This window comes from Roseibium limicola (genome assembly GCF_017313085.1).
Classification (GTDB): Bacteria; Pseudomonadota; Alphaproteobacteria; order Rhizobiales; family Stappiaceae; genus Roseibium; species Roseibium limicola.
On sequence record NZ_JAFLNF010000002.1, the window covers coordinates 1 to 57,671 of the forward strand.

Sequence of the window (57,671 nt, forward strand, 5' to 3'; positions counted from 1 at the left end):
CCTCGCGCACCATATAACCCGCATCCGGGTCGGTACGGCTGACCTTGGTCTCCTTGACCTCCGGCGCGCGGGCCTTCTCCTTCAGCGGCTTCTGGCCGTGCAGTGTGCGTTCCGCCGCGATGGCCTTGTCCAGATCCGCCCAGTAGTCAGACCGCGACTTCTCTATCTGGGCCAGATCGTATTTGCCCTTGTTGGCGTTCGCCTTCAGGTGGGTGCTGTCCGTGTAAAGCACCGTGCCATCCACGAGCCCATGAGACATCGCCTGCTCGACAATATGGTCGAAGATGTCCTGGGCCACGCTCGCGTCGGTGTAGCGCCGGCGCCGGTTCTGGCTCAGCGTCGAGGCATCGAACACCTTGTCCGTCAGCTGCAGACGCAGAAACCACCGGTAGGCCACATTCACCTCGATCTCCCGCACCAACTGGCGCTCGGAGCGGATGCCGAACAGATAGCCAATGAACAGCGCCTTGAACATCTGCGTTGGATCAAGCGGCGGACGGCCGTTGTCCGCGCAGTAAAGATCCGCAACACGCGCGTGGATGAACGAAAAGTCGATCACCGCGTCGATCTTGCGCAACAAGTGATCTCTGGGGACAAGCTGATCGAGCGTCACAATCTCGAGCGCTGTCTGGGAAGGGCCGGGCTGCTTCAACATCAAAACAGTGAATCAAAAACCCCCGGCAAACGCCAGAGGTTTGTCAGCAGTCTGAGCCCGGCAATTTGCCGGGCTTTCCATCATGTTGATAGGAGCAGGAGCTTTTATGTCGATCAGATCAGGCCGCCGTTGGGCTGAATGATCTGACCAAGAACCCAGGAAGACTTGTCCGAGGCGAGAAAGCCGACGACTTCGGCAATCTCTTGCGGCTTGCCGACTCGGTTAAGCGGGCTCATGCTGGCAGAACGCTGGATGGCGGCTTCGTCCTTGCCCGCGCGGAACAGATCCGTGTCGACGGGTCCCGGCGCCACGCCATTGACGCGGATGCCACGCCCGGCAAGTTCCTTCGACATCGAACGCACCAGACATTCCACCGCCGCCTTGGTGGCGCTGTAGGGCCCGACGCCAGGCACGGCGTGACGCACCAGTGTGGTGGTCGTGGCAATGATCGTGCCGTTGTCGGCAACCTTGCGTGCTGATTCCGCCAGGATGTTGAAGGCGCCGACGATGTTGACCTCCACCAGCTTGCGGAAGTTGTCCGGATCAAACTGGGCCATTGGTCCGGGAGGCACATTGATCCCGGCGTTGGCAACGACACATGTCACCGCGCCGCCGAAGTCCGCCTCCACATCCGCAAACACCTTGGCGATCTGGTCCGGGCTGCCGATGTCGGCCTTATAGGCCCTGATCTGGGTACCGGCTGCTGCGGACGGTGTCTCTGGCTGGCTGCTGACATAGGTCAGGGCCACGTCAAAGCCGTCCTGGTTGAGTTTCGTCACGCAGGCCGCGCCGATGCCGCGCGAGCCGCCGAACACGATGGCGATTTTCTTGCTCATGATGTGCTTTCTTTCAAGTCTGACCCGTTGGTTCAGGTCGTGGAAATAGTGATGACCCGCTCTTCGGTCATTTCATGGATGGCGTAGCGCGGTCCTTCGCGGCCAAAGCCGCTGTCCTTGGAGCCGCCATAGGGCATCACATCGACGCGGGAGCTCGAGGTTTCGTTGATGTGAACGCCGCCGACTTCAAGCCGCATGGCGACTTGAAATGCGTCCTTGATCCGGTTGGTGAACATCCCTGTCGCCAGACCATAGGGCGTTGCATTGACCCGCGTGATCGCCTCATCCAGCGAGGAATAGGGCGCAACACACATCACCGGACCGAAGATCTCCTGGCAGCCGACCTTCATGCTGTCACTGATGTTGGTCAGAAGGGTCGGCGGCAGAATGGCGCCCTGGCGGGCCGAGCCGGCGAGCCGTGTGGCACCGGAGGCCATTGCCTCTTCAACCCAGGCTTCGACGCGCATGGCCTCGCGCTCGGAGATCATCGGGCCGACGAATGTGTCGTCGTTCTTCGGGTCGCCATAGACCAGTTTCTCCACGCGCGCGGCGAGCTGCTTTGTCACGTCTTCAAAAATGCTCTCATGGACCAGCAGCATCTGGATGGAGGTGCAGACCTGCCCGGCCTTGCGATAGCCGGCGTTGACGATTTTGGGCAAGGCCCTATCAAGGTCGGCGTCGTCGCACAGCAGGGTGAAGGCAATCGATCCCAGTTCCATCTGGGTCCGCCGAAGGCCCGCTGATTGCTGGATGGAGCGCCCGACTTCGGTGCTGCCGGTAAAGGCAAAGAACCGAACCCGTTCATCCGCCAGAAGTGCCTTGGCAACATCACCGCCGCCTTGCAGGACACTGAGGTAGCCTTTCGGCATACCGGCTTCCAGCAGACATTCAGCCAGCAACATGGCCGTCACGGGCGTCTGGCTGGAAGGCTTCAGAATGACCGCGTTGCCTGCGGCAAACCCCGGAGCCACCTTGTGGGTGACCGTGTTGAGTGGCGAATTAAACGGGGTGATTGCGGCAATGACGCCCAATGGTACCCGCACGGTAAAGCCAAGCCGCCCGGTTTGACCCGGTGCGCCTTCCAGGGGAATGACCTCACCGGACAATCTGCGGGCTTCTTCTGCGGACAGGCGCAACGTCTCCTGGCAGCGCTTGACCTCTCCGGCGGCATCGGAGCTTGTGAACCCGGCTTCGCGCACCATCGCGCTGATGAACTCATCCGCCCGGCGGGAGAGACAGCCGATAGCGCGATCGAGAATGGCTCCGCGTTCATACGGCGTAGGTGCCCCTGCCTTGAAGGCAGCGTGTGCCGTGTCGACGGCACGGCGTACCTGGGTTTCGTCAGCGGATTTGATAAGCCTGAAGGGCTTCAGCGTGAACTTGTCGAGAACCTCGAATTGAGGCCCGTGTCCCGTCTCGAACGCTCCGTCGATGAGAAGCTGATCGAGCGTTCCGCTTTCCGGCTCCAGAACATTTTGCATATCGGTCACGATAGATCCTTTCATCATCGATCTCAGAGCCAGAGGATTTCTTTGCGATAGTCGATGTCGGTGAGCAGTGCCGTGGCAGGGCCTTCATGGAAGACCGCACCTCGTTCCAGGGCGAAAACCCTGTCAGACAACGCCAGCACCAGATCCAGATTGTGCTCGACAATCAGGATTGGAAGTTCCAGGCGCAGCCGGTCGAACACGGTGAAAAGCTCTTCCACGATGGCAGGCGCCAGTCCTTCGAAGGGTTCGTCGAGCAACAGCAGTTTGACGTTGCCGGACAGGGCACGGGCCACCGCCAGCATCTGCTGTTCGCCGCCCGACAAAAGGTCGGCCGATGTCTTGGCGCGTTCTTTCAGGCGCGGGAACATCTCGTAGATGCGTTCCTCGCTCCAGACGACGCCGTCGGCGTTATCCGTCTTGCGCGCCAAGCGTCCGAGGGCAAGATTCTCCTCCACACTCATGCCGGAGAAGATGCCGCGTCCCTGAGGGACATAGCCGACACCCAACCGGGCGATGTCCGGCGCGGAGAGTGTCTCCAGATCCTGACCGTCGAAGCGGATGTTGCCAGAGGCAGCAGGCACCAGACCGGCCAGGGTTTTCAGCAAGGTCGATTTGCCGGCACCATTGCGGCCCAGTAGAGCGACAATCTCGCCCTTGCGAATGTTCAGGCAAGCATCGTTCAGGATGTGGCTCTTACCGTAGAAGGTGTTGATGTCCTTCACCTCGAGCAGCACCGGTTGCTCGCCTTTGGCTTCGCGTGAGCGTCCGACCACGGCAGGGGTCCCGGATCCGGTATAGATTTCCTGGACTTTGCTATGAGCGCGAACTTCTGCCGGAGACCCCGACATCAGAACTTCGCCCTGGTTCATCACGGTCACCTGATGCGACAGCGACAACACCCGGTCCAGATCATGTTCAACGATCAGGACAGGAATATTTTCCGCCATTCGCCGCACCAGACTTGTGACGCGCTCCCTTTCGGCGGCGGCCAGACCAGCCAGCGGCTCGTCAAGCAGCAGGATCTGCGGTTTGGAGGCGAGGGCGATGCCGAGGTCGACCAGACGTTGGCCGCCGTAGGACAGATCGCCACCCATGATGTCCTCGATGCCTTCCAGACCGAGAAACTTTGCCAGCTCGGCTGTCTCGCCATGCACGGCCTCGTAGCTGTCGATATCGCGCCAGATGTTGAAGCGGCCGGGATGCTTGGCCTGCACGGAGAGGCGAAGGTTTTCGTAGATCGACACCCCTTCATGCAGGTTGGTGATCTGGAAGGACCGTGCCAGCCCGTTCTCCGAAATCTTGTGCGGAGGAAGGCCTGAGATGTCCTTCTGTGACAGGCGGACACTGCCTTGATCCGGTTGGAACATTCCCGAAATCAGATTGAAAGTCGTGGTCTTGCCGGCGCCATTCGGGCCGATCAGCGCATGGATCTGGCCGCTGTGAACATCGAGCGAGACCTTGTCGACCGCCGTGAACCCTCCGAACTTCTTGACGATGCCATTGACCTCCAGCACTGGCCCGATACGGGGCGCGGGGCGCAGGAACTCCGGCAGCGGCAATCCCTCATAGATCTTGCGACGGCTCATCGCAGCGGTTTCTTCCGCTGGTGGCTTCAGCCAATTGCGGACCTGGGCGTAGATGCCCGCGATGCCGCCGGGGGCAAAGATGACAAAGCCGACGAAGATCAGGCCGAAGTACAGCAACCAGTTACTGGTCCAGATGGAAAACAGCTCGCGGAAGACGATGTAGAAGACCACCCCGATGGCCGGACCGAGGATATGGTTCATGCCACCGATGACGACCATTGCCAGCATTTCGCCAGACAGGGCGACAGAGGTGGATTCCGCCGACACCAAATAGTGCTCAAAACCGGAGAGCGAGCCGGCGAGGCCGGTGATCATTGCCGACAAGGTGAAGGAGATCAGCTTGTAGCGCTGGATGTCATAGCCCTGAAACGAGGCGCGAAGCTGATTTTCCCGAATGGCGACGATGACCTGCCCGAAAGGCGAGCGCAGCAGCCGCACCATGAAGAACAGAACCAGCGCGCCGATGCAGGCGACGAAAGTGTAGTAGTTGAGCGAATCGTCCAGGCTGATCGAGCCTATGCTGCCCCGGCTCAACCCGCCCAGGCCGTCTTCACCACCCGTCACATCCGTCCAGCGGAAGGCAATGGTGTAGCTGAGGGCAACCAGCGCCAGGGTCAGCAGGGCAAAGTAGACGCCCCGTCGCCGCAGGATCAGGAAGCCGATCACGGCCCCGCCCAGGGCGGAAACGGTCATCGCGATAAGGATGGGTGCGATGATCTGATTCGGGAACCAGTTCAGCTGGGCGAGTGCGGCCGCATAGCCGCCAACCCCGAACCAGAGGGAATGACCGAAGGAATGCAGACCGGTGTAACCGACCAGCAGGTTCAGACCCATGGTGGCGATGGCCAGCAACACGATGACCGAGGCTGTGTTGACGGTCAGCCCGATGGCTTCCATTGCGAAGGGCAGGACCACCAGCATGGCCAGGCCGATCCACAGCGGCTGGTATTTTTGCAGGAGTGTGGTTTTCATTATTCAAATTTCTCAATGCGTTCGCCCAACAGTCCGCGCGGGCGGAACATCAGAACGGCAAACATCAGGACATACATGGAGGCAGCACCTGCTGCCGGATAGAAGTGGATGGTCACGCCGCGCACCACGCCGACAAGCAGAGCTGCGAGGATCACGCCCCAGAAGCTGCCAAGCCCGCCGATGATCACCACGACGAAGGCCACGGTGAGGATTTCAGCTCCCATGGCGGGGTGAACAATGGTGATCGGCGAGAACAGGGCTCCGGCAAGGGCTGCAAGGCCGACGCCCAGAACAATGACGGTGGTCATGTAGGGCTGAAGCTTGATGCCCAGGGCTGCGACCATGTCCGGCTGCTGGATCCCGGCCCTTACAACACGCCCGAAGGAGGTCTTGTTCAGCAGCGTCCAGATGGCGATCAACGCCACGATGACCACTCCCAACAGAAACAGCCGGTAGCGCGAGAACAGGAAGTCTCCGATAAACACCGGCCCCTTCAGGAGCAGAGGCATGGAGACAGGAACGGGAGCCGCGCCCCAAAGAATGCGGATCATCTGCTCTCCAACCATGGCCAGGCCAAATGTGACCAGCAGGCTGAGGATCGGCTCCGCTCTGTAGAAGCGCCGCAGGATATAACGCTCGAACAGGATGCCGATGAAGCCGACGACAACGGGCGACAGGATCGCGCCGCCGGCAAAGCCCAGCACCTTGGAGATCTCCATCGCGACATAGGCGCCGAGGGCATAAAAGGCGCCATGGGAAAGGTTGACGATGCCGCCGACGCTGAAGATGAGCGACAGGCCGAGAGCAACCAGCAGATAGTAACCGCCCAGTACCAGGCCGTTGACCACCTGCTCCATGAGAAAAACAAATTGCATTGTCTTGTCCGGTCAGAAAAACCGTTTCCGGTCTTCAAGGGAGAAAGACGGACAAGGGGGCATTGACGCCGTGCGTCGAGATGCACGTCGGTGGGGAGCACCCTTGTCCGGAGGAGCGGGGAGGCGGCTGGCCTCCCCGTAGGGTTTAGAGCTTGCAGGGGTTCTGATCAGACGTCGGATAAATGACTTCGAGATCCTGTTCCGCGCCGGGAACAGCTTCGCCAAGCCTGAGAATGTCGAATTGATCAGCCGCCTCGCCCGGTGCCTTCACGGTGAAGGGGTAGGCTTCCTGGATGAGCTGGTGATCCCAGGAGCGGAAGTAGGCTTCACGGTCCTTCAGGATGTTGAACTTGGCGCCGCTTTCAAAGTAGTCGACCAGCTTTTCACTGTCGGTCGATCCGGTTTCTTCCATCGCCTGGGCGGCGATTTTCAGGGCGATGTATTCAATCCAGGCATGGTTTTCCGGCAACTCGCCGTATTTCGCCTGGAAGCGTTCGACAAAGCCCTTGGAGTCCGGGTTATCCAGCGTGTGATACCAGACGGTTGGCCAGGTACCCGTCAGGTTGCCATCACCCGCAGCCCAGGCATCCGCCGTGTTCAGGTTGAAGCCGACGGTTGGGAAGGGAAGGCCATATTCCGAGTACTGCTTGACGAAATTCGTCACCTGATTGCCGGCAAGGTTGAGGCAGACCACATCCGGCTGAGCCTGGCGGATCTTGATCAGATATGGCGAGAAGTCGGTGACGTCGGTCGCGACCAGATCATCTTGAACCAGGGTCGCACCGTTGCGATCGAAGAAGGCCTTTGCGGCTGTGAGAAGATCGTGACCGAAGACGTAGTCGGCCGTCAGTGTGACGAACTTCTTGCCCTCAACCATGCCTTCACGCAGCAGCGCGCTGCCGACAGCGTTGACCATTACCGTGTTGGGAATGTCGGTGCAGAACATGTAGCGGTTGCAGCTTTTGCCGCGAAGCGTATCTGAACGCGGGCCAAGGGCCATGAACAGGCGCTTGTTGCGAGCAGCGACCTGTGAGATCGCCAGTGCCGATGCAGAGCTGATTTCCCCCATCAGGAAGGCGTTACCGTCGCGCTCCAGCATACGCTGCGCCTTGGTGGCGGCGGTGTCTGGATTGATGCTGTCCTCCGAGGAGACATCCAGCGGCCGCCCCATCACACCGCCAGCTGCATTGATTTCCTCTGCAGCAAGCTGAATGCCTTTAACGGCCCACTCACCAAGCGACCCCAAAAAGCCGGTCATTGGTGTCAGATGGCCAATCTTGATCGCTTCGGTCTGGCCGTAGACGAGGGATGGCATGGAAAGCATGGAGCCGGCGGCAAGACCGCCCGCACCCAGTTGGAGCGCAGACCGGCGCGAGATGCCACTGCTTTTTCCCTTGGAGTCCGTCATCGTATTTCCTCCCATGATAGACGTTTCCCGGTGAAGGTTTTGGTTATGTGGCAAGCTTTATTCTTATGGGTTGCCTGCTCTTCATGTCGGTCAGTTTAGGAAATCTATTTTTTTAGCGGAAATATTAAATAGAGAGACGGGCTATAAGGTGGACTTATGGCTAGAATTGCGCTTCCCTTCTGCTCATGCTTGATACACGCCAACTTCGCTATTTTGTTCAGATCGTTGAAAGCGGCAGCCTATCGAAGGCAAGCCGTGAACTTCTCATCGCCCAACCGGCCTTGAGCCAGCAGATTGCCAAGCTGGAAGACGAGGTCGGAAAGCCGCTTTTGCACCGATCCTCCAAGGGGGTGACGCCGACCGAAAACGGCCTGGCGCTGTATCATCACGCCCGTTTCATGCTGCGACAGCTGGATCAGGCACTGTCGATTGCCCGCAGCGACACAGGCGCCGTGCAGGGGATGGTTTCGGTTGGTCTGCCGGCCACCACCGTGTCGGCGCTGGGGCTGCATCTGGTGCGCAAGATCCGGCAGCGCTATCCAAGCATTTTGCTGAATGTGGTGGAGGGCATGAGCGGTCATATCAGCCACCTGATGCGCTTGGGTCAGCTCGATCTGGCCGTGCTTTTTTCGACCGACATGTCGAATGAGTTGACGGTCGAGCCACTGCTGATAGAGGAATTGTTCGTGCTGATCCCCAAGCACAGCAAACTTTTTGCGGCAGATCGTGATTCGATCACTATTGCAGAGGCGGCGGAATTGCCGCTGATCCTGCCAACCGGATCGCATGGGTTGCGCCAGAGGATTGCCGCTGAATTCGAAAACCGCGGCTTGGGCACCAATGTGGTGGCCGAGATCGACAGTCTGTCGCTGCTGATGAACTGCGTGTACGACGACATCGGCGCAACGATCAAGCCGATGGGCGCGGTGATGCACGAAGGGGCGCGGGGACGGGACTGGCGCTGCCTGCCGATTTCCGATGCCCGGTTCCGACGGCGCAATTTCCTCTATTCCCTCGGTCCGGAACGTCTTTCGACGGCAGCTGCTGTGGTTGCCGGCGTGGTCAAGGAGACTGCGTTCGAGCTGGTGGAAAATCACGAATGGTCAGGCTTTGAGGACTACGAGGTGCTGAAAACAGTCGAGGCGACCAGTGTGATGATCTGATCGCCTCGGTTTTGCCTGGTATGTTTGGTGCCTGTTCCTAGTCGTCGGTGAGCGGTGTCGTCACGACGATGAAAGTCAGGTCTCCCAGTCCGGTGTTCTGGATCGAGTGCCAGACGCCTGGCGGCAGGAAGATCACATCGTGCTTGCGCACGACGCGCTTTTCATCGCCCACTTCCATCAGGCCTTCGCCGTCGAGCACATGGTAGACCTGCTCCTGCACCTTGTGGACATGCCGCTCGACATAGGCCATCGGCTGATAGGTCGAGATGCGGTAGTCGAGCTGTTTGGATCCGGTGGTGTCGGGATGCACCAGCGCCTTGGACAACGCACCGCCATAGTGGGCAGGAAATTGCTGCCAGGGCTCTTCCGCAATGTTGCGGATGCAGGCTTCGCCTTTTTCGGCCATGAGTGTTCTCCTTGAAAATCAGACAGTTCAACCGGCCGGCGACCAGGGCTCGCCAAAGGCTGGCTGCTTCGGCGGGATTGGCGGCAATTCCCAGGCGCCTGTCGCAGGTGGGCGGATGTTGGCATCCACATGCACGTCGATCAGCACCGGACGGTTCGAGGCGATGGCCTTTTCCAGCACACCGGCGAAATCCTGCGATCGAGTGACCGTGTAGCCATCGACCCCGGCAGCCCGCGCCCAGGCGGCAAAGTCCGGATTGTAGGGCTGCTGGTTTTCGCCGTGATAGAAGGCCGTGCCATATTCACGACCGTCGAAATAGGCGTATTGAAGGTCGCGGATGGCGCCCCAGGCGAAGTTGTTCCAGACCACCCAGACGACGGGGATGTTGTATTCCACCGCGGTGCACAGCACATGCGGCACCATAGTGAAGCCGCCATCACCACAGATGGACACCACAGGGCGATCCGGTGCGGCGAGCTTGGCGCCCAGAGCCGAACTCGGGCCGAAGCCCATGCCGGAATAGCCCCAGGTGTTCAGCATGGTTTGCGGGCGCCGGGCTTCCCAGAACTGCATGAACCAATTGTGGTGAATGCCGCTGTCCAGCGTGATGATAGCATCATCCGGCAACACCTTGCGGCAGTCGGCAACAATACGCTCCGGCCGGATCGGGCTGGAATGCATTTCGAAGCCCGGGGCGATGAACTTCTGCCACTGTGCCGCCCAATCGGCGATATCCTTGTGCCAGTCTTTCAGGCGTGGCCCATTGCCGACATTGCGCCGGTCGAGTTCGTTCAAAACCTGCCGCAGAAAGGCGCGAGCGTCGGCCAGAATACCGAGATCCGGCGGATAATTACGTCCGATCTCCGCATGGTCGACATCGACATGCACCAGCTTGGTCTGTGGGAAGTTCCAGGAATAACCGGGGATCCACGACGAGGCAGAGCGGTCATCGAAGCGGGCGCCCACGGCCAGGACCAAATCGGAATGACGGCCCGCCTGATTGGAGGCATAAGCGCCATTCCGGCCGATGAAGCCGAGTGACAGCTCATGACGCATATCCATGCAACCCATGCCGTTGGGCGAGGAAATGACCGGGATGGAAAGTCGTTCGGCCAGCGCGACGAGCTCGTCACCTGCTTCGGAGAGAGTGACGCCGTGCCCGATGAACAGAACCGGGCGCTCTGCCGCCAAAAGCCAGTCGACGGTGGTGGAAATATCGGCTTCGCTGGCGCCGCTGCGGCGGGTGTTCAGCCCGCTGGAAGCTGGCTCCTCCTTCACTTCGGCCTCTTCGACAAAGAGGTTGTAGGGCACGTCCAGATTGACCGGGCCGGGACGGCCATTGGTCATGGTCTGGGCAGCTTGGCGCATGGCCAGCGGCAGCATTTCCACCCGCGTCGGCTGGAACGAGCGTTTGACCACAGGCTTGATGACATTGTTGAAATCAGCCTGATGATGCTGGTTCAACTCCTGAAACGGCCCGCGGTTGAACTGTGACGTCGGGACATTCGCCGTGATCGAGAAGATCGCCGATGAGTCCGTCTGGGCAACGGCCAGACCCATGATCAGATTGGCAGACCCCGGACCGGTGGAGGTCAGGGTTGCTGCCGGCTGATGTTTCACCCGGAAAAAGCCGTCGGCCATATGCGCGGCGGTCTGCTCATGCCGCGGAGAGACAAGTTTGACCTCATCCTTCACGTCATAAAGTGAATCCAGCAGACCGACGTTGCCGTGGCCGCAGATCCCGAAAACATACGGGATCTTTTCCTTGACCAGAAATTCGGCGATCAGATCGCCGCCCTTGCGTTTGCTCATGTAGTCCTCGCGTTACGCCTGTTGTCTGTGAAAAGAAGAGAGGGGTTCGGGCGGGGGCTCACCAACATCCTCAAGCGGGATGTCGGCGGCATGCAGTCCAGCCAGCCAGCCGAAGGTCATGGCCTGGCCGAGCTGTGCACCGGCACCCGGATATTCGCCGCCAAAGGCGGATTGAGCGTCATTGCCGCAGGCATAAAGCCCCAGCATTGGCTTGCCGGCCGTATCAAGTACGCGGGCGTTTTCATCCGTCAGCAGTCCACGGCTGGTGCCAAGTGGCGTGGGCCAGACGGCAACGGCATAAAACGGCCCCTGGGTGATTTCGCCCAGGCATGGGTTGGGCGAAACATCCGCATCGCCGTTGCCACGCTCATAGAGCGTCTCGCCCTTGTGGAAGTCATCATCGCGGCCTTGGCGAGCAAACTCGTTGAAGCGCGAAACGGTGTGTTTGAGCGCTTCCGGCGGCAGGTCAGCCTGCGTGGCAAGTTCGGCTATTGTCGTTGCTTCCAACAGGTAACCGGACGCAACATAGCGCCGCAGGGACGGCGTGCGCGGGCGGATGACGCCGAGGCCGTGTTTGCGGATGAAAGCCCGGTCGACGATCAGCCATGCCGGGATGGCGTCTCCGCCTTTGTCTGTCTGCGCATACATGGCGCGGACAAATTCGTGATACGACAGCGCTTCATTGGCAAAGCGTTGTCCCTGGCGGTCGACCGCAATCAGACCGGGCTTGGGCCGGTCCAGCACAATATGCGGATAGACCGCCGTTGTGCCGTCAGCACGCTTGTAGAATGAGCTGGGAAACCACAGCCCGTTGTCCTTGCCCGAAGGTCCAAGTGCAGCGCTTGCGCTAAGTGCCAGATCCAGCGTCGTCCCCAGACAGCCCGGGGCTGCAGGTGTCGCCGGAGGGGTCGGCGAGGGGAGATGTTGCTGGCGTTTTTCTGAGCTGGCCGGAAACCCGCCGCCGGCAAGAACCACGCCCTTGTGCCCAAGAAGGCTGAGTGTTTCATTGTTCCGACGCAGGGAAACGCCGATGACTTTACCGCCGTCGGTCAGAAGACGCGTGGCCTCAACGTCGGAGTGGATGGCGACACCCAGATCCCGGCAGGATTTCACAAGAGCGGCAATCAGCGCATTTCCAAGCACAAGTCGTGTGCCGCGCTTGTTGTTCAAGCGGTCGAGGGCAAACCGCAGTGTGAGCCGTGCCGCCAGTATCAGTGCGGACAAACTGCGGTCAGCGCGCAGCAATTGTGCCGCTTCGGAGCGGGTGACCATCATTCCGCCAAAGACCATCAATTCGCGTAAGGGGGAGGCAAGGCGTTTGAAGTCGCTTTTGAGGCGCCGGCCGTCAAAGGCCTGCGGCTCGAGAGCCCGGCCGCCTGCAGCGGCGCCCGGCATGTCCTGTCGGTAATCAGCAGCGCTCATGAAAGGTTTGAAGGTGAGGTCGGTCTTGGCCATCAGTTCATCCAGCATCAGTGGCCCTGCCTGAAGAAATCGCCGCCAAGGAGCCTCCGGCCCGGCATTGCCGACCAGAGCCGACAGATATCTGGCGGCTCTCGGGCCATCATCCGTGATGCCTTCAGCGCGCAACAGGGAATTGTCCGGGATCCAGACCGTGCCGGAAGAGCGCGCACTCGTGCCGCCGATCTCCGCCTGGCTTTCCAGAACGACAACCTTGAGGCCTTGCAAGGCAGCGGTGATCGCAGCGGTCAGCCCCGCCGCGCCGCTTCCCAGCACGATCAGGTCGAACGCCTCATCTTGTTGCAGGTCCTCCCGGATCTCCGCTGAGGTCATGGGTCAACGCCTCCCAACGTTGACGGCGGTGAAGCTCACCACCGTTCTGACAGGCTCAGGTCTCGCTGCCTGCCTGGCAAATAGGTTTTGTGCCGGACGAATTGAAACTGCGAACAGCGAAGCAGACGGCGGACTTTGGATCGCCATCCGCTCCGACCGCTGTTTTATGGGGTGACGATTTCTTCCCAGGTCGGGCACTTGCGCTCATTCAGCGGCACTTTCCACGGTGCCAGATTGGTCCTGTCGATCAGCACGGACGGCACGGTGATGTCGTCCGGAATATCCTGCCCATCCAGATGCCGCAGGCCGGCGCGCGCAGCGGTACAGGCGATCTTGAAGGCGCTGAATTCTACGGTTGCCAGCATGGTGCCGTCTTCGATCAGATTGATGGCGCCATCGAGGCCATTGGCACCCACGAGTTGGGCCGCGCGATCGGCTTCATTCAGCGCGTCGAGGGCGCCATAGACCATGACGTCATTGGCCGCCCAGATGCCGTCAATCTGCGGATGGTTCTTGAGAGCCTGGACGGTGACATCATAGGCAGCAGGCTTCTGGTACATGCCGGTAACGATCCCCAGAACTTCGATATCCGGAAACTCCGCGGCGGCGTTCTGCATGCCCTTGACCCGGTTGCGGCTGGTTGGGGCCGCCGGGTTGCCTTCGATTGCCAGCACCTTGCCGCTGCCGTTCATGCCTTCGAAGAGCGCCTTGGCGCCATTGTAGCCAACAGCCACGTCATCGGAGCCAACATGGGTAATGAAGTCGCCTTCCAACCGGTTGACGAAAGACACGACGGGAATGCCGGCGGCGGTAAATTTCGCCGCATCCTCAACCATCGCCTTGTCGTCGACAGGAACGAAGATCACCAGATCTGGATGTTGGGCGAGGGCCTCGACCACCAGAGCCTTCTGCTGCTCAACATTGTCCGGACTTTCCGGCACGAAATGAGCTGTCGTGGCGCCTTTTTCCTCGGCCACCAGATCGGCGCCCCGGCGCGCGGCGGCATAGGCCGGGTTGGTGAAATTCTTCGTGAAAACCGCAATCAAAGGTGCGTCGTTGGCGGCTTGCACCGGTGTTGACAGCATGCTGCCGGCCAGAATGGCGGAAAACAGTCCAGCCTGACCAAATCGGCGAAACGTGCGTAGGGCTGATGTCATGTCTTTCTCCCTAAAGACATGCATTGGGCGGAGGCGCTCAATGCAGGATGCCGCGCCTTCTTTTTGCAAGGTCTTCGACATGGGAGAGACTAAGTGAATGACAGGCTTGGGAAAAATATCAAATACCGACGGGTCTATAAGTCAGGCTTATAGCTCTCGGCGGGCCGTTCTGCCGATCATGCGGCGGGACAAGCGGAAAGCACGGGCGTCGCCGTTCGCTTTGCCCGTGTCATTGTTGGCTCTCGTACAATTCGAATTTCCCTATCGGCCCGGTTCGCTGTAGGTCTGGGCGCGGGCGTCTGTCGTCGCCCCTGCAGACACCAACGAGACGAAGAGGCCGTGCTTTCATGCGGACTGATTACCTGGGCCTGGAGGCTTTTGTCGCGATTGCCGAGCTGGGGAGCTTCAGCCGGGCGGCGTCTTATCTCAATCTGTCTCAGACCGCATTGAGCCATCGGGTGCGAAAGCTGGAGGCGGATCTCGGCGTCCAGCTGATCATGCGCACCACCCGCGATGTGTCGCTGACCAAAGAGGCACAAGGGCTGTTGCCTCAGGTGAGACGCGATCTGCGACAGCTTGCGGATGCCTACTCGGGCCTCAAGAGTCGCGGCACGGCCCGTGAGGAAAAGCTTGCCTTTGCCTGTCTGCCAACCATCGCCAACTATTATATGCCGTCGATCCTGAAGGCCTTCGCCCGCGAGTGTCCCGACGTTCACATCCGGCTGCAGGATCAGCCGGTGGGAAGGGTCTATGATCTCGTCCAGGAAGGCGAAGTCGAGTTCGGCATCACCGTGGTGGGCGCGCGTCAGTGGGATCTGGATTTCCATGAAATCTACACCGAGCCCTATGTGCTGCTGGTACCGCAGGATCATCCGCTGGCGGAGCGCGACACGATTACCCGAGCTGATTTATCGGGTCAGGAGTTTGTGCGCATCGAGACCCAGTCGACCAACCGAAAGCTGATCGATGAAGCGCTTGGCGATCACAGCTCGTCGATTATCTGGCGATATGAAGTTCAGAATTCAGCCATGGCCATGCGGATGGTGGCGGAAGGCGTGGCCTTGACCGTACTGCCGGCCTTGGCGTCCAGCTTGTTCGGGCCGGAGTTGAAGGCGCTGCATTTTTCCGATGTGAAGATGCAGCGCACTCTGGGGTTCGTGACCCGCAAGGGCATCACCCTGTCACGCCCGGCGTCCCGCTTGCTCGAGATGACAAGGGAACGTCTGGCGCGACAGGGGGAGCCGAAAGTCAGGCGTGCTGCTTTGGCGGGTGCGCCCGCTGAATAACCGGTGAGATTACTTGGTCGGAGACCGGAACATCCCAGACGGCAGCGCCGCCGCCATTCGACTTGAACTGCGCGATGAGCTCCGGCAGACGGGACAGGTCGTCGATGGTTTCGCCACCGATGCCAAACCCGCGCGCAATGGCCGCCAGATCGGTCCGGCCGAAAACCGCACCCTCATCAGACAGACCTTCGGCCCGCAGCTTGTGGATCTCGGATCCGTAAGCTCCGTCGTTCAGCACGATGATCAGAATGTTGAGCCCATGGCGCTTGATCGTCTCAAGCTCCTGGATGTGCATCAGCAGACTGCCGTCACCGTCGAACATAACCACGGTGTCATCCGGGTTGGCAGCCGCGACACCCATGGCGAACGAAATGCCGTTGCCGATTGCCCCGAATTCGCGGATCGTCAGGAAGCGCTCCTGCGGGCGCGATGGCATCTGCGCAAAGAAGTAGGAGCAATGGCCTGATGAATTGACCATCTGCCAATCGGCAGGCAATCCGGCTTCCAATGCGCTGACCACATCACGTGGATCATGGACATCCGGTTCCATCTCGAACGGTGTGTCGTCGGCAGGTGTCGTGCGAATGGCGTTTGCCAACTCGTCGCTGCGCCAAGCAGGAGACCGTTCGGCAATCGCAGATGTCAGAGCCTCAACGCCGAGACGTGCGTCTGCGCGAAGATGGGCGTCGGCTGCAATACGGCCCTGACTGATAGTGATGGGATCCGTATCTATCTGCAGAACCTTGGCGTTCGGCCACAGCTTGCCGGCATCCGCGTTGTGGCGGGCCAGTGAGCAGCCAACCGCAATCACCAGATCGGCCTCGGCAAAGCAATCCCTCGCGATCTTGGTAGAGAACCCACCGGCAATCGACAGCGAGAACGGATCGTCGTGGAACAGTCCGCGAGCGGGCAGGGTGACTGCAAGCAGACCGTTACAGCGTTGTGCAAGCGCTCGGCAGGCAGAACCAGCCTCGGCTTCCACGGCCCCAAGGCCGGCCACAACGACAATCTTCTCAGCCTTTGAGATCAACGCAGCCGCCTGATCCACATCCGTCGGGTTTGGCGGAATGGGCGAGAGCTTCGGCAGCAGATCCGCCGACGGTGTCGGCAGCAACTCAGACCCGGTCCAGGCGCGGTTCTGCAAATCAAACGGCACGCCGATGACCACCGGGCGCCGTTCGCGCTTTGCCTGCAGAAACGCGTCGCGAATGGCTGTCGGCATACGCTCCACATGGTGGAGAGAATGATAGGCGGCACCGGTTGCTGTGATGATTGGCGCCTGGTCTATGGCCTGATTGTACCAGCCCGAGTTCAACGGGGCTTCGCCGGCGAAGATCACCAGCGGCAACCGCGCTCTGACCGCAGCCGGAAGGGCCGTGGTCAGCTGGGTCAATCCGGGACCACAGGTGACCGTCGCAACACCGACATCGCCGGTCTTGCGGGCATAGGCCATCGCAGCGGCCGCCGCGCAATGCTCATGCCGGACATAGATCATCCGGCAGCCCTGCTCGGCCAGCCGTGTCGCCCAGTTCATGTTTGCATCGCCCAATAGGGAGAAGCAGGTGGTCACGTTCTCATTGATGAAGACGCGCGCCAGCATGTCGAAAACATGCATTGGACTGTCGGCGTCACTCATGAGCTGGCCTCGGCCTCTTCGTTGCTGAAGATGGACTTGGATACCATGACGTCACCGCGCGCGATCATCCGCGCTGTGCGGACCAGACCGGCTGAGTTGAACTTGAAGCCGTCGTCGGCCCGCTCGAAATCGACTGTAACATCCATGATCCCGGCCGGATGCTCGATCCGGATCCGCGACGGGGAGGTGTCAACCGGCTTGGCAATGCCTTCCGCAATGGTGCCCGGAATGAGCGAACAGGCAGCCAGGCACTGAGAGCCGGTGACTGCAAGGCTGGGATGGCAGTTCCAAGGCATGAAGTAACGGACACTGAAGTTGCCGTCGTTCTGGGCTTCGGACATCAACCCGAATTTCGGAACAACAGACTTGGTCACGTCACCCAGGCCCATCAGCTTGCCTGCTTCAAGGCGGACTTTTTCGATCTTCTCGTAAAGCGCCTTGTTGGCATCCAGCTCGGCCGGGGTTTCATACCCCGTAATGCCGAAGTCGCGGGCCCGCCCGATGACCATCGGCATGGCAACGTCAACGCAGCTGACTTCAGTACCGTCGACGGTGATCGTCGGTGCACCTGCCGGCAGCAGCTTTTTGGTGCGCGATCCCACAACATCGAGGAAGTTCAGGGCAACTGGAGCCGAAGCGTTGGGCACGCCGGCGATTTCAACATCACCTTCGTAGCTGACGAAGCCGCCGGGGGTCTGGATCTGTGCCTCGACCAGAGAGCTGGTGTTGACGGAATGGATCCGGACGGTGGTGACACCGTCGACAGCCTTCACAAGGCCCATCTCGATGGCTGCCGGGCCGACGCCGACCAGGATGTTGCCGCAAGTCGGGCCGTAGTCGACCAAACGGTCTTCGACGCTGACTTGAGCAAAGAAGTAATCCACATCCGCATCGTCTCGGGTGGAGGGGCTCAGCATGGCGACTTTCGTCGTCACGGCTGTCCCGCCGCCCAGACCATCGATGTTGGTGGCATTGCCGGAACCGACAACTTGCACCAGGACATTGGACAAGACGTCGAGGTCTTGCGGTAGATCCTTGCGCTGGAAGTAGGGACCTCTGGAGGTTCCGCCACGCATAAACAGGAAAGGGATTGCTGTCTGGGTCATGTCAAAGGCCATGGAAGTTCGAAGTAAGACTGCAGCAGGCCGGGAGGGAAGTCACGTCCCAGAACGCCGCCGAGGAAGCAGATGAAGGCGATGGCTGAGCCGGTCAGGAAGGCCGTGAAGAGCCAAGTCAGTCCGGCACGGATGCGCAGGAAGGACAGGAAGAAAATTCCCAACGCCAGAACGAAGCCGAGCAACGAGGACAGCACCAGCAGGAACGCGAACCACGACAACGTGGACCACAGGCCATGCGGAGCTGCACCGTCTTCGCCACCACGTTCAAAGTCGGTGAACAATGGATCGGATTCTGGCGTCATCTTCATCCGGAAGATCAGGGCCACACAGCCCGCTAGTGCGATGCCGGAAACGAGGATCGGGAAGATCTTGTCGCTGATCATGTCGATCGACAGTGCATTGACCAGGGCCACAGCCAGGTATCCGGTGATGCACAGCAGGAAGATCATGGGCGCACGCTTGGTGCCGGTCGGAGTGTCGCCGTTGCCGAGGATGTTCTTGCTCTGGCGAATACCGATGACCACAGAGACAATGGTCAGCGCCAGAATGGCCAGAACGATTGGCGAAGCGATGTACTCGATCCCGGTGCCGAAGCTCTGACGGAATTTTGCGCCGGCAATCTGGTTGGCCATATTGGCGAAGTTTTCAGCCTGATGTGACAGAACGAAGCCGATCAGGAATGCCGGGCGCGACCAGTCGAACCGACGCAGGAAGATGCCGATCATGCCGATGGCCATGAGCGAGGCCAGATCGCCAAGGGACTGGCGGGACTGGAAGGCCGCGAAGGCAATGACCATGAACAGGAACGGTGCAACCAGCGTGAAGCGGATTGTCGTCAGTTTGGCGATCTGGCCGGAGAGCAGAATGCACAGACCCGCGCCGAAGACGTTGGCGAGTGCCAGTGACCAGACGATGGTGTAGGTCAGGTCCAGCTCATAGCGGACCATGTGCGGACCGGCGTCGTAGCCCAACAACGCCAGGCCACCGAGGAAGACAGCCATGCTGCCGGAACCTGGAATGCCGAAGATTAGCGTCGGAACCAGCCCGCCGCCCTCTTTGGCGTTGTTGGACGATTCCGGCCCGATCACGCCACGGATGTCGCCCTTGCCAAACTGCGACTTGTCTTTCGAAGACTGCACAGTCATGCCATAGGCAATCCAGTCGACGACTGAACCGCCAAGACCGGGAATGACACCGACAACGACGCCGATGATGGCGCTGCGCACGGAAAGCCAGATGTTGACCCACCAGTCACGGACACCTTCAAGCCAGCCCTTGCCGAGACCACCCGTTGTCGAGATGGCTCGATCCTGGCGCAGCAGGGCAACGATTTCGGGAATGGCAAAAATGCCGAGACCGACGATAACCAGCGAGAAACCGTCGATCAGATACGGAATATCATAGGTCGTCATGCGCAGGGAGCCACCGGCCCCTGCTTCACCAATGGTGCCGACCATCAGACCAAGTCCGGCGGCGACAATTCCCTTCAGTGGGATGCGACCGGCCAGAATGGCCACCATCGACAGGCCGAGAAGTGTGATCATCAGCATTTCGGGAAGTCCGAATGCGAGGATCAGCGGGCGTGCGATGAGGATGAAGAATGTCAGAACAACCGCGCCAAGCAATCCGCCGAACAACGACGAGATGAAGGCTGCGGAAAGCGCGCGTGCCGCTTCCCCTTTCTTGGCCAGGGGGAAACCGTCAAGAACGGTGGCCTGGCTGGCCGTCGACCCGGGAATGCCGAGCAAGACCGATGCGAAGGTGTCCGAGGTGGGTACAACAGCGATAAGGCCGACCATCAGGGCGAGACCGGAGACCGGATCCATGCCAAACATGAAGGGCAGCACGAGGCTGAGTCCGGCGATGCCGCCTAGGCCGGGAAAAATCCCGACAGAAAGACCCAGCAGAACGCCGAGAAAAAGAAAGCCGATCTGCGCCGGCTGAAAGATAAGCGTCAGCGCTTCGCCAAGCGCCGGTAACGCGGTCGCGACCAAGTCCATGATTGTCCTGCAAGTCTAGGGAAGTGGGGCCCGCCGGCACGTGGCAGGCGAGCCCCCTTGAACTTACTTCAGAGAGACGCCGTAGTCTTCCTGCAGCCAGTTGACCACATAGGCCTTGGCTTCAGCCGGCACTTTGGTGGCCAGTTCTTTTGCCTTCTCAGCGCCTTTGCCCGTCATCTGCGGGTAAGCACCAAGAGTGGCCTCAGAAAGCTTGGTGAAGTCAGGGCGAGCGATGATGTCCTTGAACGCCTGCTCGTAAGTGGCGCGGACTTCAGCGGACGCAGTCTTCGGCAGGAAGACCATCTTCTGGGCCGGGAAGCCGGCGATGAAGAAGGCTTTCCAGGCTTCCCAGGCAATGCCCGAGGTTTCACAGCCGTCGGTTGCTTCACAGACTTCCTTGAAAGTCGGCATGTCCGGGAATGTCGGGTCACGAACGATGTTGCCATCGTCGTCCAGACCGCCCCAGGTCATCATCGGAACCGCACGACCAGCTTCAACCATCGGCACAACGCTCTTCAGGTAGGCCGGGGATGTCTGGTAATCGATGTTGGCTTCGCCACGTTCGAACATCAGGCGTCCATCGCCACGTCCGGCAATGCCGAAGACCGGCTGAACGTTCATGCCGAGCATTTTCCATGCAAGGTTGGCGACGAGGTCAAGACGTGTTGCGCCCTGGCTACCCCAGATGAAATCGATGTCCTTGAGATCGTTGGCATCGCCATCGAACTTCTCGCCGAGTTCCGGCGGCAGGTAGGTTACGCCGCCAACGCCGGAGGCCAAAATGACCTGCCAGTCATTGTAGTCAAACTTCACGCGCGGATCGTCGAGGAGGTACGGAAACTGTGTCGACCCGGAGGAGCCGAAGATCAGCGTGCCGTCATCGGTCTTCTGACGCTGGAACCAGTTGGCACCCTTGGTGGAGCCTGCACCTGGGCGATACCGCACGACCACAGTCGGGTTGCCCGGAAGTGCTTCGCTCAGCAGCGGTGCGAAGAAGTTTGCCCAACGGGCGGATCCACCGGACTCGGAGAACGGGATGACGAATTCAACGGTCTTGCCGGAAAAGTCGACTTCAGCCTGTGCGGTCGAAGTCAGCGCACAAGCGGCGACGCCGGCGAGCATTACAGTCAGGCCACGGCTGATGGATTTCATAAGTTTCATATATTCCTCCCGAAAAATTTTAGACGGAACCCTATGCGTTCTCCTGGAAAGTCGCCATATCAGACGAATTACCTAGCAAAAAGGTCTTGATATTTAAGCTGTCATGCTGGGACGATGCAGACAAGTTCGTTTTTCCAATTCACTTATGAAAATTATTCATCAGTGACGGGGTGCCCGTGCCCGACGAAAACCCTTGGGTTTCCGCCATGGAAATGCCTTTATTTCGCCCGGATGTGAGCCAGAAGCGCGTTTGCAATCGTTTCTGGAGGTGTCTGACGCGCATTTTCAGGCGCTGCGACATCAACTTCCGACAGTTTGCGTTGCCATGTGATCGTCGCTTCAACCATGTCGGCGGGCAGACCTAGATCCTTCAGGGTTTTGGCAACTTCTTCCATCTCGGAAGCGCGGCGTGCACCGTGCACCATCGAGCGTTCGAAATTATAAGCGGCCTGCGACGGCCAGTCTGTACCTGGATGGCTCTTGATGAGGGAGGAGAACACCTCCTTGTCGACGCCGGCAGCGACTGCCGCAAGGGTGCATTCTGCGGTCAGGGCTTCCAGACCCTTCACCATCACTGAGCGAATCATCTTGATTGAGGAGGCAGACCCGATTGGACCCGGCACAACCCGCGGGACCAGAGGCAGGCTTTCCAGAACCGGGCGGAGGGTCTCGGCGTGCGGACCGGCGATCAGCAGCGGCACCTTGTTGAGCTTCGGGTGCACCGGCGCCATGACGGCGACATCGAGATAGCGTGCGCCTGTCGCCTCGACCAGCTCGCTGGAGGTTGTCTTGGACGACGGCGCGCAGGAATTCAGATCCAGCCAGACCTGTCCGTCCGATAGCAGTGGGGCTGCTGTGCGGGCCGCAATCACGGCCTGATCTGCTGTCACCGTGCAAAAGATCAACTCAGCGCCAGAAATGGCAGCTTTGACTGAAGGGCAGCACGTGACGCCGAGGTCGTCGCAGCGTTTTGCGATCTCGCCGCGTGTGGCAGCGTCTTCATGCTTGATGTCATAGGCGCTGACCTCATGTGTGCCTGCGCCCCAGCCTGCAACCAGTGCGCTGGCGGCTTCCCCGAACCCGATGAAGGTGATCTTGGTACTCATCCACGTCCTCCCGAAAACGCTTGTTCTTGGATTATTTGATCGGTTGTGCGACGAGTTTGTCCCACAGCTTGGCCCTCTCCGGGAGGTCTTGGCGAATTATCAATGACCTTTCGTGGCAAACCTATGTGTTCGGGCGGTCTTGCCCTTTAGGGTTTAAGTGCCTGAAAAGGCTCTGAGATGAAACATTTGGAGGAAAGATTTGAAGCTCGCGATACTCGATGATTATTTCGACACCCTGAGAGGGCTGCCCTGCTTTGAGAAGCTGAAGGGGCAGGACGTTACGGTCTTCAACGATCATCTGCAGGACACGGATCTGCTGGTTGAACGCCTGAAAGACTTCGACGGGGTTGTGCTGTTTCGCGAACGGACCAAGGTGACGGCCGAGTTGCTGGACCGACTGCCGAACCTGAAACTGATTAGCCAGCGGAGCGGCTATCCGCACGTTGATCTGGAGGCCTGCACCCGCAACGAGGTGCTGTTGTGCTCCAACATGCATTCCGGCACGCCATCGTTTGCTGCTGCAGAACACACATTCGCACTGATCCTGGCCAGCGCGCGTCAGATTCCAGCACAAATGGCGTCGCTGCAGGCCGGAAACTGGCAAATGGGCGTCGGCAAGACGCTGCGGGGCCGGACGCTGGGTGTCTACGGCTATGGCCGGATCGGTCGCGCAGTGGGTGACTTTGCCAAGGCTTTCGGCATGAATGTCGTATTCTGGGCCTCGGAAGCCTCTCGCCAGCGTGCTGCCGATGACGGCGAGACCGTTGCTGAAAGTCGGGAAGCTTTCTTCTCCGGGTGCGACGTGGTCAGCGTGCATTTGCGCCTGGTGGCGGCCACCCGTGGGGTGGTGACAGCACAAGATCTGGCAGCGATGAAGTCAGGGGCCATCTTCGTCAACACCTCACGCGCAGGCCTGATCGAGGAAGGTGCACTGTTGGCTGCTTTGAACCAGGGACGTCCGGGCTTTGCCGCCATTGATGTCTTCGACAAGGAGCCGGTGACTGACCCGAGCGATCCGCTGGTGCAACACCCGAACATCATCGTGACACCGCACATCGGCTTTGTCACAGAGGATGAGTTCGAATTGCAGTTCTCCGACATCTTCGATCAGGTCGCGGCTTACGCCGATGGCAAGCCGATCAATATGATCAACCCGGAGGTCTGGAAGGGCTGACCCTCAGGAATAGCCCTAGGGCTTACCGCTCCCGGAGCCGCTGTCGTCGGTGGCCGGGAGCGGTTTCGCCAGAATTTTTGCAAACACCGGCGCGCCCAGAATGACAAGGATCAGGCGGGTCAGGTGATGCACCACCACATAGCCCAGATCCGCGCCGGTGATGATTGCCAGAACCGTCATCTCGGCCTGACCACCCGGTGCGAAGGCCAGGAATCCGTCCAGGGGAGGGGCCAACCCGGTGAGCACGACAATCTCTGAAAAGATGACGGCCAGAACCGCCAGCAGCGCCACATAGACGACGCCTGAAACGACGTAGTTTCGCAGCTCCTTCACTGTCACACCGACATAGCCAACACCAATCCCGGTGCCGATGAAGAACTGGGCGAAGAGAATGGCCTCGGCCGGTGGGCGCGAATGGATCAGGTCGGTCAGGGAGCAGATGGCAGCGACAATCATCGGACCGATGATTGAAGCTCCGAACATGCCAACCCGCTCAGCGCCCTTCCAGCCGATCAGCGCAGCGGCGGCCATGATCAGCATCTCGGTAACCGGCAGGGAGGACGCAGGCGCGCCAACCGGGTTGTCAAGCGTTATGCCCATGAAACTGGTCAGGATGATCGGTGCAAGGCTGACGATCAGCAGAACACGGGTCGCATGAACCAGTGACAAGGCGCGGACGTTCCCGCCTGCTTCTTCGCCAAACAGGATCATGTCCTGAAGCCCGCCGGGCATGGCGGAATAGTAGGCAGTCACCCGGTCCATCTTGCAGACCATGGTGAAATACGGCAGTCCGATGGCGCCGATCAACATCAGATAAATCGGGATCAATGCAACGGATGCCGCCATTTGAGGCAGCTGATGAATGACGGCTGGCGTGATCGATGCACCCACGGCAACCCCCAGGATTGTCCTGGCACCTTTCGACACGGGTCCGGCGCCCCGCAGCTGAAATCCGGCGAGTGCTGCCACGAGGCTTGCAAACATCGGCCCGAAGAGAAAGGGCAGGGGCAGATCCAGGGACCAGAAAACCGCCGCGCCAACGGCGGAGATGGCGAGCGTGATGATGGTCCGAGTCAACGGGTTGGGAGTGTTGAGAATGGGCACAGGAGAATCCAGGAGTTAGTGATTGCATACTTTTGTATACTAACTGACCCGAAAGGGAAACCTGCAAGTTTCACCGAATGTATGGCAGCGATACATCTTTCGCGGAATCAAGGTGTTGGGCCGGTGTCTCTGCTGCGGAATCAAGCGAAAACATTGACCCGTTTCAAAGCGTTCTCCGCGGATCAGGAGTGCAATGTATACTGTCCGGACCACTTGCTCATTTCCGCCAGAAATTCCGCATTGTCATGGTTTTTCGAAATGTTCAGATAAGGCAATTCCGACAGAGCCGTACGGTATGGATCGAAGCGGTCTGGATACGTCGCCATGCGGTGCGCCAGCTGGGTCAGTTTCTGCGGTAATCTGCGTTCCGGCCGATAAGATGAATAATAAAGCGCCAAAGGCGACGCATTCAGTCGGACACAAAGATCAGTGAGTTTCGGCAACAGAACGTTGTCACTCGCCGGATCCGCCAGATCTTGTATCTGAATCAAGGCAAGAAAACCCCGTCCACTCACAACTGTTTGGGTGATGTTGAGTACGAAGGTGACTGACAACGTCAGTTCGATCATGCCGTTGACGGCCGTCAAAGCTGCCAAATTATCCCAAAGCGTATCGGACGGCTGGACGTTTGACGCTCCGGCCGTAGAGAGGGCATTGCCGACAAAGGCATAGGTCTGCGCCCACGAGGCCTGAACGCCTGTTGCCTTGGTGACAAGCGCACCGTCGACGCTTTTGAAAACGAGGAGCCAGCCAATTGAGGTCATTGCGATCCAGACGAAAGCAACTCCACACATAATCAGGGGGCCTGTTAGCCGCGGATTTAGCGATTGCCCAGGGAGTTTGCTGAAAAGCGAGAGGACTCTCCATATCCCCTCGGCGACCCCCAAACTCACGGGACCTGTTTTGTTGGCACTAATTGTCGTGAAGGCAAAGTCATAGGTGATCACTACGAGGATCAGGCAACCCAAGCCTAGAAGAATTACCGTCATGAAGCGCTCCCTTTCATGAGCAACGGCAAGCTTCGCCTGCCGTTCCCTTGCATAAGGCAGTCATTGCCTAGTCCGCTGGCGTTTCGGCTTCTCTCAGGGCGAACTTAAGCCAGTTCACCACAGGAACCTTCGTGCGGTTGGCCCGTTCAAACCACCTAGCCATACGCGTTTTAGAGGCTGCTCCAGGGCCATCTTTGCCAGACCAGATTCTGAACAGCGTTAGCCATCGATAGGTGGATATGCCGTCGATGCGCCTACTGACCAACTGCGTGTCTCTGTCGGGATACGCAATGAGCCAAAGGGAATGCACGCCATGCATCCACTCCGGATAACCGTTAACGGTCAAGAGCACCGGGCGGACATCGATCCCCGCCGCAGCTTGCTGGATTTCGCTCGGGACAGCCTGAATTTGACCGGACCGAAGAAAGGCTGCGACCACGGCCAATGCGGTGCTTGCACGATGATTGTCAACGGTCGTCGGATCAATTCCTGCCTGTCTCTCGCGGTAAGCCATGAGGGTGACGAGGTCACGACCATCGAGGGCCTGGCAGAAGGGAGTGATCTCAGTGCATTGCAACGGGCGTTCGTGGAACACGACGCTTTTCAGTGCGGGTTTTGCACGCCGGGTCAGATCTGTTCGGCCACCGCGTTGCTTGACGAGTTGAAGGAAGGGCTGCCGAGCGTCGTCTCCAGCCCTGACAAGCTGGCGGAGATGGATGAGGAAATCCGCGAACGCATGAGCGGAAATCTGTGTCGTTGCGGTGCTTACAACAACATTGTCGCTGCCATTTCTAGTGTCGCAGGAGACAAATCATGAAGCCCTTCGACTATTCCCGACTGGACAGCCCGGATGCTCTATCGCCGCTTGGGGCAGGAAAATTCCTCGCTGGCGGGACCAATCTCATCGACCTTATGAAGCATGAGATTGAAACACCAGACGCCTTGGTCGATGTGACGCGTGCTGGAATGAAAGAGATCTCTCAGCAGCCCGACGGCAGCATCCGGATCGGATCACAAATCACCAATACGGATCTGGCGGCCAACTCCGACGTTCGGCAGAACTATCCGGTTTTGTCAGAAGCGCTTTTGTGGGGCGCGACCCAACAGCTGCGAAACAAGGCGACAACTGGTGGGAACTTCCTGCAACGTACCCGCTGCCAGTATTTCTATGACACTGCGCGTGCCTGCAACAAGCGCGATCCAGGCAGCGGTTGCGACGCGATGAAAGGCCTTAACCGCTTCCACGCAATTCTTGGGGCGAGTTCCAGTTGCATCGCTGTTCACCCGTCCGACATGGCAGTTGCAATGGCTGCGCTTGATGCCGAAGTTCTGACCAGAAAAGTCGATGGTGTCGAGCGCCGCATACCGGCAAGCGAGCTCCACAGATTGCCAGGCGATGCGCCAGAGAGAGACCATGTACTCGAAAATGGCGAATTGATTATGGCCGTTGATCTTCCGGCGTCTCCGCCCCGTCTCCAAAGCTACAGAAAGATCCGCGACAGATCTTCTTATGCGTTTGCCGTCGTCTCGGCCGCGGTGGCATTGGATCTGGATGATGGGCGGATGTCGAATGTCCGGATCGCCCTGGGCGGTGTTGCGCACAAGCCCTGGCGGGCAAGCCGCGCAGAGACTGCCCTGGAAGGCCAAATGCCATCCCGGGAGATGTTCCTGAAAGCCATGAAGGAGGAAATGTCGGAAGCACAGGGGCACGGGCACAATGACTTCAAGATCGACCTTCTCCCGCGCGTCGTAGCGGGCGTGCTGCGAGATCTGACTGCGCCAGAACGGAACGGAGACCGGACATGAACGAGATGACCAACAAGATCATTGGCACACCTCTGGACCGTGTCGACGGGCCAGCAAAGGTCACGGGTCAGGCCACGTACACGGCCGATTATCGACCGACCGGAAAGACAGCAGAAGGCTTCATCGTCGAGGCAGCCGCCGCTCCGGGTAAAATTCGCAAGATCGACACGCAAGCAGCTGAAGCATCTGACGGTGTCATTGCGGTTCTGACCCATCATAATGCTCCCAAGCAAAACCCTTACGGCACACCGGAAGAAGCGGGCCGGTTTACCCAATCCCACGCCATGCTGGAGAGCGATCATGTTCGCCATGTCGGGGACCCGGTTGCACTGGTCATTGCGGAAACACTGGAGCAGGCCCGTCACGCTGCGAAGCTCGTGCGCGTGGAGGTCGAAACCTCCGAGGGAACTTTCGATCAGTTCGCAGCTGACGTGGAAATCGCGAAGCCTGACAGCCTTGACGGTGCGGATGAGGTCGACACGTCGACAGGGGATTTCGAAAAGGAGTTCGCCGCGTCTGACGTAACTGTCGAAGCGAGCTATTTCACCGGCGCTCAACATTCCGCAGCAATGGAGCCTCATGCAACAGTGGCAGAATGGGACGGAGATGAGTTGACCGTTCACATGGCAATTCAGATCGTGGCGCCTGGCCTGAAGGCCTTCGCCAATACGCTGGGCATTGAAGCGGACAAAGTGCGGATCTTGTCACCCTTCGTCGGTGGTGGTTTCGGATCCAAGCTTGGTGTCCACAATGATGCGATCCTGGCGGCGCTTGGCGCGAAGGTAACCGGCCGACCGGTGCGCGTGGTGCAAACCCGTCGCAATGTCTTCTCCAATGCGCCGCATCGTTCCAAGCATCGACAGGATCTGAAGATTGGTGCTGATGCAAGTGGGAAACTGAAAGCGATCTCGCACGATTCTCTGGCAGCAATGGCCCGCAACTATCCGTTTGCCGAGGCGCCAGCATCCCCAACCCGCGCCAGCTATTTCGCCCCTGCCATCAAGACCACTCACCGCGTCGTCGAAGCAGATATTCCACGTGTCGACAGCATGCGGGCTCCAGGCGAGGCCATTGGAACACTGACCTTTGAAACGGCGATTGACGAGATCGCCGAACAGTGCGGGATCGATCCGGTTGAGTTCCGTTTGCAAAATGATGCAGACCGCGATCCCAATTCAGGCGCTCCCTTGGCCGATCGACGGTTGAGCGAATGTATCCGTGAGGGGGCGAAGAAATTCGGTTGGGATGGCCGCGTGACGCCTGGCAGGCGTCGTGAGGGCAACAAACTGATTGGTCGTGGCATGGCATCTGCTATTCGCCCGAACTTTCTTGTGCCAGCTGAAGCTGAAGTGGTGCTGTCCGCCAATGGACAGCTTCGCGTGCGCCTCGACATGACGGACATCGGCACCGGCACCTATACGATCCTGACCCAGGTTGCGGCAGAGACTTTGGCGATCCCCGTTGATCAGATAACTGTGGAACTCGGCGACAGTCATTTTCCGGCAAGCTCCGGCTCAGGCGGTTCCTTCGGGGCGGCCAGTTGCGGGTCTGCAGTTTTCGATGCGTGTGGGAAATTGTCCAAGCTGCTGCAGCAACGCCTTTCCGGCAAAGGCATCGCTGCCAATGCCATCTCGGTCGAAGGCGATCGAGTGCGCGCTGGCGGCAATGATTATGCCCTGGCTGATCTCGTCGATGACGGTGCGCTGACGGTTAAAGGTGCGGTTGACCCGTCCGAGTTCGATCACGGCGAAGAGGAATACTCTTATGGCGCTCTGTTCTCTGAGGTGGAAGTCGACGTTGATAGCGGCGAAATCCGCGTGCGCCGTTTGCTCGGGGCGTTCGACGCGGGACGCATTCTGAACGAGAAAACCGCCCGGTCCCAGCTGATGGGAGGGATGATCTTCGGCATTGGAGGGGCTCTGCTTGAAGAAAGCACCATGGATACCCGCTACGGCAGCTTCATGAACCGGGATTTCGCAGAGTATCATATCGCGGTCAACCGGGACGTTCCTGAACTTGAGGTTCACATGCTGGAGGGCTTCTCGGAAAAATCGAACCCTTTGGGAAGCAAGGGCATCGGCGAGCTGGGGATCTGCGGAACCGGGCCGGCGATTGCCAATGCGATCTATGAGGCGACGGGCTGCCGGGTGCGAAAGTTCCCCATCCATATGGAAGATCTTCTTCAGCACCTTCCCCAAGGCTGACGCCTTTTGCTTTCCGGATCGGCGCACAGCACGAGCTAAGCCCTGTCACAATGCCGGGGCTTAGCTCGAATTTTGGGATTGGCGCCGCTCTAGCCATGTGTGCATTGAACGATATGGGCTGTCTTTTCCAGTCAGTTCAGCTTTCCGAGAAACCGGCCGTTGCGATGAGGGCGAGCAGGCCGGCTTTCAGTCCGCGCAGGCTTTGGGTCGGTTCCACATCGATCCACTCATCTAGCCGGTGGGCGTTGCCGCCGGAGCCGCCATGGCCGAATTTCACTGCGGGAATGCCGAGTGACATGGGGATATTGGCATCCGTCGAGGAAGCTCCAAGGACGGGTTTGAAATCGAAGGTTTCGAGGGCGGATTCGCAAAGCTTGACGATGTCTGCGTTGCGATCGGTCTTTCCGGCAGGACGATTGCCGATTTTCTCAGCGTCGGCAGTGATTTTTCCAGAAGATGCAGTTCCGCGCGTGTTTTCCGCAACAACAGCTGTCTCGATCAGGTTCAAAACATCGGCGTCGAGCTGCGCCAGAACGTCGGCGTCTTCGGAACGCAGATCGACCTCGATCCAGATGGCCTCCGGTATGGCATTCACCGACGTTCCACCCTGCAGGACGCTGGCGCAAAAAGTGGTGCGGGGCGCCTTCGGGACGTTGAGTTGCGACATGCCGACCAGAAAGTGCCCCAGAGCATAGGCCGGATTGACGGTGCCGAAGTCGGCGAGGCTGTGGCCGCCCGGCCCGGTGAAGGTTATGCGGTAGCGATAGGATCCAACAGCACCGACAGTCAGCTCATCAGGCTCGATTCCGTCGAAGGTGAAAAACGCCCCGATCCTGTCCTTGTACACCCCATGCGTGAAAAGGTGCCGGATGCCGCGCAGATCGCCTTTGCCTTCCTCGCCGACGTCTCCGACGAACAGAATGTCCTGTTCTGTTTCGATGCCGGCTTCGTCCAGTGCGCGGATGAAAGCCAGCAGAGCGGCCAGTCCGCGGGTGTCATCGCCAACGCCCGGCGCCATCAATTTTGTGCCTTCGCGGCGCACCGTGACGTCAGTCCCTTCCGGAAACACCGTATCGAGATGGGACGAGGCGACCACGAGTGCGCCGTTGCCGGTGCCGCGCCGCAGGCCGGTTACATTGCCTATTTCGTCCAGACCAACGTCTTGAAGACCAAGCGCGTGAAACATCTTTTCATAGGCGGCCGCACGCACCGCCTCCTTGAATGGCGGGGCCGGAATTTCCGTCAGTGTGACGATTTCTTCGACGAACCGATCATGCTCGGAGGTGAGAACCTCGGCAGCCTTGATGAATTTGGCGTGGGACCGGATCTTCGCGACGTCGTTGGTCATGTCAGCTCGCTTCAGGGCAGGGATTGGGGCAGTGGGCTTTGTTCGAAAGGATGGGAAACAGCGGGTGTTCTCGCCCAGAGATCGCAGAAGGTCAACGCCATCAAGTACAGCCGCTCTCTGCTCCTTTTCGCGTAGTACAGCGGCCAGGTGGTGCCGCCTGTTCTGGCTTAGGATTTTGACGCGCGCGGGACTGCAACGCTGTTGCGGATCTTGAGCGAGACCGGAAGCACAGTTTCCCGTGGCACCTGATCGGCATGGCCATCAAGGATCTTGGCCAGAAGCCGTGCCGCTTGGGCCCCGGCTTCAAACTGTTCGATCCGCACGGTCGTCAGTCCGGGGGGGATCAGGTCAAGAAACGCCATGTCGTTGAAGCCGGTAATGGAAATGTCTGCCGGACATTTGACCCCGGTGCGGGTGCAATGGTCGATGGCTCCCAACGCCAATCGGTCATTGGCGCAAAGGACGGCGGTGGTTTCCGGCGCACGGCTGAGAATGGCCTGCGTGCAGCGACGCCCCTCAGCTTCCTCGAAACGGTCGGCTTCCTCGATCACCAGATCGTCGCGGGCCATGCCGTAATCGGCCGTCACCGCCAGAAAAGCCTGCTGGCGCAAGAGGCCCGTGGAGAGGTCTGGTGGTCCCGACAGGTGGGCAATATTCCGATGCCCTGCCTGATACAACAGCTCGAAGATTTGCCGGATACCGGCTTCCTCGTCGTTGATGACATAGGGGATGTCGGCTTCCTCGACCTTTCGGTTGAGGGTCACTACCGGCAATCCCTGATGTGCAACCTCAACGATGTTCGGGGCGCTTCGCAACACGGCGGTGTGGATGATTCCATCGACGCCCCGGTCTTGCAGGGTTTCGATCAGCCGCTTTTCCCGATCGCTGTTACCGTCTGTGTTGACGATGATCGCCGCATAGCCCAGCGGCTCCATGACGCTCTCGATACCGCGTACGATGGCAGGAAAGATCATGTTGGTAATGTCGGGGATCATGACGCCAATGGTCATGCTCTTCTGCTTGCGCAGGCTGAAGGCGATGCGGTTCGGCCGATAGTCCAGCCGTTCAGCCGCTTCGCGGATCTTGTCGACCACTTCCTCGGTGATGCTGCCCCGCTTCTGCGGATCCAGAGCCCGGGAGACAGTCGAGACATGCACGCCGGTTTCCCGGGCAATGTCCTTGAGGGTTGTGCGTCTCGTCATGATCCATCCTTCCGATTTCTGTATAGCTGCGGAACGGCGATGGCGCAAACGATTGCATAATTCATTTGACGGGCGGATTGAGGTTGTGTTAACGGTTATGCAATCGATTGCGCAAACTTGCAGCGAGCGTGCTGCGGAACAGGAGATATGCCGGTCTCCGGTACGAAAACGGAAAGCGACGGTATTCATAGTGGCTGTTCGCACGGTTTGTGTTTCGATGACAGAGCTTCTCCTTGGGAGGGGAGAGGCTCAACCGGTCTGAAGCGGCGAGGGGCCACTGACGGCTGGTTTGGGAGGATCAAGGTGAGGATCATGATCAGATCTGAAGTCTTGCGCGCCGGGTATCTTGGCGTGTGTTTTCTTCCGAATAGCTATGCAATCGATTGCACGGGGTGTTCGCCGTAGGATCGATGGCGACTGAGAAGACACGAGTGTTCGATTGATCTGAGTTCAATGCAACTGCCGGAGCTACGCAGCACGTTCGGGAAACCGGACCCGACAGGAGCAAGATGCAATCGAACCGGTAAGGCGCAAGGGCTTGGGAGCGCTCCGCCGCAGGTCTACCGCAAACGGCCTGAACTCATCTAGGGAGGAACATGATGAAACGAGCAATTTGGACGGTGGCGGGACTGATGTCCGTCAGCATGCTTGCGCTTGGCGCAAGTGCCCAGGCGGCAGAGCCGCTGAAGATCGGTGCTAGCCTGCCGCTGACTGGTGGGTTTTCCATCGCAGGGACGAAGCATCAGCAAGGCTATGAGCTCTGCGTCGACACGATCAACGAGCGCGGTGGAATTCTGGGGCGGCAAGTTGAGCTTCTGGTGTCCGACAACCGCTCTGATCCGGCCACGGCCATCAATCAGTATGAGCGCTTTATCAACGTTGATGGCGTGGAAGCTGTTTACGGGACATTCTCGTCGCGCTTGTCCTTTCCAGTGGCAAGCATTCTGGCCAAGAACAACATGGTTCATGCGCTGCCTGCCGGCGGTGCCCTGCGCATCTACACGCAAGGCCATAAGAATATCTTCTACTTCCAGCCCAACGCTGCTGAATACGTCGGGGCTTCGCTTGCCGGCGTGATTGCCGATCTGGTGCCAGAGGGCGAAAAGCCGAAGACGGCGGCAGTGGTCTCTGCTGACGACTTCTTTGCCAATGGCGTCTGGTCGGGATTGATGGGCGAGAAGGTGATGGATCCGGCCGATGGCTCGCTGGTACGCGACCTGGCACCGGGCTATCTGGCGGAAAACGACATCGAAGTGGTGTTCTCCGAGCGTTGGCCGGAAGAAGGCTACAGCGACTGGCTGAACCTCGCCAATCAAGTGAAGCGTTCAGGCGCCGAGCTGATCGTCGGTCTGACCGCCTCGGCGGAAGAAGCTGTCCAGCTGACCCGCGCTCTGAAGACAGTCCGTGCAGAGCCCAAGCTGGTTTACTTCAGCCAGGGAACCCAGGCCGAGTATCTGGAAGGCACTGGCTCAAGTGCGGAAGGTGTGCTGGTTCACACCTCTTGGCACAAGGACGCGCCGTTTGAATCCGTTCTTGCGGGCGAGCCGTTCTCCAACACCGACTTTGTTGCTGCGTACCAGGAAAAGTTCGGCGCAGTGCCGGATGAAGATGCAGCCATCCCCTTTGCCGTGTGTCAGGGCATCGAGCAGGCCATCATTGGCGCCGGCTCCACCGACAATACTGCCATGGGCAAGTGGCTGTCCGAGCGGACCAAGGAAAATCCGGTTCGCACGATCCTCGGACGCTTTAACTGGGATGAACTCGGGCTTCCGGCCAACAAGCCGTTCCTGATGACCCAGTGGAATGATGGAGAACTTCAGTTCGTCTACCCCACCGACGAATTTGAAGGCGTCTCGGCCATGTCCTACCCGAAAGGGTCTTTCTAAGACCGGGAGCGCGGCCCGGCGCGAAAGTGACCGGGCCGCATCGCTTCTTTCCGTAAATTCGTGAGCCAGGGTGTCCTCATGCTCGAAGTACAAAGCCTTGCCAAGCATTTTGGCGGGATCCGCGCCGTCGACGGCTGCAGTTTCATGGTTCCCAAAGGCAGCATCACGGCCCTTATCGGTCCCAATGGTGCAGGCAAGACGACAGCATTCAACTGTATCAGCCGGACCACTCAACCGACATCCGGTCAGGTCCTTCTGGATGGAAAACGCATCGACCAGCTGCGTCCGCACAAGATCACCCGAATGGGTCTGAGCCGGACGTTTCAGATCAGCCGCAATCTCGCCGACATGACGGTTCTGGAGAACGTCATCTGCCAGGCGCGGATCGGTGGTTGGAGGGACCTCTTCAAGCCGGCTCTGGGCGCAGAGGAAGTGGACAAAGCCATGGAGATCCTCGACTTCCTTGGCATCACCCGCATTGCCTTCGAAGATGGCTCCAATCTCTCCTATGGCCAGAAGAAATTGATGGATCTGGCGGCGCTCCTGATGAGTGATCCGAAGATCATCCTGCTCGATGAACCTGCCGGGGGCGTCAACCCGACCCTTCTTGAAGAGATCGTCGGCCACATTCGCAAACTCAACGACCAGGGCATGACGGTGCTGATCGTCGAACACAACATGGATCTGGTGATGCGCCTGTCCCACAAGATCGTCGTGATGGCGCAAGGTCGGGTGATCGCCGACGGCAAGCCGGAAGAAATTCGTGAAAACCCGGCCGTCCTCGATGCATATCTCGGCGGTGTCCTTGAGGAGGCTGCATAATGAGCGAACTCCTGCATGTCTCCAATGTGACCGCCGGCTACGGTGACGGGCCTGCCATTCTCGATGGCGCGGAGCTGACCGTTGAGCCGGGCAAGGTTCACTGCATCATCGGCCCCAACGGCGCCGGTAAATCGACCCTTCTGAAAGCCATCTGCGGCATGCTGAAAGTGCGCAAGGGCGATGTTTTGTATCGCGGCGAAAGCCTCAAGGGCCTGCGCCCGGATCAGGTCCTGCGTAAGGGCATCTGCTTCGTACCTCAGGAGCGGGCGCTGTTTCCGAAGATGACCGTGCGCGAAAACATGCGTATGGGCGGATTTTCGCTCCCTGACACCTCCAATCTGGAAAAGCGTATCGATGAGATCGAGGAGCGCTTTCCGATCCTGAAGGAACGCCGTGACCAACACGCGGGCACCATGTCTGGTGGCCAGCAACAGACGCTGGCGATGGCCCGCACGATGATCCTCAAGCCCGATATCGTGATGCTTGATGAGCCGTCGCTCGGCCTGGCGCCGAAGATTGTACAGGAAATGTTCGACATCATGCGGATGATGGCCGCCGAAGGCATCACCATTCTGCTGGTTGAGCAGAATGCTCTGATGGGGCTGAAGAATTCCGACTGGGGCGTGGTTCTGGATCTGGGGAAGACGTTGTTTTCCGGACCGGCCAAGGACGTCCTGCAGGATCCGCGCATCCAGGATCTTTATCTTGGCGGCAGCAAGGCGGCCTGAGGAGAGACAATATGGCAGACATACTTCAAACACTCATTCTCGGCCTTGCACTTGGCGGTGTCTTCGCGCTGATGGGCTCCGGTCTCAGCCTGGTTTTCGGCGTCATGCGCATCGTCAACCTGGCACACCCGGTGATGATCATTGCCGGTGCTTACGTGGCCTATTGGGGCTTCAAGCTTTACGGCATCGACCCTCTGGTGATGTTGCCCGTCGCAATCGTCATTCTCGCGGTTATCGGGATCCTTCTTTACAAACTGGTCTTCGAGCGTGAGGCACGCTCGGCCAAGTATTCCGAGATGACCGTTCTCCTGACCTTCGCCGTGGCAATGATCGTCGAGGGCGCACTTGGTGGGCTCTTTACCAACACCCAGCGCGTGACATCGCCAGCATATGCCACCGACGCCATCTTCATTGGTGACGTGTTCATTCCCACAGGTCAGCTGTACGCAGGCATTCTGTCGCTGGTGATCATCGCCGGCTTGGCGTTGTTCCTCAAATACTCGCGCTTTGGCTATGCCATCCGCGCGACGACGCAGAACCGCGAAGCTGCCGAACTTCTGGGTGTCAACGTCAGCATGGTGGCGCTGGTCAGCTTCGCCATCGGTATCGGCCTCGCCGGGGCGGCGGGAAGTCTGGTGTCCTTCGTCTTCTCGTTCTTCCCTGCCAAACACTGGGAGTGGATCGCTGTTCTCATGTCGCTGGTCGTTCTGGGCGGAATGGGCTCGCTTCTGGGCACGGTTGTCGCCTCGTTCCTGCTCAGTGTGATCGCAGCTTTTGTCGGTACCTATATCGGGGCAACCTGGTCAACGATGACTTTCTTTCTCGCCCTGTTCCTCATTCTTCTCGTACGGCCCCAGGGGTTGTTCGGTGAAAAGCCGGAGCTTGCATGATGTCCATTGCTTTTCAGGATACCTCAAACGTTCTCCAGGCCCGGGCCGAACACAACGCCAAGCTGGCGCTGCGGGCAGACCGCAAGCGGGTCACCTGGTTCCCGGTCGTGGTGCTGGGCTTGCTTCTGGCCTTGCCGGCGTTGCAGTTCGTCGGGAACTACAACTACGTCCTGCATCTGATCCTCTTCACGGCCTGTTATGCGACGATGGCATCAGGCTGGAATATCCTCGGCGGGTTCACCGGCTATATCTCGCTGGGCCATAACGTCTTCTTCTGCATCGGCGGCTATTTCGCCGGGATGATCCTGGCCCGTTACGGCGTTTCAACACTCGTGACAGCGCCTTTGGCTGGTTTGATTTGTGCAGCTGTCGGATATCTCATCGGCCGGATCACGCTGAAAACCCGCGGTCCGAGCTTCATTATCTCGTCGCTGGCACTGGTGATGATTGCCCGCATTCTCTTCGACAACTGGCACTTCGTTGGTGGCGCCAACGGTGTTGCCTTGCCGGCAAATGACTTGAGCGTGGTCTGGGCCAAGCTGCCTTACTACTACGCTTTCGTTGTGCTCGCCGCTGCCGCTGTCTTCGTCAGCTACAAGATCAAGCACTCAAAATTCGGATTGGGCCTGCGGGCTATTTCCAAGGACGAGATCAAGGCGGAAAGCGCCGGCATCGACACCCGTACCTACAAGACGCTGGCCTTTGCCATCTCAGCTGCCTTCGTCGGCATGGCCGGGGCGATCTGGGGTGAATATCTCACCTACATCCGCCCTAACATCTTCCTCGTCATTCTGGTCAGCGTGAACATGGTTCTGATGTGCATTCTCGGTGGCAAGGGCACGGTTGCCGGTCCGGTTATCGGCGCCATTCTGATAGTTGCCTTCAACGAGATCTTCGTCGCAACGCTTGGCTCTTCGGAACTCAACATCCTTGCCTCGGGGCTGATCATGGCCCTGGCGCTGATGTTCTTTCCGCTCGGCGTCATCGGAACTCTGGCTGCCAAACACCGGTTGCCCAGAATTCTGAACTGGGATTGAGGAGAATAGGCAATGAGTTTCACGCTCTACAACGCGCCGCAGTCCACCTGTTCCCAGCGTGTGCGCTTTACTCTGCATGCCAAGGGGTTGGAATTTCAGGAAAACAGGCTGGATCTCTTCAGCGGTGATCAGTTGAAGCCAGAGTATTTGGCGATCAACCCCAATGGCGTTGTTCCGGCACTGGTGCATGACGACGTTCCGGTGATCGATAGCGCGGTCATCATGGAATACCTCGAGGATATTCACCCGAACGTTGTACCCATGCGACCGAAGGATCCAAAGGAATCCGCCCGGATGCGGGCCATGCTGCGCTTCATTGATGAGGTGCCTGCTCCCGCCATTCGCATTCCTTCGTATAATCTGGCGTTCTTGCCGCATTTTCAGGCCATGAGCGCGGAGTCTTTCCAGACGCTGTGCGACAGCAAGCCGTTGCGCCGCGAGTTTCTCATGAAGATGGGACGCAGCGGATTTCCTCAGGAAGATATGGACGAAGCCCTGGGTCGGTTGGGGCGGGCGGTGACCCGTCTGAACGACTGGCTGATAGAGAACGGCGGTCCCTGGATGATGGGCCATCAGCTGACCTATGCCGACATTGCGCTTATGCCGGTGATCGTGCGGATGGACGATATCAACCTGCATGAGATGTGGGCCGACAAGCCGATGGTGTCCGACTGGCTGGCTGCGCTCAAGGCGCACCCGGCCTTTGAGGCTACTTATTATCACGGCTCTCTACTGACCGAAAAATACCCGCACTTACAGGCGCTGCGTGACGAACGGGCGCAACAACCCGCCGCGAGGTCTGCGTGATGGAGGCTCAAATGAATACCCGCGTTCCGCCGCAACGGCTGATTGCCACTGAAGACGACGTGACGCCGATGGTTCTCGCGGCGATGGATCAGACGACTGATCCGCGCTTCAAGGAAATCATCACCTCGCTGGTGCGCCATCTCCACGCTTTCATCCAGGAGGTACGTCCGACTGAGGAGGAATACGAGCGCGGCTTGCAGATCCTCAACGCCATTGGCCAGCAAACAGATGACACCCACAATGAGGCCGTGCTGATCTGTGACGTTCTGGGAGCTTCCACGCTGATTGACCTGATCAACAACGATGGCATGCAGGGCGAAACCATGTCGGCACTGCTCGGCCCGTTTTATCGCGGCAATGCCCCGCACTGTGGTCACGGCGAAAGCATTGCCCGAAGCAGCACCTCCGGTGATCCGCTGATCCTGAAAGGACGGGTTCTGGACGTTAACGGTGCACCAATTGCCGGTGCCAAACTTGATGTCTGGCAGGCGTCTCCCGATGGGCTTTATGAAAATCAGGATCGCGAGCAGGATGACTTCAACCTGCGGGGATTGTTCACCACCAATAAGGATGGCGAATACCTGATCCGGACCACGAAACCCGCCGGGTACCCGGTGCCGGTTCACACCACCACGGGCGATTTGCTCCGGGCGCAAAACCGTACGCCGATGCGACCCGCGCATGTGCATTTCATCGTCTCGGCGCCTGAGCACAAGACATTGGTTACCCAGATCTTTTCCGACACGGATGAGGCGATGATCAGTGATGTGGTCTTCGGCGCCAAGGAACAGATTGCGGGCGATCTGCAACGGCACGATACGCCGATGGCAGATTATCCCGATCAGGTGCCACCGTTTTACACCTGCACCTATGATTTCATTCTGAAGCCCGGCGTTCCGACGTTTCCCGAGCCGCCGATCAAGGGGAAAGTTTCGTGAGCATGATTTTGACAGACAAGGTGGCGCTGGTGGTCGGTGGCTCCGGTGGCATTGGGGCAGCCTCTGCCAAGCTTCTGGCAGAGGCCGGATGCAAGGTGGTAATCGGTTATCGCTCCAATGAGGCGAAGGCAAAATCTCTTCTGCAGGACCTGTCCGGAACCGGGCACAGGGCGCTGCATGTCGATGTGATGGACAGTGCTTCGATTATCGCGCTGATTGCCGAGCTGAAAGCGGACTACGGACGGTTGGACATTCTGGTCAATTCCGCAGGCACCACCACGCCTGTGGCCCATGCAGATCTGGACGGGTTGACCGATGAGATCATCGATGAGGTTTTTGCCTCGAATGTTCGCGGTGTCTTTGCCACCATTCGCGCCAGCGCCGAGTTGCTGAAGGCCAGCGGTGATGCGGTCATCATCAACGTGTCCTCGATTGCAGCGTTCAAGGGCTTTGGCTCTTCCGTGGCCTATTGCGGTGCCAAGGCAGCGCTCGATTCCATGACCCATACGCTGGCACTGGCTCTGGGGCCGGAAATCCGGATTCTCTCTGTTTCGCCGGGCATGGTCGCGACCGACTTTGTGCCGGGGCGGACACGCGAGCAGGTGGAAAAAGCCGGCGCTGCGACGCCGCTGAAAAAGGTGGTGGAAGCAGAAGATGTAGCGCGTGCGATTTTCTCAAGCGTTGCTTATCTGACCCATTCGACCGGCACCCGGATTGTGGTGGATGCGGGACGGGGGCTCTGAGCGATGGCGCGCAAGACAATCATCACCTGTGCTGTCACCGGCAATCTGACCACCCGCGAACAGCATTCCGGGTTGCCGGCAACGCCTGAAGAAATCGCGACCGCCTGCCTTGAGGCAGCTGACGCGGGGGCGGCCATTGCCCACATCCACGTGCGGGATCCGCAGACGGCCAAGCCGTCGATGGAGCTGGAGCTCTACGCCCTGGTGGTGGAGCTTATCCGGCAAAAGAACACGGATCTGATCCTCAATATCACAACGGGGCCGGGGGGGCGCTTTGTTCCGTCCGACGCGGATCCTTCCGTGGCCGGTCCAGGAACCACCATTCTGCCGCCGGAAAAACGCGTCGAGCATATTGCCCGATTGAAGCCGGAGATCTGCACGCTGGATTTCAACACCATGAATTCCGGGGCTCAGGTGGTCATCAACACGCCGCGCAATGTGCGGATCATGGCAGAGATTATTCGCGACAATGGTGTCAAGCCGGAGCTTGAGCTCTTCGACACCGGCGACATCGTTTTGGCCAATGACTTTCTGAAGCAGGGCCTGATCGAGGGGGCGCCCATGTGCTCGCTGGTGACCGGCGTCAAATACGGGTTGCCCAGCACCCCGGACGCCATGGCCATGGCATCGCGCATGTTACCGCCCAACGCCGCCTGGACCGGTTTTGGTGTTGGACGTTGGGCCTTTCCGATGCTGGTGCAGTCCTGGCTGCTCGGCGGACATGTGCGCATCGGCATGGAAGACACCGTCTACATTGGCAAGGGACAGCTGACGACCGGTAACGGTGAGCTGACGGCCCGCGCCAGAGAATTTATCGAAAAGCTTGGAGGCGAAGTCGCCAGCACCGGAGAGGCCCGGCAGATGCTGGGTCTCGCCGACTAACAGGAAGCGACGGGGAGGAAGCCCATGAATATTCAAAACAACAAGGTCGCCGGTGAGGCCCTCTGGGTCACCGAGAAATCCGCAGATCTGGACAATCTGCTGATCGACGTCATTGAGGCCGAGCGGCCGCGTCCGGGACCCGGACAGGTGCTGATCGAGATCCGTGCCGCAGGCGTCAACCCATCTGACGTAAAGGCCTCGCTCGGCCATATGCCGCATGCCATCTGGCCACGGGTTCCGGGCCGGGATTTTTCCGGTGTCGTCGTCGAGGGACCCTCGCATTTGCTCGGCACCGAAGTCTGGGGCGGGGGCGGGGAACTGGGTATCACCCAGAATGGCTCGCACGCCCGTTACATGGCTTTGCCTCAGGCGGCTGTGCGCGAAAAGCCGGCGAATTTCTCGTTTGAGGAAGCCGGTTCCATCGGCGTTCCGTTCATCACTGCCTTCGAGGGCCTGCAAGAGGCCGGTGGCGTTCAGCCTTGGGATAATGTTCTGGTGTGTGGCGCCAACGGTAAGGTGGGCCAGGCCGCCATTCAGCTGGCAACCATGGCCGGCGCCAATGTCTTCGGCGTGGAATACAAGCCGATGGAGTTTCTCGGCCACGCCTCACAGCCGGTCGAAATGTTCGATAGCTCGTCTCAGGATGTCGCCGAGCTGGTGCGCGAAAAGACCGGTGGTCGTGGCGCCGATATCATTTTCAATACGGTGGGAAGTCCCTATTTCGAGATGGCCAACAAGGCGCTCGCCAGACAAGGGCGGCAGATTTTCATCTCGACCTTTGATCGCGCGGTCGACTTCGACATTTTCACCTTCTTCCGGGGGCGTCACAAGTTCATCGGGGTCGATACACTGGCGCTCGACAGTGTCTATGGCGCCCGGATTTTCGACATGTTGAAGCCGAAGTTCGAGAGCGGCGCGTTGAAGCCTTTCCCGATCACGCCGGAGACGGTTTACGGACTGGCGGATGCGGCAAAGGCCTATGCCTCGGTTCTGCGTTCGACGCCGGAACGCGTCATCCTCAAACCCTAGCCCGTCAAGCAGAAACAGGCACACGCAAATATCACGAAGGAAGCAAGCCGTGCAGGTAACCCCGATCAACGACGCCAAGGCGTATGAAGCACCGGAACATTACGGCATGGCTTGCCTTCGACTACAGGGAAAAGAAGCCAGCGCGACCTCCGCAATGTGGGTCGGGCTGTCTCACATTCTGCCCGGTGGGCACACATCCCTGAAAGCTTCCGACCAGGAAAAAATCTACGTGGTCGTGGCCGGAGAAGTGACAATCGGCACCGGTCAGGAGACGGCCACTCTTGGCCCTCTGGATTCCTGCGTCATTGCGCCGGGGGAGCCGCGCAAACTGGAAAATCGCACCAATGCGCCGGCAAGCATTCTTCTTGTCATGGAAGAAGTCAGGCCAACGGACACATGAAGCGGTAAGCCTTGTGTTGGTAAAAATTCAATATATTTTTCAAAGTCCTATTCTTCCTTAGAGATGATTTTTCAGGGGGATGGAGCGCAAGGGTCACGTTGTGTCTGGCGTTTCTCGACAGGAAAAAAAGCTTTCCCGACCAGCGCGCCTTGCAGTACCGATGGAGGCAGAATCGATCCCGGTTCAGTCCATTTGGTTTCGCTCAGGCTCGACATCGACGGTCTCTGAAGGTCGTCTTTTTGTCAGCGAAGCCCAGCCAGAAAGACCCGCGCCACCTGCCAACAGGAGTGCGTTTGGGTCTCAACTTGCAAACTCCCATGAGGTACTGCCATGTTTGAAGATCTGAATGAAATCGTCGGGGAAGCACGCGCCTGGCGCCATCATCTTCACGCCCAGCCGGAACTTCAATTCGTGGAAACCAGAACTGCGGAGTTTGTCGCCGATAAACTTCGCACATTTGGCCTGGAGCCCAATCAGGGGCTGGGCGGCACTGGCGTAGTTGCCGTCATTGAGGGCAATGGAACGCCCGGCAAATCGATCGGCCTGCGCTGCGAGCTGGACGCTTTGCCGATCGAAGAACAGACCAATGTTGCCTACACGTCCAAGACCCCCGGGGTGATGCATGCCTGCGGTCATGACGGTCACATGGCGATGCTTCTGGGCGCTGCAAAAGCGCTGAGTGCATCGCGTGATTTTCCCGGCCGGGTGGTGGTGATCTTTCAGCCGGCAGAGGAGTTTGGTGGTGGCGGCGAGAAGATGATCGAGCAGGGATTGTTCGAGAAATTTCCAGTCGATGAGGTCTACGGAATTCACAACATGCCGGGGATCGAAGCGGGCAAGATCGCTGGGGTCGCCGGGCCGGTGATGGCAGCAGCCCGTGCCTGGGATCTGCGCATTGACGGCAAGGGCGCTCACGCAGGCTGGCCGCATACGGGCATCGACAGCATTGCCGTGGCGATGGACTTCATCAACGCTTGCAACGCGATTGTAGCGCGCGAAACAGATCCGATTGCTGCCGTGGTGATTTCCCCCACCCAGATCCATGCCGGCACGAACTACAACGTTATTCCCCAGTCGGTTCAAGTCGGTGGAACCATCAGAACCCTGTCGGACGAGGCGATGGCCGATGTTATCGAACGGATGCAGCGAGTGGCAAAGGGGCTGGCTATCGCCAAGGCCTGCGAGATCTCGCTCGAGGTTCAGTCCGGCTATCCGGTGACTGTCAACCCGGAAGTGCAGGTCGCAGCCGCTCTGCGGGCAGTGAGCGTGGCTTTCGGCAGTGAGGTGCTGGAGACCAGCTGCGATCCGAAGATGGGAACAGAGGATTTCTCTTACATGCTCAATCGCAAGCCGGGGGCCTATTTGTTTCTCGGTTCCGGCGACGTCGCACCGCTGCACAACCCATCTTACGACTTTCCCGACGGGATTCTTGAGCGGGGAATCGCCACCTGGGTGACTATTGCGCAGGCACGCACTGCGGCCTGACCCCACTAAATCGCCGAAGAATGCATCAAGCCGGGCCTCGCCCGGCTTTTTCTTTAGGCATGTCCAGATGGTCGAGTTGACATGTTCATAGGAGTCGTTGAACATCTTCATACTGTAATTAGGAAATTTTCATGTACGACCGTAATTCCCCTTTCACGTCAAAACCCTCCGCTCTCGAACCGCGTCAGAAGACCGAGTTTGCAGAAGAACGTCTGACTCAAGCCATTCTGTGGTGTGAGCTGGCGCCCGGAGCAACGGCGACGGAAGTGGAGCTTGCGGAAAGGTTCGGCCTGGGACGCGCGGCCACACGTGCTGCTCTGGCGAAACTGTCGGCCTTTGGATTGATGCAACCGATCCCGCGTTTGGGATGGCGGACGCTGCCGATGAGCGGAGCTCTGATCGGCCAGGTGATTTCGGCACGTCGTCTGACGGAGATAGCTCTGGCGGATGCCACATTGAGCCCTGAAGCTTTGGCTGAGGGCGTCAAGCTGGCCGGCATGATCTCTGTCACCGGCGACCGTTGTGAAGTTGGTCTGCTGCCGACCCGTCGTGGATATGAGCGTGATCTGCTCAATCTGATTGCCTATGACATCAATCCGATCATCGGGAATTTTCTGTCCAGTCTGTGGGACCAGTCGGACAGGATCGTCCGGTTTCTGGAGCTGAGCGGCGCCAAGCCGATGAGCGCTCTCGATGGGGAGACGCTGATTGCTGCTCTTGCGGAAGGACGGGCCGACGACGTCCGGGCCGCGCTGCTTGAGCATCTCGACAGATTTCAAAGCTTCGCCAGTGAAGGACTGCTGAATCACAGCAGCGAACTGGTGTTGGAAGGGGGAGACTTCGACAAGCAGGCAACGTCTAAAAAACAAGAAAAAGACGAGCCTGCAGACCGACCGATCCGCATCTCCTCGCGTGGACGGTCATCCAGTACGGGGACACAGTCATGAATACCTTCAAGAAAACAGCGCGCCGCCTGGCGCCGCTGATGCTGTCGGTCGGTCTGGCCTTTGCCGCACCTGCTACCGGGTTCGCAAAGGATCTACTGACGGTCAATCTGGTCAATGAGCCAGCTACACTGGATCCGCACCAGCAGTGGAATCCGGACAGTTACTACGTGTACCGAAATATCTTCGACAACATGTTGACCCGCGACAACGCGGGGGAAATCGAACCGCAGATCGCCACCTCCTGGGAGCAGATCAGCGATACGGAAGTCGTCTTCGACCTGCGGGATGATGTTGTCTTCCACGATGGCGAGAAGCTGACGGCTGACGACGTCGTCTACACCATCGAGCGCATCACCAACCCGGACTTCGCCAGTCCGCAGCTGGGGCAGTTCAACAAGATCATCAAGGCCGAGGCGCTTGACGACACCAAGGTCAAGCTAACGACCGACGGCCCGTACCCGGCGCTGCTGGCGCAGCTGGTAAAGCTCTCCATCGTGCCGCAGCACGTCGCCTCGACTATGTCGAGCGAGGAGTTCAATGCGGCACCTGTCGGCTCCGGACCCTACAAGTTCGTCAAATGGGATCGTGGTGTCGAAGTCGTCGTCGAAATGAACGATGCCTACTGGGGTAAAAAAGGCCCGTTCGAGACTGTCTCGTTCAAGGGCGTTCCCGATGCCTCGACCCGCATGGCCAACCTGCAGGCTGGCACCGCAGATCTGGTGGTGACGTTGAATGCCGATCTGGCCGATCAGCTGGAAGCCAGCGGTCGGGGTGTGGTGAAGAACGTCAACACCGAGCGTGTTGCCTATTTCGCTATGAACAGCACGAAGGCACCGCTCGACAACATCGAGCTGCGCCGGGCTATCGGCTATGCCATCGACCGGGAAGGCATTGTCGAAGGTCTGCTAGGCGGCTATCCGAAAGTCGTTGACCAGATGCTGTCGCCAGCGCATTTCGGCTGGAAGGAAGGCCTGACCGGCTTCACCTACGATCCGGAAAAGGCCAAGGAAATCGTCGCAGGTCTTGGTGATTCCGCAAAAGCGGAGCTGGAGCTGGCAACCTCGCCGGTCTTCGATCAGCGCGTGGTTCAGGCAATCCAGCAGATGCTCACGGATGTGGGCCTGAATGCCTCTATCGAGATCGTCGACATGGCAACCTGGTTGAAGGATCAGCAGACCACCAACGATCAGGCGCCGATGCTGACGTTCTCCCGTTGGTCCTGCGCGTGTCAGGACCCGGATGGCATCATGTATCCGCTGTTGCATTCCTCGTCAAACTGGTCGCGGTTTTCCGATCCGGTGATGGATGAAAAGCTGGATGCCGCCCGTAGCGAGTTGGATCTGGAAAAGCGTGCTGACCTCTATGCGGAGATCAACATGCTGGCTCTGGAAAAGGTCGCAATCCTGCCGCTCTACCAGGCTGCGATCATTTACGGCGCCTCCGAGCAGCTGGAGTGGCAGCCGACATCCAACGAAAGCATGTTCCTCAACCGCATGGCTTGGTCGGAATAACGCTCCCGGCCGGCGCTCGCTCGCCGGCCGCACTTCTCATGCTCACTCTCAGGCGCTGCGCGCCTCTTTATCCTGACAATGGAGAATGCAGGTGACTTTCTCGACGTTCATCAAGGCGGCGGCACTTGCCACCGTCGTCTTTCTGCCGGCCAACGCGGCCCTGGCAAAGGACGATCTGGTCGTCAATCTGGTCAATGAACCAGCGACCCTCGATCCGCACATGCAGTGGAATCCCGACAGCTATTACGTTTATCGCAACATCTTCGACAACCTCGTCACCCGTGATGATGCCGGCGAGATCGTGCCGCAGGTCGCCGAAAGCTGGAAGCAGCTGTCCGACACCGAGTTGGAGCTCGACATTCGCGAAGGTATCACCTTTCACGATGGCGAAGCCCTGACTGCCGACGATGTGGTCTATTCGGTCAAGCGCATCACCGATCCGGAGTTCTCCAGCCCACAGCTCGGCCAGTTCAACTCCATCATTGACGCCAAGAAGATCGATGAGGACACAGTTGTCCTGACCACCAAGTCGCCATATCCGGCGCTTCTGGCACAGTTGGTAAAACTTTCCATCGTGCCCGAGCATGTCGCGTCGGAGCTTGGCAAGGAAGGCTTCAATGAAGCACCTGTCGGCTCAGGCCCATACAAGTTTGCCGGTTGGGATCGTGGTGTTCAGGTCAAGCTGACCCGAAACGATGCCTATTGGGGCGAGCAGGGTGCATTCAAGACGGTCACGTTTAAGTCTGTTCCCGATGCCTCGACCCGCGTCGCCAACCTGCGTGCAGGCACGGCGGATCTGGTCGTCTCACTCGACAGCGATCTGGCGATGCAGCTGGAAGGCTCAACCGAGGCTCAAGTGCTTTCAGCTCCGACGGAACGCGTTGGTTTCATGGGCATGAACACGCTTGTGGCACCTTTGGATGATCCGGAAATCCGCCGAGCTGCCGCGATGGCAATCGATCGGGAAGGTATTGTTGAGGGCATCCTGCGCGGCGGTGAAACCGTTGCCAGCCAGATGGCGACTTCAGCTCACTTTGGCTTTGTCGACAGTGCCGAGCCAATCCCGTTCGATCTGGAAAAGGCCCGTGAAATTGTTGCAGCCAAGGGGGATGCGGCAAAGGTTCCCATGAAGTTCGCCACATCCCCGGTCTATGACCAGCGGATCGTGCAGGCCATCCAGCAGATGTTGAATGAGGCCGGATTTAACGTCGAGATCTCCATGACTGACATGGCGACCTACCTCAAGGCCGCCCAGAACCCGGATCAGATGGCCCGTCCGCAGCTCAGCTTCGGTCGTTGGTCCTGCGCCTGTCAGGATGTTGATGGGGTTCAGTACCCGCTGCTGCATTCCAGCTCCAACTGGTCTCGCGTCAACGACCCGGAGCTGGATGCGCTGCTGGAAACCGGTCGGACCACCCTGGACAAGGAAGCCCGCCTGGCAGCCTACGCCAAGGTGCAGAAGATCGTTGCCGACAACACCTACATCATGCCGCTCTATCAGGCCGCAGCACTTTACGGTGCCAGCAACGGTCTTGAATGGCAGCCGACGGCCAATGAAAGCCTCTTCCTTAACCGGATGAGCTGGAAAGACTGAGGCGTCTGATAATGACGATCTTCCTTCTGCGCCGTCTGGGGCAGTCTCTGGTAGCACTCTTCGGGGTTATGACGCTGGTGTTCTTCATCCAGCGTCTGACCGGAGATCCAACCTACTTGCTGGTGCCCGAAACGGCGACGCAGGCGGATATCGAGGCCATGCGACATGCGCTTGGCCTCGATCGGGCCCTGGTGGTCCAATATGTGGATTTTCTCTGGGACACCCTGCGCTTTGATTTCGGCAAATCCTTCATCCAGAACGTGCCGGTTACAACAATCATTGCATCGCGTTTGCCCTACACGCTGCAGCTTGCCGGCGGTGCGCTTCTGGTCGCCATCGCCATCGGCCTGCCGGTCGGGCTTCTGCTGGCGCTGGCCCGCAAGCAGCGCTGGACAAACATTCTGATGGGTGTGGTGCTCGCGGCCCAGAGTATGCCTACCTTCTGGAGCGGTATTCTCATGATCCTGTTGTTCGGTGTCGGCCTTGGCTGGTTGCCACCGTCCGGCTCCGGCTCCTTTGCCCATCTGATCATGCCGTCGATTGCCCTGGGGCTGCTGTCCATGGCGACCTACGCCCGCATCACTCGCAGTTCTGTTCTTGATGAACTGTCCAAGGACTACATCCGCTCCGCCAAGGCGCGTGGCGTGAAGACCGGTAGGCTGGTCACGCGGCATCTGCTGCGCAACTCAGCCATCCCGGTCATTTCCATCACGGCGCTGGAAATCTCCCAGCTGCTGGCCGGAGCGGTGATTGTCGAGACGGTCTTCGCCTGGCCGGGACTTGGCCTCCTGACGGTGCAGTCGGTTGTCTCGCGCGACTTTGTCGTGGTGCAGGGTGTCGTCCTACTGGGCGCGCTGGTGACCATCATGATGAATTTCCTCGCCGATATCCTCTACAGCTTCGTGGATCCGCGTATCCGCCTTGATGGGGTCAGTGGATGATGAAACTGCTCAAGACCCTCAGGGAAGCGTTTTTCCCGAAAAGTGCCAAAGGCATTCCGGTTGGCGTGTTCGTGGCGATTGTCGCGGTCCTGGTGCTGGTCGCCATCCTCGCGCCGCTGTTGGCGCCGGTGGGGCCCAACACGCAGAACCTGATGGGACGCCTGAAGCCTCCGGGAACGGTGGCCAGAGGCACTATGTTTATTCTCGGATCCGATGAACTCGGGCGCGATCTTCTCTCGCGTCTGATCTACGGAGCCCGTGTTTCTCTCTCCGTCGCGTTTCTCTCGGTGGTTCTGTCTGGCTGCCTCGGAACGGTGCTCGGCATGGCCGCCGGATACAAGCGCGGCTGGGTGGAAACGATCATCATGCGGGTGGTCGATATCTTCCTGTCGATCCCGGCCATCCTGCTGGCCATCATCACGGTCGCCGTTCTGGGGCCGGGCTTCATCAACGTCATTCTGGTGCTCGCCCTGACCCGCTGGCCACGTTACGCCCGTGTTGCCTACGGCCAGACTCTGGCCGTTGCCAACATGCCTTACGTGCGCCTGTCTAAAGCCATGGGTGCGAGCTGGATCCGCATCCTCGGTCTGCACATCCTGCCGAACATCATTGCCGCGCTTTCTGTGGTGGCCACGCTGGAGTTCGGTCTGATGGTGCTTTTCGAGGCGGGTCTGTCGTTCCTCGGCCTCGGCGTTCAGCCGCCTATGGCCAGCTGGGGCGCGATGCTCAGCGTTGGACGAAATTATGTGTCCAACGCCTGGTGGATCGCCACTTTCCCCGGCATTTGCCTCTTCCTTCTCGTGCTGTCGGTCAACCTCATCGGTGACCGCCTCAGCGAATATCTCAATCCCAAGTCACGGTAGTTCAACATGGAATTCGGTACACAGTTTCAAGGAAAAGGTGTTGTTGTCACCGGAGCGCTCGGTCTCTTCGGTCGGGGCATTGCCAAGGCATTCGCCGACGTTGGCGCAAAGATCTGCGTAACGGACCGCGACGAAGCTGCCCTCAAGACCCTGGTGGAAGAATTTGGTGTGGAGGGCAGCTTTGCCCACGTCTGTGATCTCACCTCGGCAGAGGACATGGACGGGCTGATTGCCGCAGTCGGTGAAGCCTGGGGGGCGCCGGACATTCTGATCAACAATGCCGGCATCTATCCCAGTGGCTTCCTGCTCGACATTGACGTCGATGCCTGGGATCAGATCATGGACGTCAATCTGCGCGCGCCTTTCCATCTGTCACGCGGCTTTGCCCTGCAGATGATCGAAGCCAAAAAGACCGGCAGCTTCGTCAACGTGTCCTCCGGCGCGGCGCGCAAGATGCGCCGCACGGTCGTGCCCTACTGCGTTTCCAAGACCGCACTCGACCGTCTGACCAAGGGCTTCGCCATCGAGTTGGCCGAATTCGGCATTCGCGTCAACGCGCTGGAGCCGGGCTTCGCCGCCGGCAGCACCGTCAGCTCCCTGTCGGAAGAACACGTCACCCGCGCTATCAAGGGTATTCCGCTCGGCCGTGCCACCAGCATGGACGATATTGGCCCTGCGACCCTCTACCTTTCGTCTCAGGAGGCCTCCTTCGTCACCGGCACGACCCTGTCGGTCGATGGTGGCAACTCTGCTGGCACACTCGATGTATTCCAGGACAAGAAGGCACCGCTATGAGCAGTTTGAAAGTCGCAGAAGCCTATCCATGGCCAGAGGGCAAAAAATCCGCATTCTGCTTCAGCGTTGACGTGGACGCCCATTCGCCCTGGATGTGGAACAACCGCGAGAACACCCCGGAGTTGTTGTCGCATCTGGAGCAGCGCCACTATGGCCCACGTGTCGGCCTGCCGCGTCTGGTGCGCATGCTCGAGAGTTTCGACGTAAAGGGCAGCTTCTTTGTGCCGGGCGCAGTTGCCGAGGCGCACCCGTGGATGCTGCCGGAGCTGGTTGATGCCGGACATGAAGTCGGGCTGCATGGCTATTTTCATGAGCTGGTGCAGCAGGTTTCTGACGACGAGTTCTCGCAGGTGCTTGGCGCATCCATCGAGCTTTTCGAAAAGCAAACGGGCAAGAAACCTGCCGGCTTCCGCTCCCCGGCTTGGGAAATGACGCCGCATATGGTGGCCGAAATCAAACGCCTCGGCTTCTACGACAGTTCGCTGATGGGCTTCGATACGCCTTACTCTGTCAATGGCGTCACCGAGGTTCCTGTGAACTGGTCGACGGATGACGCCATCTTCTTCAAGTTCCTCGGTGGGCCCGGCATGGACAGTTGGCCGCCTGTCGGCACAGATGCAGTCCTTTCTGCATGGCAGGAAGAACTGGCCGCCAGCCAGCGTTACGGAACTCTCTTCATGCTGACGGTCCACGACTGGATTTCCGGTCGCGGCGCCCGCACGGCCATGCTCGAGAAGCTTCTGGGAAGCGTCATGACTTCGCGTGATACCTGGGTCGCCACTGTCGGCGAGGTTGCCGCCCACCATGAAGCGACGGCGTCGGGACTGAACAACGTGATGCCGGAGGTTCCCGAGACCCTCTTCAACCATCCGGCTTGGAAAGGCGCCTGATGCAAACCTGGAACATTCACAAGCGTCAGCTTGAATCTTCTGAAGGCGTCGTGGCAGCCCAGCATTTCGAAGCCGCACAAGCCGGCGCAGATGTGCTGAAGAAGGGCGGCAACGCCATGGACGCGGCCGTGGTGACGGCCCTCGTCCTTTCTGTCGTCGAGCCATGGTTGAGCGGTGTTGGCGGTGGCGGTCTCATGCTATGGGCCGAGGCTGATGGCAGCAAGGTCGACACGCTGGACTTCAACGTTCGCGCCAGCCGCAATATGAACCGCAGCCAATATCCTTTGAGTGGCGGTCAGGACGGCGACTGGTTCGACTGGCCAGCGGTTGAGGACGATCGCAACATCATCGGCTATTCGTCGATCTGTATTCCTGGCGCAGTGGCGGGTTTTGCAGCTGCTTTGGAAAAATACGGCACGATCAGCTGGGCCGAAGCACTCGAGCCTGCCATCGCGTTCGCCGAACGCGGCATGATCGTCGATTGGTTCACCAGCCTCTGCTTGGCAATCGATCTGGCAGGCCTGTCGCTTTATCCGGCCACGGCGGAGTTGTTCCTTGACAACGGCAAACCGCGCAAAGTCGGGCAGGGGCAGCCTGAAACCTTCCTGCCGATGAAAACCAAGGCAAAGATGCTGCGGCGCTTGGCGGAAGCTGGCCCGCGCGACTTCTATGAAGGCGAAATCGCCAAAGGCATCGTCGCAGACCTTAATGCCGGTGGGTCAGTGATCGATGCGCATGATCTGGCGGGCTATCAGCCGACATGGGCGGCTGCCCAAAGTGCAGGTTACCGCGGCCGCGAGGTTCATGTGGTGCCGGGGCTTTGCGGTGGTCCAAGCCTGTTGAACACACTCAACACGCTTGAAACCTCGCTGGAAGGCAAGTTGGTTGACAGCGCTGCTGCCGCTGCGGCCTACGCCCAGGCTATTCGCGGAACCTACGAAGAACGCCTGAAAACCATGGGCCATGCCAGCCAGCAGGAAGATTGCACGAGCCACGTCTCTGTGGTCGACAAGGCTGGCAACATGGTCTCCCTGACCAACACGCTCCTGTCACGCTTCGGCTCCAAGGTCCTTCTGCCGCAAAGTGGTATGCTGATGAACAACGGCATGATGTGGTTCGACCCACGCGACGGCGTGCCGAATGCGATTGCGCCTGCTGCCCGGCCTCTGGCCAATATGGCGCCTGCCATTGTGTCGAGCGGTGGCAAGCCCTGGCTTGCCATTGGCGCAGCCGGCGGACGGCAGATCTTCCCGGCGCTCACCCAACTGATTTCTTATGTGATCGACGGTCAGATGTCGCTGGAGGAGGCCTTCCACGCGCCGCGTCTCGACGGCAGCGGACCGACGGTGATTATTGATCGGGCTGCAGCAGCAAATGTAGCCGCCGCGGTCGCCGAGCACTATCCGGTTCGGCTGACCAGCAACACATTGCACCCGGTGTGTTTTGCCATTCCGTCTGCCGTGTTGAATGATCACGCCAGCGGCAAGCGTTTTGGCATGGTGCATCCGATCAACCCCTGGACCGGTGCGGCCGAAGGAGGGGGGTATGATTGACGGGTTTAGCAACACGACTCTGAGCATCTCCAATCTCAAGGTCGCAGTTGGACCACACTCCGTTGTTGACGGTGTCGATATCGACATCCGCAAGGGCGAGATCGTCGCCCTGGTCGGCGAGAGTGGATCCGGCAAAAGCTTGACCGCCTTGTCGGCGATGGGGCTGCTCTCGGGCCGGGTCGGCCAGAGCGGTGGCGAAATCAAATTGAATGGCCAGACGATCAATCCCCAGGATGAAGTCGAGATGGGTCGTCTGCGCGGCACCCGGCTGTCGATGATCTTTCAGGAACCGGTGGCCTCGCTCAATCCCCTGCTTTCGGTTGGCGAACAGGTGGCTGAGAGCCTGGTCGTTCATGGCCGCGCGACAAAAGCCCAGGCGATGGAAAGGGCAGTTCAGATGCTCGCAGATGTCGGTATTCCGGAGCCTGAAAAGCGCGCGAAGCAATTCGCGTGGGAACTCTCCGGCGGCATGTGCCAGCGGGTGATGATCGCCTCGGCGCTGATTGCCGAGCCGGATCTGCTGATTGCCGATGAACCAACGACAGCCCTGGACGTCACGGTGCAGGCGCAGATCCTCGATCTGATGCGGCGTCTGCGCGACAAGACAGGCACCTCCATCCTGATCATCACCCATGACATGGGGGTGGTTGCCTCCATCGCTGATCGAGTCTGCGTGATGTATGGTGGGCGGGTTGTCGAACAGGCAGAAGTGCATCAGCTGTTCAAGGCACCGAAGCACCCGTACACCAAGCTGCTTCTGACAACGATCCCCAAGCTGACCGATGCGCCGAAGCAAGATCTTTATTCCATCAAGGGCATGGTGCCGGACATCGCCGACTTCCCCGAGGGCTGCCGGTTTCGCACCCGCTGTCCGCTTGCAGATAAGCAATGCGTGAAGACGCCTCCTTTGCAGCCGCGAAAGACTTTTGATGATGGGCTCGTTGCCTGCTGGCACTCCGAGCTGACGGAAACTCTGCAATGAGAGGCGATATGGACGCGACCGACGCCCCCCTTCTTCAGGTGAAAAATCTCAAGGTGCATTTCCCTTCCGGCTCCAAGGGCTTGTTCTCTGAACAGCAATTGGTCAAAGCAGTAGACGGAGTTTCCTTCATGGTCCATGCGGGTGAAACCCTGGCGATTGTCGGCGAAAGCGGCTGCGGAAAATCCACCACGGGCAATGCCATTCTCGGATTGGCGCCCGTCACTGAGGGGCAGGTGACGTTTCGTGGGCAGGATATAGCCCGCCTGTCGCCGGACGAACGCAGCCGCATGTGGCGAAATCTGCAGGTGGTGTTTCAAGATCCGGTTGCAGCGCTCAACCCGAAGCTCACCATCGGCAATTCGATTGCGGAACCGCTAGCAATCAATGGCGTTCCACGTGCCAAACAACTGGAGCGTATTGTCGAACTGCTGGATCTTGTTGGCCTGAACCCGAGCCAGAAAGACCGCTTTCCCAATGAGCTCTCCGGCGGGCAGAGGCAGCGTGTGGTGATCGCGCGGGCTCTGGCATTGGAGCCGGATGTTATCATCTGCGATGAGCCGGTGTCTGCGCTCGACGTCTCGATCCAGTCGCAGATCCTCAATCTGCTGATGAAGCTGCAGCGCGAACTGGGGTTGGCCTACCTCTTCATCTCTCATGACCTCTCCGTCGTGCGCCATATCGCCGACCGGGTCATCGTGATGTATCTCGGCCACATTATCGAACAGGGGCCAGCGGAGGTTCTGTTCAGCAATCCGCGTCATCCCTATACGGAAGCTCTCTTGTCGGCGATCCCCTTGCCGGATCCGGTGGCCGAGCGGTCGAAGAAACGGGTGCTGCTGGAAGGGGATCTTCCGAGCCCGCTCAACCCGCCAAAGGGCTGTCCGTTTGTCACCCGTTGCCCAATCCGGGAAGAACGCTGCGCCGAGGCAAAGCCTCAGTTGGTCCAGGATGAAAACAATCGCGAAGTCGCCTGTTTCTTGCGTTGAAACAGGCGGCCGCCGGATCGGATTACGCCCGCCAGATCGCCAGATCCTGTGCTGCAACCTCTGACGACCCGAGGATCAGGCGAATGCCTTCAGGCACGCTCCAGCTGTCAGGGCCGTAGTTGAACGCAAAGATCAGATCACCGCGCCGCCGCAGGCGCACGTGGGCGGGCAGGGACACAGTCTCAAGCTTGGCTTCTTGCACGAGCATATGCATCATGTCGGCAAGGAGCGTTTCATCCGGCCAGCAGTGCAGGGAAAAAACGTTCTCCTTGCGGGTCAGGGCCGGGTCGCCGTTGTCAAAGTGGGCCAGCATTTCCGTCGCAGCTTCGACATACTCGCGCCAGCGTATAGCGGCGCCTGATAGAGCTCCTGTAACCTTGTCCTGCAGGCCGGGGCGGAGCGATGCTACCTGAGTGACCCGTGTGCCGGTGAGTGCAGAAAGAGGGCCGGGTGGCAGTCCTGAAGGGATGCGGAAATGGCGGTCTCTCGACCCGGAACGCGGCCCTAGCATGACAAGCCCGTCGGCATCTTGCAGGGCCCGGAGAGAGGCCTCGTCCACCTGCATCATGCACGGAACGAGCACCAGTTTGTAGCCCCTCAGGTTACCTCCGGGCCGGACGAAATCGACATCCAGACCAAGGCGACGGATGGCCTCATACCAGCGAAAAGAAAGTTCCTCGTAACGGAAATCAGCGCCTTGTGGCTGGATGCTGGTGGCCCAGTGGGTCGGATAATCGAAGACCAGCGCAACCGGCGTCTTTCGGCTGTCCGGCAGAGTGCCGACGTCTGCCAGCTCGCGCGCGGTTTCGGCTGCCTCCCGTCCGCCCACAGACAGCTCATCGGAACCTGGCAAATTCAATCCGGCGTGGTGTTGCTCCTGGGCGAAATCCGCTTGCCGCCAGCGGAAATAGCTGACCACTTCTGCGCCGTGAGCGAGCGCCTCCCAGGTCCACAGCCGCACCATGCCAGGTTTGGGAACCGGATTCCACTTTGCCCAGTTGACGGGTCCGGGCTGCTGTTCCATCACCCAGAAGCGTCCCCGCCCGACACTGCGATAGAGGTCGTGGTGATAGGCGGCAATGTCCGGGTGGGAGGTTTCCGCCCAGCGGTTGCGTTCCACCTCACTGAAGGGGAATTTCTCGACGAAGCCGATCGGATAGCTGTCCCACGAGGCCAGGTCGAGGTTGTCCCCGACCTTGAAGTGGTCAAAGTCGGAAATGAACCCCATGAAATTGTGTGTGATCCAGCGGCCGGGCGAGTTCTTGCGCAGGATGTCACATTGCATCCGGTCGAAGTCGGCAATCTGATCGGAGTGAAATCGCCAGAAATCATGCCGTGCAGCTGGGTTGGGCTCGGTCACGGTGCGGCAGGGCAGCGCCACGTCTTCAAAGCTTCGCAGTTCCATTGACCAGAACACATTGCCCCAGGCAGCATTCAGCTGGTCAATGCCCTGGTAGCGTCGCCGCAGCCACTCGGCAAACGCCTTTCGATCTTCCTCGCCCCACGACATAGTGGTGTCATGGCAGCCATACTCATTGTCGGTTTGCCAACCGACCAGACCGGGATGATGGCCATAGCGCTGACTGACCTTCTCGACAATTCGGGCACTCTCACGCCACCAGGTGCGGGAGGAAAACGTCGAGTGCCGACGCGATCCGAAGCCGCGAACCTGGCCATGTTCATCGTAGGGGAGAATGTCCGGATGCGCGTCCACCAGCCACTTGGGCGGCGTGGCTGTCGGGGTGCCGAGCACGATCTTAAGGCCTGCGTTGGCAAGCGTGTCCATGGCACGGTCGAGCCACGCGAAATCAAAACAATCGCGCTCAAGTTCCAGTCGCGACCAGGCAAATTCGCCGATACGCACATGGGAAATCCCCATCTTGCGCATTCGCCGCGCATCCTTTGCCCAGCGCTCTTCGGGCCAATGTTCGGGATAGTAGCAGACGCCCAGCATTATCTCGTCAAATCCCCGTTGATGACGGCTCGTCCGTCGGTGTCGAAGAGGTGGCAGGCTTTTGCACTCAGACCCAAGGCGAGAACGTCTCCAGCCTTCTGCGTCGCCAGCCCGTCCGCCTTGACCGTGATTTCGCTGCCGTCGGCGAGTGTGACGAAGAAAATGGTCTCCGACCCGAGGTGCTCGGCCAGTTTGACGCTGGCCTGAACCTGGGCGTCACCGCCAGTGATCAGGTCTGTATGCTCCGGTCGAATGCCGAGTGTCATCTCGCCGTCTGAAATGGGTTTGCCTTCCGTCGGCAAGGATAGCCGCGACCCGCCGGGCAGCGTCACCAGAGCAGCCTCTCCCTCGACGCGAACATCGACCTTGAGAAAATTCATCTTCGGTGAGCCGATGAAACCTGCCACGAAGAGATTGGCCGGACGATGATAAAGTTCGAGCGGCGAACCGACCTGCTCGATGTGTCCTGACGAAAGAACAACGATCTTGTCGGCCATGGTCATGGCTTCCACCTGATCGTGGGTGACATAGATCATCGTTGCCTTTAGCTCCTGGTGGAGACCCGACAGTTCCGCGCGCATCTGGACCCGCAAGGCCGCGTCGAGGTTGGACAGGGGCTCATCAAACAGAAAGACCTCCGGATCGCGCACGATGGCGCGGCCAATGGCAACGCGCTGGCGCTGACCGCCGGAGAGCTGACCCGGTTTGCGTTTCAGCAAGGGC

Annotated in this window: 49 protein-coding genes (1 of these 49 running past the window's edge); 28 read left to right on the forward strand and 21 right to left on the reverse strand. The window is 59.3% G+C overall.

Annotation, left to right across the window (positions count from 1 at the left end; all coding sequences use genetic code 11):
• From J0X15_RS03605 to J0X15_RS03630, 6 genes are all read right to left on the reverse strand, one after another.
• Positions 1–655: transposase (locus J0X15_RS03605; RefSeq protein WP_206938307.1), on the reverse strand; the 655-nt coding region annotated here is incomplete at its 3' end.
• Positions 656–768: 113 nt separating this feature from the next.
• A complete protein-coding gene (locus tag J0X15_RS03610; RefSeq protein ID WP_206938309.1) occupies positions 769–1,491 on the reverse strand; it encodes an SDR family oxidoreductase in 723 nt (240 codons plus the stop codon).
• Between the two features lie 32 nt (positions 1,492–1,523).
• On the reverse strand, positions 1,524–2,972 hold the full coding sequence (locus J0X15_RS03615; RefSeq protein WP_209015130.1) for an aldehyde dehydrogenase family protein: 1,449 nt from the start codon (positions 2,970–2,972) through the stop codon (positions 1,524–1,526).
• 32 nt (positions 2,973–3,004) lie between these two features.
• Positions 3,005–5,539 (reverse strand): branched-chain amino acid ABC transporter ATP-binding protein/permease, encoded by a 2,535-nt coding sequence (locus tag J0X15_RS03620; protein WP_206938311.1) that lies wholly within the window; start codon positions 5,537–5,539, stop codon positions 3,005–3,007.
• Complete coding sequence (locus J0X15_RS03625) at positions 5,539–6,414, reverse strand: branched-chain amino acid ABC transporter permease (RefSeq protein WP_206938312.1); 876 nt, start codon at positions 6,412–6,414, stop codon at positions 5,539–5,541. Before J0X15_RS03625 ends, J0X15_RS03620 begins: the two co-directional genes overlap by 1 nt.
• A gap of 145 nt (positions 6,415–6,559) precedes the next feature.
• Complete coding sequence (locus J0X15_RS03630; protein ID WP_206938313.1) at positions 6,560–7,822, reverse strand: ABC transporter substrate-binding protein; 1,263 nt, start codon at positions 7,820–7,822, stop codon at positions 6,560–6,562.
• A 185-nt stretch (positions 7,823–8,007) separates the two neighbouring features.
• Between J0X15_RS03630 and J0X15_RS03635 the strand changes: the two genes are divergently transcribed.
• On the forward strand, positions 8,008–8,985 hold the full coding sequence (locus tag J0X15_RS03635) for a LysR substrate-binding domain-containing protein (RefSeq protein WP_206938314.1): 978 nt from the start codon (positions 8,008–8,010) through the stop codon (positions 8,983–8,985).
• 37 nt (positions 8,986–9,022) lie between these two features.
• Here J0X15_RS03635 and J0X15_RS03640 read toward each other — a convergent pair whose 3' ends face one another.
• The 4 genes from J0X15_RS03640 to J0X15_RS03655 form a co-directional block, all read right to left on the reverse strand.
• On the reverse strand, positions 9,023–9,391 hold the full coding sequence (locus J0X15_RS03640; RefSeq protein ID WP_206938315.1) for a cupin domain-containing protein: 369 nt from the start codon (positions 9,389–9,391) through the stop codon (positions 9,023–9,025).
• Between the two features lie 27 nt (positions 9,392–9,418).
• Complete coding sequence (locus J0X15_RS03645) at positions 9,419–11,203, reverse strand: thiamine pyrophosphate-binding protein (protein ID WP_206938316.1); 1,785 nt, start codon at positions 11,201–11,203, stop codon at positions 9,419–9,421.
• A gap of 12 nt (positions 11,204–11,215) precedes the next feature.
• On the reverse strand, positions 11,216–12,994 hold the full coding sequence (locus J0X15_RS03650) for an FAD-dependent oxidoreductase (RefSeq protein ID WP_206938318.1): 1,779 nt from the start codon (positions 12,992–12,994) through the stop codon (positions 11,216–11,218).
• Positions 12,995–13,158: 164 nt separating this feature from the next.
• Positions 13,159–14,151, reverse strand: coding sequence for a sugar ABC transporter substrate-binding protein (locus J0X15_RS03655; protein WP_206938320.1), 993 nt, complete (start codon positions 14,149–14,151; stop codon positions 13,159–13,161).
• Positions 14,152–14,498: 347 nt separating this feature from the next.
• On the opposite strand from J0X15_RS03655, the gene J0X15_RS03660 reads away from it, so the two are divergent.
• Entirely contained in the window at positions 14,499–15,437 is a 939-nt protein-coding gene (locus J0X15_RS03660) for a LysR family transcriptional regulator (RefSeq protein ID WP_206938322.1), read from the forward strand.
• Here J0X15_RS03660 and J0X15_RS03665 read toward each other — a convergent pair.
• The 5 genes from J0X15_RS03665 to J0X15_RS03685 all read right to left on the reverse strand — a co-directional run bounded on the left by J0X15_RS03665 (position 15,400) and on the right by J0X15_RS03685 (position 22,458).
• The gene (locus tag J0X15_RS03665; RefSeq protein ID WP_206938323.1) at positions 15,400–17,073 is read right to left on the reverse strand and encodes a thiamine pyrophosphate-binding protein; all 1,674 of its coding nucleotides are present in this window, start codon (positions 17,071–17,073) and stop codon (positions 15,400–15,402) included. The genes J0X15_RS03660 and J0X15_RS03665 overlap by 38 nt on opposite strands.
• Positions 17,070–18,179 carry a 4-oxalomesaconate tautomerase gene (locus J0X15_RS03670; protein ID WP_206938324.1) on the reverse strand — a complete coding sequence of 370 codons (1,110 nt, stop codon included), beginning with the start codon at positions 18,177–18,179 and terminating at the stop codon, positions 17,070–17,072. Before J0X15_RS03670 ends, J0X15_RS03665 begins: the two co-directional genes overlap by 4 nt.
• Complete coding sequence (locus J0X15_RS03675; protein WP_206938325.1) at positions 18,176–20,191, reverse strand: tripartite tricarboxylate transporter permease; 2,016 nt, start codon at positions 20,189–20,191, stop codon at positions 18,176–18,178. The genes J0X15_RS03670 and J0X15_RS03675 overlap by 4 nt, the downstream gene beginning before the upstream one ends.
• A gap of 63 nt (positions 20,192–20,254) precedes the next feature.
• Positions 20,255–21,352 (reverse strand): Bug family tripartite tricarboxylate transporter substrate binding protein, encoded by a 1,098-nt coding sequence (locus J0X15_RS03680; protein WP_206938326.1) that lies wholly within the window; start codon positions 21,350–21,352, stop codon positions 20,255–20,257.
• Positions 21,353–21,570: 218 nt separating this feature from the next.
• Entirely contained in the window at positions 21,571–22,458 is an 888-nt protein-coding gene (locus tag J0X15_RS03685; RefSeq protein WP_206938327.1) for a DUF1932 domain-containing protein, read from the reverse strand.
• 199 nt (positions 22,459–22,657) lie between these two features.
• Between J0X15_RS03685 and J0X15_RS03690 the strand changes: the two genes are divergently transcribed.
• Complete coding sequence (locus J0X15_RS03690; protein WP_206938328.1) at positions 22,658–23,632, forward strand: D-2-hydroxyacid dehydrogenase family protein; 975 nt, start codon at positions 22,658–22,660, stop codon at positions 23,630–23,632.
• A 15-nt stretch (positions 23,633–23,647) separates the two neighbouring features.
• Here the strand turns inward: J0X15_RS03690 and J0X15_RS03695 are convergent, their stop codons facing one another.
• Together J0X15_RS03695 and J0X15_RS03700 are read right to left on the reverse strand one after the other, a co-directional pair.
• The gene (locus J0X15_RS03695) at positions 23,648–24,736 is read right to left on the reverse strand and encodes an AbrB family transcriptional regulator (RefSeq protein WP_209015064.1); all 1,089 of its coding nucleotides are present in this window, start codon (positions 24,734–24,736) and stop codon (positions 23,648–23,650) included.
• A gap of 182 nt (positions 24,737–24,918) precedes the next feature.
• Complete coding sequence (locus J0X15_RS03700) at positions 24,919–25,725, reverse strand: hypothetical protein (RefSeq protein WP_206938329.1); 807 nt, start codon at positions 25,723–25,725, stop codon at positions 24,919–24,921.
• 313 nt (positions 25,726–26,038) lie between these two features.
• Here J0X15_RS03700 and J0X15_RS03705 point away from each other — a divergent pair, with 313 nt between their 5' ends.
• From J0X15_RS03705 to J0X15_RS03715, 3 genes are read left to right on the forward strand one after another with little or no spacing between them, the layout of a single operon-like run.
• Positions 26,039–26,542 carry a (2Fe-2S)-binding protein gene (locus tag J0X15_RS03705; RefSeq protein WP_331461876.1) on the forward strand — a complete coding sequence of 168 codons (504 nt, stop codon included), beginning with the start codon at positions 26,039–26,041 and terminating at the stop codon, positions 26,540–26,542.
• A complete protein-coding gene (locus J0X15_RS03710) occupies positions 26,539–27,531 on the forward strand; it encodes an FAD binding domain-containing protein (protein WP_206938332.1) in 993 nt (330 codons plus the stop codon). The genes J0X15_RS03705 and J0X15_RS03710 overlap by 4 nt, the downstream gene beginning before the upstream one ends.
• Positions 27,528–29,735 (forward strand): xanthine dehydrogenase family protein molybdopterin-binding subunit, encoded by a 2,208-nt coding sequence (locus J0X15_RS03715; RefSeq protein ID WP_206938333.1) that lies wholly within the window; start codon positions 27,528–27,530, stop codon positions 29,733–29,735. The genes J0X15_RS03710 and J0X15_RS03715 overlap by 4 nt, the downstream gene beginning before the upstream one ends.
• Before the next feature lie 136 nt (positions 29,736–29,871).
• On the opposite strand, the gene J0X15_RS03720 is transcribed toward J0X15_RS03715, so the two are convergent.
• Complete coding sequence (locus J0X15_RS03720; RefSeq protein ID WP_206938334.1) at positions 29,872–31,083, reverse strand: M20/M25/M40 family metallo-hydrolase; 1,212 nt, start codon at positions 31,081–31,083, stop codon at positions 29,872–29,874.
• A gap of 167 nt (positions 31,084–31,250) precedes the next feature.
• Complete coding sequence (locus tag J0X15_RS03725) at positions 31,251–32,285, reverse strand: LacI family DNA-binding transcriptional regulator (protein WP_206938335.1); 1,035 nt, start codon at positions 32,283–32,285, stop codon at positions 31,251–31,253.
• A gap of 599 nt (positions 32,286–32,884) precedes the next feature.
• On the opposite strand from J0X15_RS03725, the gene J0X15_RS03730 reads away from it, so the two are divergent.
• The 22 genes from J0X15_RS03730 to J0X15_RS03835 all read left to right on the forward strand — a co-directional run bounded on the left by J0X15_RS03730 (position 32,885) and on the right by J0X15_RS03835 (position 54,994).
• Complete coding sequence (locus tag J0X15_RS03730) at positions 32,885–34,171, forward strand: amino acid ABC transporter substrate-binding protein (RefSeq protein ID WP_231710288.1); 1,287 nt, start codon at positions 32,885–32,887, stop codon at positions 34,169–34,171.
• Positions 34,172–34,249: 78 nt separating this feature from the next.
• Complete coding sequence (locus J0X15_RS03735) at positions 34,250–34,993, forward strand: ABC transporter ATP-binding protein (RefSeq protein WP_206938337.1); 744 nt, start codon at positions 34,250–34,252, stop codon at positions 34,991–34,993.
• Positions 34,993–35,721, forward strand: a complete 729-nt coding sequence (locus tag J0X15_RS03740) for an ABC transporter ATP-binding protein (protein ID WP_206938338.1) — start codon at positions 34,993–34,995, stop codon at positions 35,719–35,721. Before J0X15_RS03735 ends, J0X15_RS03740 begins: the two co-directional genes overlap by 1 nt.
• Before the next feature lie 11 nt (positions 35,722–35,732).
• Entirely contained in the window at positions 35,733–36,611 is an 879-nt protein-coding gene (locus tag J0X15_RS03745; protein WP_206938339.1) for a branched-chain amino acid ABC transporter permease, read from the forward strand.
• Positions 36,608–37,648: a branched-chain amino acid ABC transporter permease gene (locus tag J0X15_RS03750; RefSeq protein WP_231710289.1), complete on the forward strand. Its 1,041-nt coding sequence runs from the start codon at positions 36,608–36,610 to the stop codon at positions 37,646–37,648. Before J0X15_RS03745 ends, J0X15_RS03750 begins: the two co-directional genes overlap by 4 nt.
• Before the next feature lie 12 nt (positions 37,649–37,660).
• Positions 37,661–38,455, forward strand: a complete 795-nt coding sequence (locus tag J0X15_RS03755; RefSeq protein WP_206938340.1) for a glutathione S-transferase family protein — start codon at positions 37,661–37,663, stop codon at positions 38,453–38,455.
• An 11-nt stretch (positions 38,456–38,466) separates the two neighbouring features.
• A complete protein-coding gene (locus J0X15_RS03760) occupies positions 38,467–39,393 on the forward strand; it encodes a dioxygenase family protein (RefSeq protein ID WP_206938342.1) in 927 nt (308 codons plus the stop codon).
• Positions 39,394–39,395: 2 nt separating this feature from the next.
• Positions 39,396–40,136: an SDR family NAD(P)-dependent oxidoreductase gene (locus J0X15_RS03765; RefSeq protein WP_209015132.1), complete on the forward strand. Its 741-nt coding sequence runs from the start codon at positions 39,396–39,398 to the stop codon at positions 40,134–40,136.
• 3 nt (positions 40,137–40,139) lie between these two features.
• On the forward strand, positions 40,140–41,018 hold the full coding sequence (locus tag J0X15_RS03770; RefSeq protein ID WP_206938346.1) for a BKACE family enzyme: 879 nt from the start codon (positions 40,140–40,142) through the stop codon (positions 41,016–41,018).
• A 24-nt stretch (positions 41,019–41,042) separates the two neighbouring features.
• A complete protein-coding gene (locus J0X15_RS03775) occupies positions 41,043–42,047 on the forward strand; it encodes a quinone oxidoreductase family protein (RefSeq protein WP_206938348.1) in 1,005 nt (334 codons plus the stop codon).
• A gap of 49 nt (positions 42,048–42,096) precedes the next feature.
• Positions 42,097–42,447, forward strand: a complete 351-nt coding sequence (locus J0X15_RS03780) for a cupin domain-containing protein (RefSeq protein ID WP_206938350.1) — start codon at positions 42,097–42,099, stop codon at positions 42,445–42,447.
• Positions 42,448–42,777: 330 nt separating this feature from the next.
• The gene (locus J0X15_RS03785) at positions 42,778–43,932 is read left to right on the forward strand and encodes an amidohydrolase (protein WP_206938351.1); all 1,155 of its coding nucleotides are present in this window, start codon (positions 42,778–42,780) and stop codon (positions 43,930–43,932) included.
• A 131-nt stretch (positions 43,933–44,063) separates the two neighbouring features.
• Complete coding sequence (locus J0X15_RS03790; RefSeq protein ID WP_206938352.1) at positions 44,064–44,879, forward strand: GntR family transcriptional regulator; 816 nt, start codon at positions 44,064–44,066, stop codon at positions 44,877–44,879.
• The gene (locus J0X15_RS03795) at positions 44,876–46,390 is read left to right on the forward strand and encodes an ABC transporter substrate-binding protein (RefSeq protein WP_206938354.1); all 1,515 of its coding nucleotides are present in this window, start codon (positions 44,876–44,878) and stop codon (positions 46,388–46,390) included. Before J0X15_RS03790 ends, J0X15_RS03795 begins: the two co-directional genes overlap by 4 nt.
• A 91-nt stretch (positions 46,391–46,481) precedes the next feature.
• On the forward strand, positions 46,482–47,984 hold the full coding sequence (locus J0X15_RS03800; RefSeq protein WP_206938356.1) for an ABC transporter substrate-binding protein: 1,503 nt from the start codon (positions 46,482–46,484) through the stop codon (positions 47,982–47,984).
• An 11-nt stretch (positions 47,985–47,995) separates the two neighbouring features.
• A complete protein-coding gene (locus tag J0X15_RS03805) occupies positions 47,996–48,925 on the forward strand; it encodes an ABC transporter permease (RefSeq protein WP_206938358.1) in 930 nt (309 codons plus the stop codon).
• Positions 48,922–49,788, forward strand: coding sequence for an ABC transporter permease (locus tag J0X15_RS03810; RefSeq protein WP_206938360.1), 867 nt, complete (start codon positions 48,922–48,924; stop codon positions 49,786–49,788). Before J0X15_RS03805 ends, J0X15_RS03810 begins: the two co-directional genes overlap by 4 nt.
• 6 nt (positions 49,789–49,794) lie before the next feature.
• A complete protein-coding gene (locus tag J0X15_RS03815; protein ID WP_206938362.1) occupies positions 49,795–50,583 on the forward strand; it encodes an SDR family NAD(P)-dependent oxidoreductase in 789 nt (262 codons plus the stop codon).
• Complete coding sequence (locus J0X15_RS03820; protein WP_206938364.1) at positions 50,580–51,473, forward strand: polysaccharide deacetylase family protein; 894 nt, start codon at positions 50,580–50,582, stop codon at positions 51,471–51,473. Before J0X15_RS03815 ends, J0X15_RS03820 begins: the two co-directional genes overlap by 4 nt.
• Entirely contained in the window at positions 51,473–53,026 is a 1,554-nt protein-coding gene (locus J0X15_RS03825; RefSeq protein ID WP_206938365.1) for a gamma-glutamyltransferase family protein, read from the forward strand. Before J0X15_RS03820 ends, J0X15_RS03825 begins: the two co-directional genes overlap by 1 nt.
• Positions 53,019–54,008, forward strand: coding sequence for an ABC transporter ATP-binding protein (locus J0X15_RS03830; protein WP_206938366.1), 990 nt, complete (start codon positions 53,019–53,021; stop codon positions 54,006–54,008). The genes J0X15_RS03825 and J0X15_RS03830 overlap by 8 nt, the downstream gene beginning before the upstream one ends.
• Positions 54,009–54,016: 8 nt before the next feature.
• A complete protein-coding gene (locus J0X15_RS03835; protein ID WP_206938368.1) occupies positions 54,017–54,994 on the forward strand; it encodes an ABC transporter ATP-binding protein in 978 nt (325 codons plus the stop codon).
• A 22-nt stretch (positions 54,995–55,016) separates the two neighbouring features.
• Here the strand turns inward: J0X15_RS03835 and J0X15_RS03840 are convergent, their stop codons facing one another.
• The gene (locus J0X15_RS03840; protein ID WP_206938370.1) at positions 55,017–56,948 is read right to left on the reverse strand and encodes a beta-galactosidase; all 1,932 of its coding nucleotides are present in this window, start codon (positions 56,946–56,948) and stop codon (positions 55,017–55,019) included.
• A protein-coding gene (locus tag J0X15_RS03845) for an ABC transporter ATP-binding protein (protein ID WP_206938372.1) crosses the window boundary here: on the reverse strand, positions 56,948–57,671 show its 3' portion. The gene runs 371 nt beyond the window's last position; the window shows 724 of its 1,095 coding nt (coding positions 372–1,095); the start codon falls outside the window, past its right edge — the gene reads right to left on this strand; its stop codon occupies positions 56,948–56,950. The genes J0X15_RS03840 and J0X15_RS03845 overlap by 1 nt, the downstream gene beginning before the upstream one ends.

Excerpts from the sequence above, each read along its gene's own strand:
- J0X15_RS03610 (WP_206938309.1), bottom strand. The coding sequence starts at position 1,491 with ATGAGCAAGAAAATCGCCATCGTGTTCGGCGGCTCGCGCGGCATCGGC.
- J0X15_RS03615 (WP_209015130.1), bottom strand. The coding sequence starts at position 2,972 with ATGCAAAATGTTCTGGAGCCGGAAAGCGGAACGCTCGATCAGCTTCTC.
- J0X15_RS03620 (WP_206938311.1), bottom strand. The coding sequence starts at position 5,539 with ATGAAAACCACACTCCTGCAAAAATACCAGCCGCTGTGGATCGGCCTG.
- J0X15_RS03625 (WP_206938312.1), bottom strand. The coding sequence starts at position 6,414 with ATGCAATTTGTTTTTCTCATGGAGCAGGTGGTCAACGGCCTGGTACTG.
- J0X15_RS03630 (WP_206938313.1), bottom strand. The coding sequence starts at position 7,822 with ATGACGGACTCCAAGGGAAAAAGCAGTGGCATCTCGCGCCGGTCTGCG.
- J0X15_RS03635 (WP_206938314.1), top strand. The coding sequence starts at position 8,008 with ATGCTTGATACACGCCAACTTCGCTATTTTGTTCAGATCGTTGAAAGC.
- J0X15_RS03640 (WP_206938315.1), bottom strand. The coding sequence starts at position 9,391 with ATGGCCGAAAAAGGCGAAGCCTGCATCCGCAACATTGCGGAAGAGCCC.
- J0X15_RS03645 (WP_206938316.1), bottom strand. The coding sequence starts at position 11,203 with ATGAGCAAACGCAAGGGCGGCGATCTGATCGCCGAATTTCTGGTCAAG.
- J0X15_RS03650 (WP_206938318.1), bottom strand. The coding sequence starts at position 12,994 with ATGACCTCAGCGGAGATCCGGGAGGACCTGCAACAAGATGAGGCGTTC.
- J0X15_RS03655 (WP_206938320.1), bottom strand. The coding sequence starts at position 14,151 with ATGACATCAGCCCTACGCACGTTTCGCCGATTTGGTCAGGCTGGACTG.
- J0X15_RS03660 (WP_206938322.1), top strand. The coding sequence starts at position 14,499 with ATGCGGACTGATTACCTGGGCCTGGAGGCTTTTGTCGCGATTGCCGAG.
- J0X15_RS03665 (WP_206938323.1), bottom strand. The coding sequence starts at position 17,073 with ATGAGTGACGCCGACAGTCCAATGCATGTTTTCGACATGCTGGCGCGC.
- J0X15_RS03670 (WP_206938324.1), bottom strand. The coding sequence starts at position 18,179 with ATGACCCAGACAGCAATCCCTTTCCTGTTTATGCGTGGCGGAACCTCC.
- J0X15_RS03675 (WP_206938325.1), bottom strand. The coding sequence starts at position 20,191 with ATGGACTTGGTCGCGACCGCGTTACCGGCGCTTGGCGAAGCGCTGACG.
- J0X15_RS03680 (WP_206938326.1), bottom strand. The coding sequence starts at position 21,352 with ATGAAACTTATGAAATCCATCAGCCGTGGCCTGACTGTAATGCTCGCC.
- J0X15_RS03685 (WP_206938327.1), bottom strand. The coding sequence starts at position 22,458 with ATGAGTACCAAGATCACCTTCATCGGGTTCGGGGAAGCCGCCAGCGCA.
- J0X15_RS03700 (WP_206938329.1), bottom strand. The coding sequence starts at position 25,725 with ATGACGGTAATTCTTCTAGGCTTGGGTTGCCTGATCCTCGTAGTGATC.
- J0X15_RS03705 (WP_331461876.1), top strand. The coding sequence starts at position 26,039 with ATGCATCCACTCCGGATAACCGTTAACGGTCAAGAGCACCGGGCGGAC.
- J0X15_RS03710 (WP_206938332.1), top strand. The coding sequence starts at position 26,539 with ATGAAGCCCTTCGACTATTCCCGACTGGACAGCCCGGATGCTCTATCG.
- J0X15_RS03715 (WP_206938333.1), top strand. The coding sequence starts at position 27,528 with ATGAACGAGATGACCAACAAGATCATTGGCACACCTCTGGACCGTGTC.
- J0X15_RS03720 (WP_206938334.1), bottom strand. The coding sequence starts at position 31,083 with ATGACCAACGACGTCGCGAAGATCCGGTCCCACGCCAAATTCATCAAG.
- J0X15_RS03725 (WP_206938335.1), bottom strand. The coding sequence starts at position 32,285 with ATGACGAGACGCACAACCCTCAAGGACATTGCCCGGGAAACCGGCGTG.
- J0X15_RS03730 (WP_231710288.1), top strand. The coding sequence starts at position 32,885 with ATGAAACGAGCAATTTGGACGGTGGCGGGACTGATGTCCGTCAGCATG.
- J0X15_RS03735 (WP_206938337.1), top strand. The coding sequence starts at position 34,250 with ATGCTCGAAGTACAAAGCCTTGCCAAGCATTTTGGCGGGATCCGCGCC.
- J0X15_RS03740 (WP_206938338.1), top strand. The coding sequence starts at position 34,993 with ATGAGCGAACTCCTGCATGTCTCCAATGTGACCGCCGGCTACGGTGAC.
- J0X15_RS03745 (WP_206938339.1), top strand. The coding sequence starts at position 35,733 with ATGGCAGACATACTTCAAACACTCATTCTCGGCCTTGCACTTGGCGGT.
- J0X15_RS03750 (WP_231710289.1), top strand. The coding sequence starts at position 36,608 with ATGATGTCCATTGCTTTTCAGGATACCTCAAACGTTCTCCAGGCCCGG.
- J0X15_RS03755 (WP_206938340.1), top strand. The coding sequence starts at position 37,661 with ATGAGTTTCACGCTCTACAACGCGCCGCAGTCCACCTGTTCCCAGCGT.
- J0X15_RS03760 (WP_206938342.1), top strand. The coding sequence starts at position 38,467 with ATGAATACCCGCGTTCCGCCGCAACGGCTGATTGCCACTGAAGACGAC.
- J0X15_RS03765 (WP_209015132.1), top strand. The coding sequence starts at position 39,396 with ATGATTTTGACAGACAAGGTGGCGCTGGTGGTCGGTGGCTCCGGTGGC.
- J0X15_RS03770 (WP_206938346.1), top strand. The coding sequence starts at position 40,140 with ATGGCGCGCAAGACAATCATCACCTGTGCTGTCACCGGCAATCTGACC.
- J0X15_RS03775 (WP_206938348.1), top strand. The coding sequence starts at position 41,043 with ATGAATATTCAAAACAACAAGGTCGCCGGTGAGGCCCTCTGGGTCACC.
- J0X15_RS03785 (WP_206938351.1), top strand. The coding sequence starts at position 42,778 with ATGTTTGAAGATCTGAATGAAATCGTCGGGGAAGCACGCGCCTGGCGC.
- J0X15_RS03790 (WP_206938352.1), top strand. The coding sequence starts at position 44,064 with ATGTACGACCGTAATTCCCCTTTCACGTCAAAACCCTCCGCTCTCGAA.
- J0X15_RS03795 (WP_206938354.1), top strand. The coding sequence starts at position 44,876 with ATGAATACCTTCAAGAAAACAGCGCGCCGCCTGGCGCCGCTGATGCTG.
- J0X15_RS03805 (WP_206938358.1), top strand. The coding sequence starts at position 47,996 with ATGACGATCTTCCTTCTGCGCCGTCTGGGGCAGTCTCTGGTAGCACTC.
- J0X15_RS03810 (WP_206938360.1), top strand. The coding sequence starts at position 48,922 with ATGATGAAACTGCTCAAGACCCTCAGGGAAGCGTTTTTCCCGAAAAGT.
- J0X15_RS03815 (WP_206938362.1), top strand. The coding sequence starts at position 49,795 with ATGGAATTCGGTACACAGTTTCAAGGAAAAGGTGTTGTTGTCACCGGA.
- J0X15_RS03820 (WP_206938364.1), top strand. The coding sequence starts at position 50,580 with ATGAGCAGTTTGAAAGTCGCAGAAGCCTATCCATGGCCAGAGGGCAAA.
- J0X15_RS03825 (WP_206938365.1), top strand. The coding sequence starts at position 51,473 with ATGCAAACCTGGAACATTCACAAGCGTCAGCTTGAATCTTCTGAAGGC.
- J0X15_RS03830 (WP_206938366.1), top strand. The coding sequence starts at position 53,019 with ATGATTGACGGGTTTAGCAACACGACTCTGAGCATCTCCAATCTCAAG.
- J0X15_RS03835 (WP_206938368.1), top strand. The coding sequence starts at position 54,017 with ATGGACGCGACCGACGCCCCCCTTCTTCAGGTGAAAAATCTCAAGGTG.
- J0X15_RS03840 (WP_206938370.1), bottom strand. The coding sequence starts at position 56,948 with ATGCTGGGCGTCTGCTACTATCCCGAACATTGGCCCGAAGAGCGCTGG.